This window comes from Bartonella sp. MM73XJBT, from assembly GCF_028618465.1.
Classification (GTDB): Bacteria; Pseudomonadota; Alphaproteobacteria; order Rhizobiales; family Rhizobiaceae; genus Bartonella.
On sequence record NZ_JAQISY010000001.1, the window covers coordinates 1 to 57,671 of the forward strand.

Annotated in this window: 52 protein-coding genes, 1 tRNA gene and 2 pseudogenes (1 of these 55 running past the window's edge); 15 read left to right on the forward strand and 40 right to left on the reverse strand. The window is 36.4% G+C overall.

Annotated features, from left to right (window positions below; translation table 11 throughout):
- Nucleotides 1-141: 141 nt before the first annotated feature.
- The 5 genes and pseudogenes from PVV69_RS00005 to PVV69_RS00025 all read right to left on the reverse strand — a co-directional run.
- Complete coding sequence (locus tag PVV69_RS00005) at nucleotides 142-423, reverse strand: type II toxin-antitoxin system YafQ family toxin (RefSeq protein ID WP_273755943.1); 282 nt, start codon at nucleotides 421-423, stop codon at nucleotides 142-144.
- A 12-nt stretch (nucleotides 424-435) separates the two neighbouring features.
- On the reverse strand, nucleotides 436-711 hold the full coding sequence (locus tag PVV69_RS00010; protein WP_273721197.1) for a type II toxin-antitoxin system RelB/DinJ family antitoxin: 276 nt from the start codon (nucleotides 709-711) through the stop codon (nucleotides 436-438).
- Between the two features lie 120 nt (nucleotides 712-831).
- Entirely contained in the window at nucleotides 832-1,380 is a 549-nt protein-coding gene (locus tag PVV69_RS00015; RefSeq protein WP_273755945.1) for an antA/AntB antirepressor family protein, read from the reverse strand.
- Between the two features lie 545 nt (nucleotides 1,381-1,925).
- Nucleotides 1,926-3,083, reverse strand: coding sequence for a site-specific integrase (locus PVV69_RS00020; protein WP_273755947.1), 1,158 nt, complete (start codon nucleotides 3,081-3,083; stop codon nucleotides 1,926-1,928).
- Nucleotides 3,084-3,348: 265 nt separating this feature from the next.
- Nucleotides 3,349-3,444: pseudogene (locus PVV69_RS00025) on the reverse strand (DNA-binding protein); the annotation flags it as partial.
- On the opposite strand from PVV69_RS00025, the gene PVV69_RS00030 reads away from it, so the two are divergent.
- Both PVV69_RS00030 and PVV69_RS00035 read left to right on the forward strand, forming a co-directional pair.
- Nucleotides 3,438-3,872 (forward strand): hypothetical protein, encoded by a 435-nt coding sequence (locus PVV69_RS00030; protein ID WP_273755949.1) that lies wholly within the window; start codon nucleotides 3,438-3,440, stop codon nucleotides 3,870-3,872. The pseudogene PVV69_RS00025 and the gene PVV69_RS00030 sit on opposite strands and share 7 nt — an antisense overlap.
- Nucleotides 3,873-4,160: 288 nt before the next feature.
- Entirely contained in the window at nucleotides 4,161-4,412 is a 252-nt protein-coding gene (locus PVV69_RS00035; protein WP_273755951.1) for a hypothetical protein, read from the forward strand.
- Between the two features lie 250 nt (nucleotides 4,413-4,662).
- Here the strand turns inward: PVV69_RS00035 and PVV69_RS09980 are convergent.
- From PVV69_RS09980 to PVV69_RS00060, 5 genes and pseudogenes are all read right to left on the reverse strand, one after another.
- Nucleotides 4,663-4,891 (reverse strand): annotated as a pseudogene (locus tag PVV69_RS09980) (DUF6290 family protein).
- Between the two features lie 84 nt (nucleotides 4,892-4,975).
- Nucleotides 4,976-5,308: a type II toxin-antitoxin system PemK/MazF family toxin gene (locus tag PVV69_RS00045; RefSeq protein WP_273755953.1), complete on the reverse strand. Its 333-nt coding sequence runs from the start codon at nucleotides 5,306-5,308 to the stop codon at nucleotides 4,976-4,978.
- The gene (locus PVV69_RS00050) at nucleotides 5,308-5,565 is read right to left on the reverse strand and encodes an AbrB/MazE/SpoVT family DNA-binding domain-containing protein (RefSeq protein ID WP_273755955.1); all 258 of its coding nucleotides are present in this window, start codon (nucleotides 5,563-5,565) and stop codon (nucleotides 5,308-5,310) included. Before PVV69_RS00050 ends, PVV69_RS00045 begins: the two co-directional genes overlap by 1 nt.
- Nucleotides 5,566-5,659: 94 nt before the next feature.
- Nucleotides 5,660-6,154, reverse strand: a complete 495-nt coding sequence (locus PVV69_RS00055; protein ID WP_273755956.1) for a hypothetical protein — start codon at nucleotides 6,152-6,154, stop codon at nucleotides 5,660-5,662.
- A gap of 575 nt (nucleotides 6,155-6,729) precedes the next feature.
- The gene (locus PVV69_RS00060) at nucleotides 6,730-6,918 is read right to left on the reverse strand and encodes a helix-turn-helix domain-containing protein (RefSeq protein WP_273755958.1); all 189 of its coding nucleotides are present in this window, start codon (nucleotides 6,916-6,918) and stop codon (nucleotides 6,730-6,732) included.
- Nucleotides 6,919-9,029: 2,111 nt separating this feature from the next.
- Between PVV69_RS00060 and PVV69_RS00065 the strand changes: the two genes are divergently transcribed.
- Both PVV69_RS00065 and PVV69_RS00070 read left to right on the forward strand, forming a co-directional pair.
- Nucleotides 9,030-9,692 (forward strand): lysozyme, encoded by a 663-nt coding sequence (locus PVV69_RS00065; RefSeq protein WP_273721201.1) that lies wholly within the window; start codon nucleotides 9,030-9,032, stop codon nucleotides 9,690-9,692.
- A complete protein-coding gene (locus tag PVV69_RS00070) occupies nucleotides 9,689-9,916 on the forward strand; it encodes a hypothetical protein (RefSeq protein WP_273755959.1) in 228 nt (75 codons plus the stop codon). Before PVV69_RS00065 ends, PVV69_RS00070 begins: the two co-directional genes overlap by 4 nt.
- A 357-nt stretch (nucleotides 9,917-10,273) precedes the next feature.
- On the opposite strand, the gene PVV69_RS00080 is transcribed toward PVV69_RS00070, so the two are convergent.
- From PVV69_RS00080 to PVV69_RS00120, 8 genes are all read right to left on the reverse strand, one after another.
- Entirely contained in the window at nucleotides 10,274-10,582 is a 309-nt protein-coding gene (locus PVV69_RS00080; RefSeq protein ID WP_273755962.1) for a hypothetical protein, read from the reverse strand.
- Between the two features lie 560 nt (nucleotides 10,583-11,142).
- On the reverse strand, nucleotides 11,143-11,697 hold the full coding sequence (locus tag PVV69_RS00085; protein ID WP_273755963.1) for a biotin transporter BioY: 555 nt from the start codon (nucleotides 11,695-11,697) through the stop codon (nucleotides 11,143-11,145).
- 292 nt (nucleotides 11,698-11,989) lie between these two features.
- Nucleotides 11,990-12,544 (reverse strand): biotin transporter BioY, encoded by a 555-nt coding sequence (locus PVV69_RS00090; protein ID WP_273755964.1) that lies wholly within the window; start codon nucleotides 12,542-12,544, stop codon nucleotides 11,990-11,992.
- Between the two features lie 14 nt (nucleotides 12,545-12,558).
- Complete coding sequence (locus tag PVV69_RS00095; protein WP_273755965.1) at nucleotides 12,559-13,197, reverse strand: energy-coupling factor transporter transmembrane protein EcfT; 639 nt, start codon at nucleotides 13,195-13,197, stop codon at nucleotides 12,559-12,561.
- On the reverse strand, nucleotides 13,194-13,874 hold the full coding sequence (locus PVV69_RS00100) for an energy-coupling factor ABC transporter ATP-binding protein (protein ID WP_273755967.1): 681 nt from the start codon (nucleotides 13,872-13,874) through the stop codon (nucleotides 13,194-13,196). Before PVV69_RS00100 ends, PVV69_RS00095 begins: the two co-directional genes overlap by 4 nt.
- Nucleotides 13,875-13,915: 41 nt before the next feature.
- Entirely contained in the window at nucleotides 13,916-15,286 is a 1,371-nt protein-coding gene (locus tag PVV69_RS00105) for an amino acid permease (protein ID WP_275064581.1), read from the reverse strand.
- A 1,440-nt stretch (nucleotides 15,287-16,726) separates the two neighbouring features.
- Entirely contained in the window at nucleotides 16,727-16,933 is a 207-nt protein-coding gene (locus PVV69_RS00115) for a SlyX family protein (protein ID WP_273721217.1), read from the reverse strand.
- A gap of 5 nt (nucleotides 16,934-16,938) precedes the next feature.
- The gene (locus tag PVV69_RS00120) at nucleotides 16,939-17,163 is read right to left on the reverse strand and encodes a hypothetical protein (protein ID WP_273755973.1); all 225 of its coding nucleotides are present in this window, start codon (nucleotides 17,161-17,163) and stop codon (nucleotides 16,939-16,941) included.
- A 225-nt stretch (nucleotides 17,164-17,388) separates the two neighbouring features.
- On the opposite strand from PVV69_RS00120, the gene PVV69_RS00125 reads away from it, so the two are divergent.
- The 8 genes from PVV69_RS00125 (at nucleotide 17,389) to lpxK (ending at nucleotide 26,123) form a co-directional block, all read left to right on the forward strand.
- A tRNA-Thr gene (locus PVV69_RS00125) sits at nucleotides 17,389-17,464 on the forward strand.
- 758 nt (nucleotides 17,465-18,222) lie between these two features.
- Nucleotides 18,223-18,642, forward strand: coding sequence for an EVE domain-containing protein (locus PVV69_RS00130; protein WP_273755975.1), 420 nt, complete (start codon nucleotides 18,223-18,225; stop codon nucleotides 18,640-18,642).
- Between the two features lie 250 nt (nucleotides 18,643-18,892).
- Nucleotides 18,893-19,342, forward strand: coding sequence for a hypothetical protein (locus tag PVV69_RS00135; protein WP_273755977.1), 450 nt, complete (start codon nucleotides 18,893-18,895; stop codon nucleotides 19,340-19,342).
- Between the two features lie 999 nt (nucleotides 19,343-20,341).
- Nucleotides 20,342-21,673 (forward strand): TldD/PmbA family protein, encoded by a 1,332-nt coding sequence (locus PVV69_RS00140; RefSeq protein WP_273755979.1) that lies wholly within the window; start codon nucleotides 20,342-20,344, stop codon nucleotides 21,671-21,673.
- Entirely contained in the window at nucleotides 21,660-22,463 is an 804-nt protein-coding gene (locus PVV69_RS00145) for a 3'(2'),5'-bisphosphate nucleotidase CysQ (RefSeq protein WP_273755980.1), read from the forward strand. Before PVV69_RS00140 ends, PVV69_RS00145 begins: the two co-directional genes overlap by 14 nt.
- Nucleotides 22,464-22,528: 65 nt before the next feature.
- Nucleotides 22,529-22,771, forward strand: a complete 243-nt coding sequence (locus tag PVV69_RS00150; protein ID WP_273755982.1) for a DUF4170 domain-containing protein — start codon at nucleotides 22,529-22,531, stop codon at nucleotides 22,769-22,771.
- A 1,020-nt stretch (nucleotides 22,772-23,791) separates the two neighbouring features.
- Entirely contained in the window at nucleotides 23,792-25,102 is a 1,311-nt protein-coding gene (gene waaA / locus PVV69_RS00155; RefSeq protein WP_273756074.1) for a lipid IV(A) 3-deoxy-D-manno-octulosonic acid transferase, read from the forward strand.
- Between the two features lies 1 nt (nucleotide 25,103).
- Complete coding sequence (gene lpxK, locus PVV69_RS00160) at nucleotides 25,104-26,123, forward strand: tetraacyldisaccharide 4'-kinase (protein ID WP_273755984.1); 1,020 nt, start codon at nucleotides 25,104-25,106, stop codon at nucleotides 26,121-26,123.
- 27 nt (nucleotides 26,124-26,150) lie between these two features.
- Here lpxK and PVV69_RS00165 read toward each other — a convergent pair whose 3' ends face one another.
- Entirely contained in the window at nucleotides 26,151-26,387 is a 237-nt protein-coding gene (locus tag PVV69_RS00165; protein ID WP_273755986.1) for a DUF2093 domain-containing protein, read from the reverse strand.
- 119 nt (nucleotides 26,388-26,506) lie between these two features.
- Nucleotides 26,507-28,345 carry a DNA mismatch repair endonuclease MutL gene (gene mutL / locus PVV69_RS00170; RefSeq protein ID WP_273756075.1) on the reverse strand — a complete coding sequence of 613 codons (1,839 nt, stop codon included), beginning with the start codon at nucleotides 28,343-28,345 and terminating at the stop codon, nucleotides 26,507-26,509.
- 296 nt (nucleotides 28,346-28,641) lie between these two features.
- Between mutL and PVV69_RS00175 the strand changes: the two genes are divergently transcribed.
- Nucleotides 28,642-29,730: a 2'-deoxycytidine 5'-triphosphate deaminase gene (locus PVV69_RS00175; protein ID WP_273755988.1), complete on the forward strand. Its 1,089-nt coding sequence runs from the start codon at nucleotides 28,642-28,644 to the stop codon at nucleotides 29,728-29,730.
- 902 nt (nucleotides 29,731-30,632) lie between these two features.
- The gene (gene lldD, locus PVV69_RS00180; RefSeq protein ID WP_273755990.1) at nucleotides 30,633-31,784 is read left to right on the forward strand and encodes an FMN-dependent L-lactate dehydrogenase LldD; all 1,152 of its coding nucleotides are present in this window, start codon (nucleotides 30,633-30,635) and stop codon (nucleotides 31,782-31,784) included.
- Between the two features lie 972 nt (nucleotides 31,785-32,756).
- Here the strand turns inward: lldD and PVV69_RS00185 are convergent.
- The 4 genes from PVV69_RS00185 to PVV69_RS00200 form a co-directional block, all read right to left on the reverse strand.
- A complete protein-coding gene (locus PVV69_RS00185) occupies nucleotides 32,757-33,716 on the reverse strand; it encodes a transketolase family protein (RefSeq protein ID WP_273755992.1) in 960 nt (319 codons plus the stop codon).
- Nucleotides 33,717-33,718: 2 nt separating this feature from the next.
- Entirely contained in the window at nucleotides 33,719-34,567 is an 849-nt protein-coding gene (locus tag PVV69_RS00190; protein ID WP_273755994.1) for a transketolase, read from the reverse strand.
- A 975-nt stretch (nucleotides 34,568-35,542) separates the two neighbouring features.
- Nucleotides 35,543-36,100, reverse strand: coding sequence for a 16S rRNA (guanine(966)-N(2))-methyltransferase RsmD (rsmD, locus tag PVV69_RS00195; RefSeq protein WP_273755995.1), 558 nt, complete (start codon nucleotides 36,098-36,100; stop codon nucleotides 35,543-35,545).
- Nucleotides 36,081-37,484, reverse strand: coding sequence for a pseudouridine synthase (locus PVV69_RS00200; RefSeq protein ID WP_273756076.1), 1,404 nt, complete (start codon nucleotides 37,482-37,484; stop codon nucleotides 36,081-36,083). Before PVV69_RS00200 ends, rsmD begins: the two co-directional genes overlap by 20 nt.
- 260 nt (nucleotides 37,485-37,744) lie before the next feature.
- On the opposite strand from PVV69_RS00200, the gene PVV69_RS00205 reads away from it, so the two are divergent.
- Nucleotides 37,745-38,191, forward strand: a complete 447-nt coding sequence (locus tag PVV69_RS00205; protein ID WP_273720115.1) for a nucleoside deaminase — start codon at nucleotides 37,745-37,747, stop codon at nucleotides 38,189-38,191.
- Between the two features lie 129 nt (nucleotides 38,192-38,320).
- On the opposite strand, the gene PVV69_RS00210 is transcribed toward PVV69_RS00205, so the two are convergent.
- The 16 genes from PVV69_RS00210 to pstC form a co-directional block, all read right to left on the reverse strand.
- Nucleotides 38,321-38,818 carry a hypothetical protein gene (locus PVV69_RS00210; protein ID WP_273720114.1) on the reverse strand — a complete coding sequence of 166 codons (498 nt, stop codon included), beginning with the start codon at nucleotides 38,816-38,818 and terminating at the stop codon, nucleotides 38,321-38,323.
- Between the two features lie 198 nt (nucleotides 38,819-39,016).
- The gene (gene ileS / locus PVV69_RS00215; RefSeq protein ID WP_273755997.1) at nucleotides 39,017-41,932 is read right to left on the reverse strand and encodes an isoleucine--tRNA ligase; all 2,916 of its coding nucleotides are present in this window, start codon (nucleotides 41,930-41,932) and stop codon (nucleotides 39,017-39,019) included.
- 251 nt (nucleotides 41,933-42,183) lie between these two features.
- Nucleotides 42,184-44,127, reverse strand: a complete 1,944-nt coding sequence (locus tag PVV69_RS00220) for an outer membrane protein (RefSeq protein WP_273755998.1) — start codon at nucleotides 44,125-44,127, stop codon at nucleotides 42,184-42,186.
- A 166-nt stretch (nucleotides 44,128-44,293) separates the two neighbouring features.
- Nucleotides 44,294-45,130 (reverse strand): porin, encoded by an 837-nt coding sequence (locus PVV69_RS00225; protein ID WP_273756000.1) that lies wholly within the window; start codon nucleotides 45,128-45,130, stop codon nucleotides 44,294-44,296.
- Nucleotides 45,131-45,483: 353 nt separating this feature from the next.
- Nucleotides 45,484-46,320, reverse strand: a complete 837-nt coding sequence (locus tag PVV69_RS00230) for an outer membrane protein (protein ID WP_273756001.1) — start codon at nucleotides 46,318-46,320, stop codon at nucleotides 45,484-45,486.
- Between the two features lie 373 nt (nucleotides 46,321-46,693).
- The gene (locus PVV69_RS00235) at nucleotides 46,694-47,527 is read right to left on the reverse strand and encodes an outer membrane protein (RefSeq protein WP_273756002.1); all 834 of its coding nucleotides are present in this window, start codon (nucleotides 47,525-47,527) and stop codon (nucleotides 46,694-46,696) included.
- 398 nt (nucleotides 47,528-47,925) lie between these two features.
- Nucleotides 47,926-48,237 carry a hypothetical protein gene (locus PVV69_RS00240; RefSeq protein ID WP_273756003.1) on the reverse strand — a complete coding sequence of 104 codons (312 nt, stop codon included), beginning with the start codon at nucleotides 48,235-48,237 and terminating at the stop codon, nucleotides 47,926-47,928.
- Nucleotides 48,238-49,052: 815 nt separating this feature from the next.
- Nucleotides 49,053-49,673, reverse strand: coding sequence for a ribonuclease D (locus PVV69_RS00245; protein ID WP_273720100.1), 621 nt, complete (start codon nucleotides 49,671-49,673; stop codon nucleotides 49,053-49,055).
- Entirely contained in the window at nucleotides 49,666-51,060 is a 1,395-nt protein-coding gene (locus tag PVV69_RS00250; protein ID WP_273756004.1) for a dipeptidase, read from the reverse strand. The genes PVV69_RS00245 and PVV69_RS00250 overlap by 8 nt, the downstream gene beginning before the upstream one ends.
- A 72-nt stretch (nucleotides 51,061-51,132) precedes the next feature.
- A complete protein-coding gene (gene mutM / locus PVV69_RS00255; RefSeq protein ID WP_273720096.1) occupies nucleotides 51,133-52,008 on the reverse strand; it encodes a bifunctional DNA-formamidopyrimidine glycosylase/DNA-(apurinic or apyrimidinic site) lyase in 876 nt (291 codons plus the stop codon).
- Between the two features lie 52 nt (nucleotides 52,009-52,060).
- Nucleotides 52,061-53,308 (reverse strand): aminopeptidase, encoded by a 1,248-nt coding sequence (locus PVV69_RS00260; RefSeq protein WP_273756005.1) that lies wholly within the window; start codon nucleotides 53,306-53,308, stop codon nucleotides 52,061-52,063.
- A gap of 31 nt (nucleotides 53,309-53,339) precedes the next feature.
- Entirely contained in the window at nucleotides 53,340-54,185 is an 846-nt protein-coding gene (locus tag PVV69_RS00265; protein ID WP_273756006.1) for a cell wall hydrolase, read from the reverse strand.
- 536 nt (nucleotides 54,186-54,721) lie between these two features.
- A complete protein-coding gene (gene phoU / locus PVV69_RS00270; RefSeq protein ID WP_273756007.1) occupies nucleotides 54,722-55,444 on the reverse strand; it encodes a phosphate signaling complex protein PhoU in 723 nt (240 codons plus the stop codon).
- A gap of 21 nt (nucleotides 55,445-55,465) precedes the next feature.
- Nucleotides 55,466-56,224, reverse strand: a complete 759-nt coding sequence (gene pstB / locus PVV69_RS00275) for a phosphate ABC transporter ATP-binding protein PstB (protein WP_273720091.1) — start codon at nucleotides 56,222-56,224, stop codon at nucleotides 55,466-55,468.
- A gap of 74 nt (nucleotides 56,225-56,298) precedes the next feature.
- On the reverse strand, nucleotides 56,299-57,591 hold the full coding sequence (gene pstA, locus PVV69_RS00280; RefSeq protein WP_273756008.1) for a phosphate ABC transporter permease PstA: 1,293 nt from the start codon (nucleotides 57,589-57,591) through the stop codon (nucleotides 56,299-56,301).
- Nucleotides 57,588-57,671 carry the final stretch of a phosphate ABC transporter permease subunit PstC gene (gene pstC / locus PVV69_RS00285; protein ID WP_273756009.1) on the reverse strand. 1,377 nt of this gene lie beyond the right edge of the window, so only the last 84 of its 1,461 coding nucleotides appear in the window; its start codon lies beyond the right edge, outside the window; it ends in the stop codon at nucleotides 57,588-57,590. The genes pstA and pstC overlap by 4 nt, the downstream gene beginning before the upstream one ends.

The window sequence follows — 57,671 nt, forward strand, 5'->3', positions numbered from 1 at the left end:
GTGTGAAAATGATGTCGCGTCTGATGAAGTGGATAGTATTTTTTCTTTTTTTGCTTATCCTTGATTTTGCTCGCCTTATGGATGCGATAGATAATATCTTTGCACATATGAAACAGTGGTTTTCAAAACATTGAAAAATTGTCATAAACGCAGTTCAGAATGTGAACCAAGCCTTAAAAGTTCTAATGTTTCATCATCAGGCTTTCGATAGATCAAAACCAAATCTGGTTTGATATGGCAATCACGACAGTTCTGCCATTGACCTGTTAGTGCGTGATCTCTCCACTGTACTTTTAAGGGTTTGTTTTCCGCTAACAATTTGATCACAAGCAGCAAGTCTGTCTCTAATGTATCAGCATATCTCCCCCTACTTTCACGTTTAAGATCACGCCGAAAAGACTTCGTATAAACAATTTCCCGCATAGCTAACCAAGATCACTTTGCAGATTTACATACTTCAGCTTTATCCGCACGAATCATGGCGCGCAAATCATCCAATGACGTACGTTCGACACGTCCCATCTCAGCATCTTCTATAGCCTGCAATGTTTCCGGATTGGGTTGAAAGAGATCAAGTGGCAATGCTTTATCTCTAGCAATTCGGGTCATAAACATACGGACCGCATCTGATACAGTCAAACCCGTGGATTTGATAACTGCACTTGCAACTTCTTGAACTTCATCAGGGATGCGTGCTTGAATTTTACCCATTTGCCTCAATCTCCTATTTATTTGTACTACAGTGCACTACATTTAAGACTCATGTCAAGAGATTTATCTAATAATTCCCTCCCCGCTTTTAAAACGGGGAGATGAACCATACTTTTAAAATTAAGCAGCTTTCACAACAGATCTTGCTAAAACCTGCTTTGCTTCTTTAATGAGGGCTTTATATTTTCTGTTCTCTTCATCCACTCTAAAAGCGTCAACAAGACGGACATGAATAGGACCTAAAAGATACAAAGCTTTTTCACCAGCATTCATACCCTCCCAATAACTTGGTAAATCAAAGCACCGATCAACATCATAATCAGTAGATTGACTTTTTAACTTTTTCTCACACTCAATAAAGTAACGACGAGCCTGCCTACCTTTCTCATTGCGTTCAACCATTGAGAGTTCTTTCGCCATGTCTAAGGTAAGGTGATAATCTATTGCTGTAACAGCTCTAGATTTTGCGCTCCCCAATTTTGGGGACCGCAAATCTTGTGTTTTTATAAAATCACTACCCTCTTCAAATTTATACTGATGAATGCGGTCTTTAATCCAGGTAGAAAAATCTTTCCCTATTTCTAAAAACACGTGTAACTCACGCGCATTAACAGTTTGAACAGTTTCCTGATCAATGATTTGTTCTTTAATCTCTATAAGTGTGTTCATAATGAACTCCTATGTGTTTAAATGTCTTCTATTGACACTCTAGAAGAGCGCCGGGTGCTAGAAAACACGGCACATAGCCCGTCGTTATGCCTTCCCCAAAAGGGTATTGTATAGCATAACCACACCCGACAAAATCATTATATGTGTGTAACGTACAATGAGTCAAAGCCTTTAATGCGCGGAGAAAAGATTGTATCGGCAATCTATCCGCTATGTGTCTAAGGTGTTTTCTAGGCACCTGATTCGAAAATACACATCACGGAAATAATGTCAAGATACTTTCTATAATCTTTTAATACTTTTGCTAATTTTGTTTCTGAATGCCGGGTGCTGAAAAACACGGTCGATAGTCCGTCGTTACGCTTTTCCCAAAAGGGTATTGTATAACGTAACCACACCCGACAAAGTCACTATACGCATTTAACATACAATGAGTCAAAGTCTATAATGTGCGGAGAAAAGATTGTTTCGGCAATCTATCCGCTATCGATTCAAAGTGTTTTTCAGGCACCTTTTTCGACAATAGACACATTGTTATAACTCTGTCAAGTCGCTCCTGTTATAAATGCAGCCCACTGTTCCAAGAGAGCATGTCGCTGTTCTAAAAAATCCGTTCGCATATAAGCTTTTGTCACTGAACTCCCAACGGAATGCGCAAGAACAGTTTCGGCAATCTCAAAAGGCGTTGACGTTGTTTCTGCTATCCAATCCCGTAAACTTGAACGGAAACCATGAGGACGATAAGTAAAACCACAAACTGTCATATATTTTGACATGCTTGCATCAGAAATTGGCTTGCCTGTAAGACCAGAAAAGAGAAAACCTTTTTTCTCAAAAGGGAGAGATCTTTCAATCACTTTCAAAGCTGCATGACTTAATGGCACGCGAAAATCTGAAACTTTTCCCACAATACCTTTCATATTTTCTTTTGGTATTGTCCATATATCTTTATCTATTTGTTCAAGACGCAAATATCGCAATGGATATGACCGTACTCCAGTCAAAATCAGAAGCTTCAGTGCTAAATTTGAAAGAATCTTATCATCTAAATTCTGATAAAAAGTAGGAACTTCTTGCCATGGCATAGCAGGAATATTTGTTGATGTAACACGGAGCTTTCCTAAAAGAGCACGTGCTTTCATACAGGCTTGTAGATCAACATCCAAACCAAGAGCTGCAGCATATTTCAAGCAAATGTTAATACGGTTTAATGCTTTTCTTGCTGTATCTGCTTTTTCATGCCAAAGAGGTGCCAAAACATTGCGAATGATATTTGCTGTTAATTGTTCTATAGGAAAATTCCCTATATGTGGAACAACATGCAATTCTAGTGGAGAAAACCAACGCCCATTTTTGCCTTCATTTTTTAACTCAGCTTTTTTACTTTCAAAAGCTGCTTTTGCAATCTCACTTAATATGTTGCTTTGCTGTTTTAAGACGGTCTGTTCCCGAAAGACAATAGGATCATTGCCTTCTCTAAGAATTTCACTATAATATCTCGCAAGCTCACGCGCTTCTTTTAAAGAGAGTTTCGTAACAGGACCAAGTCCCATTTCACGGCGCTTATTGTGGTGCGTATACCGAAAAAACCAAGAGCGTGTATTGTCTTTTCGAACATTCAACCATAGCCCTGCCCCATCACAATATTTTCCTTGTGGAGAGGACTTTACAAGTAATGCTGATAACCGATGAATTGCCCTCACTTAATTTCCCTTTTCGTCCACCTTTTAGACCACCTTTAATTTTTGATTTGAGATTTTTTCTTTAATTCTTAATTTTTTTATCGGAACATAAAAAACTATACACATCAATACGCTCTTACACATATTTATATACTTTGAATCTTGTTGATAAACCCCCGCCTGCCGCGTCTGGGCACCACTTTTTGTTTTTAGCACATTGAAATATATAGATTTTCTCTTTAATTATCTGTTTTTAGACCACCTATTGTGGTTTATACAATTTTACCTAATTTGTTGTTATTTGCTCCGTATTTTTCTCCGGAGTAAAGGCTAAGATCTCTTTCTTTCTCCACCTCACTGCTCTACCCAGCTTGTATGGCTTTTAGGAACTATTTAAGAATAAATGCCTATGAAGAACAATTCGAGTTACTTCAGGAACAGAAAAATCGAGAAATAGAAATGTACAAAGAACAAATTACGAAATGGGATAGAAGTCTTTTAAAGAAGGCTCAAAAAATATCGCAAAAATGGATTAAAAAATGGAATACAGAAATTAGACTGTGGGAAAGGGATATACTAAGAATAAAACATCCAATAATGATAGCTGAAGATTGTAAATACTACCATCCCATCATAAAAGATATCTGTACTCAAGAATATAAAGAAATATTGTTTCTCTATGAGAAAGCTCTAGAAACAGAGCTTACTCCTGAGTACAACGAAAAAATCAACGCTTTAATGATGCACACCCATCCTATTTTTAAGAAAACTTATCTAAAAGCAATACGACTAATGAAAAAAATGGGATAATTGTTGAAAAGTTCATAGATCCACTCACAGAAAAAACATGTCATAAACCTACAATGTTGTTGTTGCATTGGTGGCTATATGTAGTTGATGATATGATCGCGTCTCTGTATGAACAAAAACAAGAAGACAAATCTAAAGGAGTATATAAAGAGCTAGCATCTATGGAAATCTACTGGCGTGATATATCTAAAAATACAGAATATGAAGAGATAGAAAAGATACTAGAATTCCCATACCATCTGGTCCCTAAATACGAATTCCTTTTAATTTGTAAAAAGGAACTTTTTAGTGTTATTGAATAACATTTCCGATATTTATAAAGCAGCAAGAAAAAAGTTTATTTATTATAAGAGTCTTCTTGAAGCTGTTACAGAAGGATATATTGCTTTAGATGAGGATTGCTCTACCGACGAGGTGGAGAGGAAACTAAATAAGTACAAAGAAAAAGATAATCTACAAAATTCTGAAGATATTCCAACATTTGAGAAGGCTTATCAACTAGGAGCAATAAATCAATGCTGTGATAGGTTAAGCTATTAGAATACACTTATAGGACAGACAAGAGAAGCTAAAAGTAATCTTCAGTGCTGAAAAAATGAAGACATTAAAAGACGCTTTCAATGGAGAATGCAAACAGTTTAATATTGAAATGCAAGAGGCGATTTTCAAAAATAAATATTTTAATTTCGACAAATCTTACGGACACTTGATACAGTATCTGTTATGATATCTAAGGATTTGTAAATTTTTCTAAAAAACATTTAACAAACTTTTTCTTAGTTCCTCATCTTTAATCGTCCAAGCCAAGTTCTTTCCTGACCTCTTCAGAGCTATAAAAAGGTGCCTCTCCTCTTTGAACACGCTCTCTGACTTGTGAAGCTAAATAATAATCCTCTGCTTCCTCTATTCCACGTTCAATAATTTCACGCAAATAAAAAAGACTTTGTACGTCCTGTCTTAGCAGCTAAATTATTCAAACGTGTTTCAAGATTACTTAGCAAACGAATAGATGTTGTCATAAGGCAATCCTCATATTTGTATTCACTGTAATACAAAGACAACGTACTGTACAGAAAAACGTTTCACGCCATGCCGCAAAAAAACTACGTGAGAAATGTTGCTAGCTTAGCAAGGACTTCGTTCATAACCATGGGGGGAACTGTTTCCATTTTCTTACCCTGACGCGCTCCAATATCAAGAGCACATGGCTGGTCACAACGTATCACGCCTGTTGTATGCAATCCTACTCCCATTAATGAGACAGCAAAACCTGCTGTTCTAACAAAATGTCCTTCGCTTGTAATAGGTAAGACAATGGGTGTTTTCGTTACACGATTAAACGCTTCCGGTGATACAATCAGTACAGGACGCGTCCCTTTTTGCTCATAGCCTGAAGTTGGATCAAGAGATACAAGCCAAATTTCGCCCCACTTCATCACAAGAGCTCTCTACCAACAGGCTTAGCATCCAACCATTCCATATCCTCATCTGCAAAATCATCTGAAGGATTACATTGGGCTAATAATTCATCAAGAGTGTAACTTGGAAATGTTTGTGGCTTCACAATCAATTGTCCATTATCAACAGCCAAACCTACTTGTGTGTTTTCAGTAAGATGGAGAACATCAAGCAAGGCAGGTGGTATAGAAAGCATCACTGACCCTCCAACTTTACGTAATTTTGTTGTATGCATAAAACACCCTCTCTAAAATGTTATATAATAATATAACATCTTAAAAACTATTTCAAGAGCTTTTGATGCTTTTATAAAAATACTCGTAAAACATTTACCATTTATTTTTTGGGTCAAAATATTTCTGGAGATCATTCAGAGCAATTCGCAAAGAATTCACAAGATGTGGCAATGTTTGATCTTCTACAACAAGATATTGTAAAGCAGCATGAAGGTTATACTGTCTATAGAGATGTTGTGTTTCTTTTATCGCCTCTTGCATATTAGAAAACTGTTCTGTTGCAAATTCAACCCATTTTTCTCTTGCTTTGTCATCAGAAGATGAGGGCATTTCATCATACACAGCGCTTGGCAAACCTTTTGCACACGAATAGTCATTTTTTACTTCAAGATATTTTTGTGCAGCATCATACTGATCTTGAGTAAGCACCCCTTGTAAACATAACCGCCCAATATAAGTACTAGAAAGCGGATTTTTAGCCTCTTGTAAGCTTAAACAGAAGCGCTTTGCACGCATTTCTATTGCCAATTGATTAACAGGATCTTGACGTACTTTTACTTGTGAAATGTCAGCATCTTTCTTTCTCATACATCCCCTCATCTATGGAAACTCACATTTTTTCTTTTTGCTATTTAAATCAAAATGGCATGCTATAATAAGGAGACAACGTGTTGATTTATAGTGCAATTTTTTTACCAATTTCTATAGAAGATAAAAACGCTATCGATACACTTAACTTCTCAACCATATCATAATTAAGTATTTTAAGTGATCAATGTAAAGTTATCACAAGATTTTGCCAAATGATATATATCTAAAATCTTGTTGAATAAACATCGAGAACATCTCCCCACTCCATTGCTGGTAAGTGTTGCGTTTTTCAGCACTGTTTGTCTGATAATGGCAGCATTATCTTGCATAAAATATATAAAATCAATACGTTGTATATTTTTGTTTTATTTAAATTCGTATCAGAAACCATACTTTAATATATGCTTTAATTGTCCATTTTTTTATAAAAGTTGCCACGTATGAACAAAATATCTACCATCCATAATAGTTTATAATATTTTTTATCACAACTTCAGATAATTAATATTGAACACAATCGTTTGAAATTACTAATAACAATAAATTGCATAGATTTATTGCATATTTTAAGTTCATTTAGATTTTGTTTCAATTGTTGTAATAAATTTGCAATTTGCGTATAAGGGAACTTGAAGTTGCTGTCCTTGTTTATATTGCTCATTTTGCCATGCTAAAGCTCGATTATACACCACACGAGTAAGTCCACAAAATTGGTTTAATTTTAAAGCTGAATGTTTTGAATTTAATGATGAAAGTGTCACATTCATCACCTTACAAATTATTCACTAACAATCATGGTATCTACATCAGTAGCTTTTAGAAATACATTCTAATGAAATGCTCAAGCAGAAAAATGCTCTTCACCCAAAAAATTATGGAGTAGCGCGTCTTACTCAATCATTCTACCTTTCTGAGCATCCCTCCCCTTTTGATCATTCGTCAATATATTCAACAATGGAAAACACTTCATGCATGAAGTTTTACATGCCTTATATTACCATTCTTAAATGAAGGTGTTTTACGTTACAACAAGATAAAAAGCACCGTACAGAGCGATTGGATAGTTTTATTACCACATGAGGAATTAAATTCGCTCTGTATAGCCAAATATAAGGTAAATAAACCTCATTGATAAAATTAAGGATATAAGTATCAGAATTTTAAAATATTTATTTTTAAAAAATTGTAAATAACTAATGCAAAAAGATTGATTACAACAGCGATAAAACATACTATATGGGGAGGTAGCAAAGCATTTTTATCACCTTTATAAATCCCCTAAAGCTTTAGAGAGTACAAAGAATGCAATGAAAATCAATATCATGACCTATCGGAGATATGCTGATTTAGTGTTAAAATACAATTGAAAGCATAGAATTACAGGAAGAATATCTTGAAAACTGTTATAAATTATGAATCGTCCATAAATGATAGCGATAGAAAAATCAAAGAAATATTTGAAGATATTAGATATAATAACGGCATTATGAATCATTATAAAATCAAATGATTATAAAACATCTTAAATACATAGAAGATGGATTATCAAAACAATCTCTTTTCGCTGTATATAACAAACTCGAAGGAGGACGTATGAACAGTTCACTTTTATTTATTTGTTTTGAAGATAAAAACTGAAAATCGTATATTATAGCTTCTTCCAATGGCTCTGAAATACTCTTCTTTAACATTTTGGTCGCACTTGATGATAAAATTTCCAAGTTTGGTGAATAAATACTCAATTTCTTTTTTAGAAACTCCAGGTTTGGTACATTTTGAATAAGTTATCTTCATCTCAGTTGATACCATGAATTTTGATGTCTTGCTATCAGAACATGTAGATGGATAAATTATATCTATTATGTTTTTTATTTTGGTAAATTGGCTTATAGAGATCTTTCTTTAAAAAACTTCTTGATGAATTTATCTTTTTTGAGGCAATTGAGACAATTAGAGAGCAAAATAAAGAATTATAAAATTAATTGTAGATTTTCTGATTCAAATCTGTATAATACATTATGTATTTAGATGTAGGATCTTAAGCCGCATTTGTAAATACATAATGTTTAATTATAATATCTTTTTGCGCTTTTATGGTAGCTTTTTCGATATAAGTAGCAAATATTGTAATTCTTCAGGAGTCGCTGTCTTTATTGTGTTGATTGTTGTTATTCTTGCCTTTTCTTAGGTGTATTCTTGTTTTCCTGAGCAAGTTGAAAGCTTTTCAAATAAAGTTGCTCTAGGACAACAGTGATGGGGTAAATTGAAAGAATTTATTATCTAAATTTTTTAAGATTCATAGGTGATTTTTATGAAAATTCTCATATTACAATTGGATAGAGCTTTATTCTGAACGTTGATGGAAATGTGATATAAATTGGTAAGAAGGATGATGTAAGAATTCTTCCTCAGAGCAATAGTGTGAGTTGATAAAACAAGTATTGGATAAACAAATATTAATGTATACTACTAGTTGTTTATTTTTTTTGTATTATTTTATGTGTTACCGCAAACGACTTTTTAAAGAAGAAAGGAACATTTAGGATAAAACTACCTATAGAATTTATAGGGTAAACCATATTGGTGATGAGTTGTAAAAAATATTGAAAGAATTCTCTCTTATTGCAGATTGCATTGAGTTGGAATTGTTGCTTTTTTAAGTCGAAAGGAAACTGCCTGTTACAGAATAGATAGTAATTAACGTGTTCTTTTTTCTTATGAATAAAATGATATAGATCTTAAACATTTTTAGCACAGAGTTATTATAGCTCTACCAGACTATTTCACTGTTCTATTCTTTAAAATAGGCAGATGTGAATTTGAATTTTATTCATGCCCTGCTTTGTGTAGGTTTTTTTATGGAATAGGGATAATGCGAAAAATATCAAAAGAAGGGTTGGCACTAATTAAGAAATGGGAAGGTTTGCGTTTAAGCGCCTACGAAGATTTAGTTGGTGTGTGGGCAATTGGTTATGGACATACAAGCGCTGTTGGTACGCCACATGTTCATAAAGATATGCGGATTACGGAAGCAGAAGCGGAGAAGATTCTTTGTCAAGACTTACAAAAATTTGAATATGTTGTTGAACAAACTATTACTGTTCCTTTAAACGATGAGCAGTTTGCCGCACTTGTATCATTTTCTTATAATGTTGGAACAGAAGCTTTTCGTAACTCTACACTTGTAAAAAAGCTTAATAGAGGAAATTATGAAGCTGTGCCAACTGAATTACAAAAATGGACGAGAGTAGGAGGAAAGCGTCTTCGAGGTCTTGTTAATCGTCGAGCTGCTGAGGCAGGATTATGGGCTCAGGGCTCATATGTATCTCCAAATTATCAAATAGTAGAATCACAAGGTGTAACAGGTATCTGCAAAGTAGAAGCTATTGCACCAATTATAGGTTCTCTTTCAGGACTTGGAGGGCTTTTTGCGGGTAATGGTCCTGTTCAATGGGCGTTAGCGGGTATTATGGTTTTGGCGGCTTGTACGGCCATGATATATATCGCTAAACGTTTTCTGGAGTACCGCCTATGATCTTATGGATAAAAAAATACCTAACCATAACAATAGCAATTTTAACGGCTTTTTTTATTGCTTTAGCAAGGGCTTTTTTCCTTGGAAAAAAAGCTGAGCAGCAAAAACAAACAAAGAAAGCTTGCAAGATGGCAACAACACGGCTTGAGGTAGAAAATGAAGTTAATCAGAAAAGTGATGCTGATGTGCGTAATAAGCTTTCTGACTGGTTGCGCAACGAATAAACAAACTTCTTGTATGGGATGGCTGCCCATCTATTTGAATCGGCAAGATATTAGTGTAATTAGCCTAAATTTGGCAAAAGATATTCTAAAGCATAATAAACAAGGTGAACGTTTATGTGGTTGGAAACGTGGACAGAAAACAAAATAATAAGAATACAGAACATACCCCATCAGAAAAACAATTTCTTCATGAGATGATTCATAATTTCCAAAATATGAAAACACAATCTTTGATCTCTCATTTCGATAATAAAGCTGATTTTTTTTGAAAAAAAATTGAAATATTTTTAAAAGCACAATTCATAATTTTACTGTAGAGATTGAGCTAAAATAATACATAGCTGCTCTCTGTATACTCTACCAATTGAATATAGAGAATATAGAAGCGTATAAATATGCTCCTAAGGAAGTATATAGACGTTTTATTTTATGAAATAATGGCGCTACACTTTTCCAAAAAACATCATGATTAGCAGGATGAGTAGTTATAATAATTTTATTTAATAAAGAATCAACTTGATCCTCAAGAAATACATTTTTTTCCAAAACAGCAGAAGTAACAATAACAGATGCTTCTCTTGGAAAAGATGTACGCTCAGACGCTTTTACGACAGATGAAAATGCTAAAATAATAACAGATACATAAAAATAATATCTTATATTCATATTTTATACCTTATTCTCTTTAATAAAAATCCATAATGAATATAATACTGTTTTTATGTATATAATTCAAGCAATATAACAACAAAAAGAATAAAAATATTTTATAAATTAATTTAGCTAACTAATTATTAGCTATTTTATTTTTAGAAATAGATATTCAACAACTCACATATTAGTAAAAATAAATTTGATAAATTTTAATTTATAATTCTATACTGATATAATAACTTACTTTTATAATAATAAAAATCTTTAAAATTTGTGTTCAATAAAACATTTGATTTTTAAAGTAATTTAATTTCAAATAAATAAAAATAGCCTATGGTATTTATAAACTTTTTTTGTAATTTTTATATTTCTTAAATAATAATCTATTGCATATTCTATATGCACTTCTTTTTAGATAAGCCCTTAAGAACTTGTACAATAAAACCATTTCCCCCCTATTATATTATTCTTTTATTACAACACACGAGAATAAGAGAAGAGGTCTTTATCGTATTTTTCCTTTTTGTTTTCATATGAACTGCGGTACAATATCTCAATTTAAAATAGAGCTACTACTTTTCCTTTGAGGCAATGAGAGGGATAGATTTTTTAATCGCAAGCGCAACGAAAGACGCAATCAGCACTTTTATAAAAGCACCAATTAAGAAACCTAATGAACTTATTAAAACTGTTAGCAAAGAAGCCTGTGTCATATAAGCCACCCACGGTATTCCAAAAGAATAGACAATTCCAATACCACCCACCATATTTATCAAAAATAATATTATAAAGTTTAACCGTTTCCAAAATAACTCAACCATAAAGCCAATAAAAAATGCCGCAAATGGAAAACTGATTAAATAGCCACTGGTGATACCTAAAAACACACTGATTCCACCACGCCCTCCTGGCAATAGAGGTAATCCAATTGCAATAAGAACAAGGAAAAGAAGCGATGCTAGAGCTCCTCTTTTTGCTCCAAGTATAGATCCTGCTAACATCGGAGCCATAGACTGCGCTGTAATAGGTACCCCCAGCAAAAAAGGCAGATGAATAGGTGGAAAAAGACTTAAAACAGCGTAAATAGCAGCAAATAGAGCAATATAGGTTAGATCTTTTGTATTCACTAAATCATTCCTTCATTATGAAATAATCTTTAGTTATTGTTATCAATGATCAACAACAACATCCTGAGTTAAGAATATATTTTTACAGCATGAGAAATATATCAAGATAATTTAAATATAATTAATAATATAAATTATATAATATAATAAAATAACAAAATCAATGTTTTTTTTGATGCATTAATAAAATATTATAAACAAATTTTATTATACAATAAGACTATTATTACTTATATAATATTATATATTATCAATAATCTTTCCTATATTTTAAATATATCCAAAATAAAAACTACTCTTTCCTTTTATAAATGAGAGGAACAGATTTTTTAATTGCAAGTGCAACAAAGGATGCAATCAATACTTTTAAACTATCTCCTATCAAAAAACCCGATGACGCTATTAAAGCCTTTAGTAGAGAGATCTTAGTCATATATGCTGTCCATGGAACACCAAAAGCATAGACAACTCCTATACCACCTACAGCATTTATCACAAATAATGTTATAAGATTTAACCGTTGCCAAAACAATTCAACCATTAAACCAATAAAAAAAGCAGCAAATGGAAAACCTATCAGATAACCACTAGCAATTCCTGTAAAGACACTGATTCCACCACGACCACCAGGCAATAGAGGTAATCCAATCGCAACAAGGACAAGAAAAAGAAGTGACGCTAAAGCCCCCCTTTTTGCTCCAAGTATAGATCCTGCTAACATTGGTCCCATCGACTGAGCTGTAATAGGTACCCCCAGCAAAAAAGGAAGATGGATAGGTGGGAAAAGACCCAAAACAGCGTAAATAGCAGCAAATAAAGCAATATAGGCTAAGTCTTTAGTATTCATTTATTATCCTTTCATTATGAAAAGCTTTGATTATTATTAGATACTTTATCAATAGTATCAGTATCATAAGAACGCGCTTCCAATGCTTCCGCTACTTCTGAAGCCATTCTTATGGTTCGTATAATTAAAGGTATTGCAAGAGCGACAATATTCGTATTCAGTCCACGTGCTTGCTGTGCTTCACGCACTTCATTAAACTTTTCCCTCAAAAGAGGAATAAAGCGGATAGCCATAGAGATAACCATACTTACTTTTGATGGATTTATACCAAAATACCGAAATGGCTGAAGCCCTGCTTCAATTGAAGCCACCATATCTGAAACTTTTGTTGTAAATGAAATAAGTGATGATAAAGAAAAAAGAATAATAAGGCGTAATATGACCTCGCCCCCTGTAAGCAGACTACTAAAAAGAGTCTGAAATGCAAAGAGAAGAACTAAAAGTAATCCTATCGATTTAAACTGCTTTATCACAGTACGAAAAGGGATCTTGGCGATTCTATAGAATAAGACTACAAGTAATAAAAATAGCCCAAGAAGCGGTGTGGATGAAACCATTATTATAGTGGTTCCACACACCGTAAGAAATAATAGTTTAACCCACGGACTAAGCCTATGAATAAAGGTACCCCTTGGAATATATAAACCGATCATGACATTCTTCTTATATACTCCTTGATAGCAACAAAAGGTACATCATCAATTGCTATCTCCCCTCTCTCAAAAACAAGCACTCTATCAAATTTTTTGAGAAATTCCAAGTCATGTGATACAACAATCGCTGTTTGTGATAACTCTTCTATAACCTGTGTAACACGGCGCTTATTTCGCAAATCAAGTAATGTTGTTGGCTCATCAAAAACAATATAGTCTGGTTTCATTGCTACTACACTGGAAATGGCAACAAGTTGTTTTTGTCCACCGCTTAATAAATGAACTGGGTGATCTCTAAAAGCTTGAAGATCATAGCGCTGTAAAATTTCATCTATACGCTTTTTAATTTCATCTTTACTCAGTTTTAGATTTTTGAGACCAAAAGATAAATCTTCTTCCACTAATGGTAAAACAATTTGATTATCAGGATTTTGAAAAACAAATCCTACTTTACGCTTTACCGCCTTTGCATCGCGCTTTGTATCAAGCCCATCAACGCTTACAGAACCATGCGACGGTAATTGTAACCCATTGATAAGACGAACAAATGTACTTTTTCCAGAACCATTCGCACCAATAACGGCTATTCGTCTTTCGGTAAGCTCTATAGAAATACCCCTTAAAACACACAAATCACCAAAGACTTGTGTCACCTTATCAAACTTTATAATCCCCAAGATTTATTCCAATCAATCCCTTTATATTACCTATTCTACCGTTAACGCTTAAGTTTATAGCCTAAAAATAAAAATAAACACCATATAGGAATAATAATAACTGCCAAACTCATATCAGGCATCTGTACAGGGATATATGTTTCAAGAGAAGATAGTCTTATTCCCATCATATCAAAAAGTTGAGCCATTAACCCATTTTTCCCAAAGCCACTGACAAACATAATAAAAAACAATAAAGCAAGAAAGCAAAGGCAAAAATAGTTTGCATATGGATAAAAACCAAATGCATAAATAAAATTCTCTTTTCTGTTCTTATGTGCCTTTCGAAATTTTAAATGAACAACAATAATAATAGCCCAAGTAATAACCGCAGCTGCAGTCGCAAGAGCCATAATCCGCATAAAACTATTATCAGGGACAAGAGCATTAACAACAACGATTATCGCCGTACAGAACGACGAAAACAGGATCGCAATATAAGGAACACGAGCAGTACTTAATTTACTGAAAATATCTGGTGCATTCTTTTGTATAGCTAAGCTATAAAGCATACGGCCATTAGAATAAATACCACTATTGTAAACAGAAATAGCAGCCATAATGACCACAAAATTTAAAATATGACCAGCCGCAGGAATTCCTACAATTTCAAAAATTGTAACAAAAGGACTACCGTTTTTTCCAATCATATTCCACGGACTGATGATCATAATAACGCTGATAGAACCAATATAAAAAATTATAATCCTCCACATAACTTGACGAATAGCTGCTGGAATTATTTTTTGTGGATTGGATGCCTCTCCAGCTGCAATACCAATAAGCTCTGTCCCTCCAAAAGAAAACATTACTACAGAAATCGCTAAAACAACCCCTATCGCTCCATAAGGAAAAAAACCGCCATGATCCCAAAGATAATGAATTCTTGCTTGATTTTCACCTATTCCAGTGACAATGAGAAAAAGCCCCAAAATAATCATCCCAATAACAGCAGCAACTTTGATCAAAGCACAACCAAATTCAAATTCTCCATAAAAACGAACATTAAACAAATTTACGCATGTAACGAATAAAAGAACAATGAGAGATGACTTCCAATGATCAATCAAAATCCAATGATCGAGGTAAAACCCGATCACCGTAAGTTCAGCCATGCTTACAAGAATATAAAGAAACCAATAATTCCAACCTGTTATGAAACCTGCTAACCTCCCCCAATATTTATAAGCAAAGAAACTAAAAGCACCCGATGCTGGTTCTTCTACTGACATTTCACCAAGCATGCGCATAATAAAATATATAACACCCCCCCCAATAAGATAGGCCAAAATAGCTGAAGGACCAGCTAATTGAATTGCCTCTGTTGATCCATAAAAAAGCCCTGTCCCAATAACACCACCCAAAGCAATCATTTGAATGTGGCGATTTTGAAGGTTACGCTTCAATTCACTATTCGCATCATTACACACTATTCCTCCCTTTCCCCTTGATATGGATTTTAACCTTTATACAAGAAGCTAAAAATATCTTTAATCTTTTTCTTAACAGAAAGTATAATTTCACTTCCTCATCATAATGCAACTTCTTTTTTTTTTGTGCATTATACGATTGTTCCATTAAAGTTTTAGGAAAAACATGCTTCGCCCTTTACTTAAATTCATGGCTTTCATTTTCGTTACACTAACAATTGTAGTATTTGTCATTGATAGCGTAAACTCCATGAGCTCATCACATTGGACGATCACTCCCTTAAATAAAATATTAGCAAATCTTCTGCAAACAGATATCTATGGACTTAACCAGTCTATCAATAAGACCATACCAACTTCCCTGTCCTCAGTTTGTATTACTCTCACTTATTTACCAGTATGGTCTATCTTTGGTACTTTCGCAATAGCACTTTGTATCCTGAATCACGAAAAACCAAAACCTTTTCACAAAATATTGTACACTTAAAAGCGAAATATATTTGATGTTAATATGAAAAAGATTCTTCTAAAATCTATTGTGTCATACGTAATCAGTACACTTTGAAAAGACTTCATTCTGTCAAATAACGGCTATTTTGACAATAGAAATAGGTTATAAATGCCTTATTATAAACATGTGCATTCACTTAATCGGGGCATATCCCTCACGTAAAACAGAAAGCCATTGAGTTATATATTCACGAGCTTGTTTAAAGAGATATTTCGCGACACTCCCAAGCCTATTTCACAGTGCCACCTATGGATGTTATAACGTAAAGGCCATTGAGCACTATCATCTTTACGCTTATGAACGAGCAAAGCCTACATCATCATACTATTTGCCAACTCTCAATATTGCGACAGCCCTTAGCACCTAGAACAGTTCATAAATGGCATCTTTAATCCTATTTCTTATACAATTTTACCCGCACGCCAGACCTACTTTTGATACGCAAGAAAGTGATTTTTATTGATTCAACATGGAAGAAATTTTAAATGAGAGAATCTTACGATATTTGGAGCTTAATTTAATATCAATAACCCTCTATTATCGTTATAAATCAATTTCTTGTAACTTAATGATTTCTCTTAAATAGCAGTAGTGTCACCTTAATTTGTATTAATCAAAAGCGATGAGTTACCTCTTTCAACCTTTCAGCAGCTCGTAAAAACTGCCTACGATCGCTCATCTGTCCCCTCCAAAAATTTTTTGTTTTTAGCAGCATAGACCGTATAGAGAAAATACCTCTCAATACTCTCACTATTCTTTATAAAATTGAAATTTCTTAAAATAGTGAGAAAATTATAAAGCTTATAAAAAGCACTTACATATCTAACAAGATGGATTATAAAAAATGAACGCTTTAAGATAAATATAAGTCCTTATTGACGAGGAAATGGCAAGATAACAGCTTCAAATACACCCCGTTCTTCTAAATCTGAAAATCGTTTCGTTAACACATCTAATTTTTTAGATATCTCATTTAAACTTTTCCATTGATCCGTTACAATACTAGAAAGCTCATCAATGAATTTTTCTTGATAAGCTAATTTCATTTCTAATTCTACCAATCGATCTTCATCTGCCATAGTTCTTACTCCATCTTAAATAAAAGCTGTCTTTCATAAACTACTCCTTTTATCCCTATTTCTATAAGAATGAGAAGTACCTTTTCTACCAATTCCACTGATCTTATTTTCACAGCATAAAAGTTAATGATATTTTTCATCTCCCTTCCAATCAGTTGCCCAATAAATTTCTCCTTTTCCACAAAAGCAGTAAATATCTTTATGAGGACATTCTTCATATCACTTTCCACCTCGGAAAAGCTCTTTTCATATTTATTTCTAAGTTTGAATAGGATGTCATTTAAAATGTACTTTATGCTATCAAGATCAAAAATACTGTTCTGGTCTTAACCTTCGTACTCCCTCGTGATCTCAATATCTTATAAATTATTGAAAAAATGCACTCTTGCTTTTATTTATAGTTTTGGCTATTACCCTCGAGCTGGTGTTTTATTTAATTTAATGTACAAGTTCATGCCGCATTAGCTCAGTTGGTAGAGCACATCATTCGTAATGATGGGGTCGCTGGTTCGAATCCGGCATGCGGCACCATTTCTCTTTTTTAAAAGCGAAAATAATAAGTTATTTAACTGACCCGCCTTTTGACATATGCCTGAATCTTGTTTTATACTATATAAAATTGTTAACAGCTTCACCTTCGTTATGAAGAACAAAGTTAAGAGTTGTGACAAAGTTTCTTAAAGCTGCTTCAACAGAGATTTAAAAAACTGTCATTTGAAATGTTATATGATTTCGAAGGTATAATCCTGGCAAATTATCTGTATATAAGCTGTTTTTATTCATAAGTGAAAGCTATAGAAAAATCGTAAATTTTATTTTTTATCAAATACTTATGACAAAACCAAATAAAATTTATTTTCTCACACTCTTTTGCTTCTTGTATCGAACTCTCTTTGTCTTATGTTTTTAAATGATAGCAATTGTAATGTGATGATTTGTAGAAATGGAACAAATTTCTTTTAAACGCGAATGCGCTAAAAAATAGTTTATTTGAAAGAATTTAGAAATCCTGAAGTTTTTTAACTCAATAATTTTTTACGAGCTTTCCTTACTAAGCAATCATATTCCATACTCATTGTGATGACTTCTTACGATTAATTTCTTTTTGTTCATACAAAATATATTATGAAATATTATTAACTTTTTAGCAGAAATTTACAATTTTAAGCTACTCAAATTGTATCTGTATCTTTATCAATGTGATAAAAAACACCTTCGTTACTAGATAACTTTAAAAAACATATTTTAAGTATAAAAATCTTACTCATTTTGTGAAAGAATGAATATAAATGAAACATTGGATAGCTGTAATTTCTCGAGAGCACGCACGCCTTGCCGCACAATTTGGCTTTCTTCAAGTCTGTCACGGTAAGGCTGGACCACTCCGAAAGACCTCTAAAGGAGATGAAGTATTCATTTACTGTCCACGATGCAAAATGGGTACTGGACAGATTCTGCAAACAGTAGAGTTTCAGTGTATATTTAAGGATAATCATATTTATCAAGTGGAGCAAATGCCTCATTTCAGCCCTTTTCGAAAAGATGTTATTTTTCACAAACAAGCACAACCTGTTATTTTAAAAGAGATTCAGGGTCTTGAATTTTTAACCAACCCTCATTGGGGAGTGTTGGCGCGACGGGGTTTTTTTGAAATTACCGCTTTTGATGCCGCCAAAATTCGCAAAGCAATGGGGATTTATGATGGCTAATTGTTTAACTGTTTGGGTTGTTTCCAAGTATTTAAAGAATATTGATTTAAAATAACTGAGTATCTTTGTTGAATTAAAGCATGGTCTAAAATAATAGATTGGTATCAACTCACCCTTTGTCACGATACTCCTATTTTGAGACTAAACTGCAAGAGAAGGGCATATGTTAAATTTCAGAATTGCTTTTAGCTTGAATATTTATGTATTTCATCACTAGAATAGGAATTTTTGTAATATAAAGGGGACTCTCATGTTTAAATGGACATATAGTGAAGAAATTAACACAGAAGCAAGTGCTGAGCAAATTTGGGCTATGTGGGAAGACGTGACAACTTGGCCGTGCTGGGATCACGAACTTGAGTGGGTAGAACTCTCTGGTGCTTTCAAAGTAGGAGCAACGGGGCAAATGAAACCTAAAAAAGGACCGAAAGTAACTTTCACACTTGATAAAGTTATAAAAAATGTTTGCTTTTCTGATTATACTAGACTTCCTTTTACGCACATGAATTTTAATCATGAGTATATTATTTCAACGGATTCAAACTCTTCAAAAAATAAAATTCGTCATACGGTAACGATGTCTGGCTTACTTTCTCCTTTCTTTGGAATGATTATTGGCACAAAAATTAAGCAACATCTCCGCTATGCAATGACTGAAATGTGTCGGCGCGCTCTTACTGGAGATAAAACTATCTCGTAGTTATGCCTCATTTATAAAGAAAATCGATATTGTTGTAAAAAGAAATAATGTAGACGTTATCGCCTACGTGAGAATTAAGTCTTTGAATTATGGATATTTTACGAGCTAACCATTCACAGAGCATTTTGGGATTATTTATTTAAAGCTTATCATTGTGTAAAACCGCTTCTATACTAAAACTTTTATAAAAATTAATTAATTTTACTTTATCACAAAAAGGCTCATAAAATATCTCTTTTGTTGAAAAATAAAAAGTTATCGTTTTTATTCTATCAGAATTTAACAAGACGATCAGGCTTTATTTAATAACATCGTAGCTGGTTAAATATGATGCATAAGAAAGGCACTATATTATCATTTATATCCGGTGACATCGAGAGCGAATGTCATGATAATAACTTATTTTCGCTAAAATATGAAAAAAGTCTGTGCTGACATTATGTATATTAAACAAAATAATGACTGCTGTTCTTGATAAAATTATAACGAATGACGTTACCTTTTACACTTTCTATGGTTTGTGTTTCATTATTATTGTATTTATGATGAGAGAGTTCATAAATGTTAAAGAAGGAGTATTAGAGGAGCATTTCCTCATGTTTTCATGAGAATTAAAGAATGCCATAGGAGAGTAATGTAAAAGTCGCTTTAATGCTTCGTGGTAAAAGGAAACATAATTTAGAACATCTTCCAATTATTGGAATGCTTAAAAAATTGAAATGAAGCCAAGTGTTATCGAATGACTTCCTATTGGTTTGATGATAAAGGCAGTTTTAATTTGTGCAATAACATATCGTGGATTGGAATAATTGAAACCTAAAAAATTGATAATATATTGCACCTTTTTGAAAAGACGCTAAAAAGGAAATTGCTTAATTCGTTGAAAAAAAATGCGTCCATGATACATATTTTTTATCGATGAATATACAAAAGTCATATTTTGTATAAATTTGCCCAATTGCTTCCCCATATGAGGAATTAAATTTAAGGGAGTCCGTGATGACTGACAAAAACCAGATTGATAAAGCTGCTTCATTGGTTGAATCGGCAAAACGTTCTGGGGCAGATGCTGCTGATGCTATTATTGTTCGTACACATTCTACCAGTGTATCGGTTCGTTTTGGAAAAGTCGAATCAACAGAAGCTTCAGAGAGCAATGATTTTACATTAAGGGTTTTTGTCGGAAAAAAAGTGGCAAGTGTTTCTGCTAATTTAGCAGCTTATCCGCAAGAATTGGCAGAACGTGCTGTTGCAATGGCCAAAGCTTCTCCAGACAATTTATTCGAAGGTTTGGCAGATAAAGAATCTTTGGTGATACATCCTAAAGATCTCGATCTTTTTGATGATTTTGTTCCGCACAGTCATTTTCTCACAGAAGATGCTTTAAAAATAGAAGCAGCAGCCCTCGATGTTAAAGGAGTAAGCAATTCTGGTGGAGCAGCGACAGCTTATGGTCATAGCGGATTTGTTCTTGTCACCAGTGATGGTTTTTGTGGTGCCTACCAATCCAGTGGTTTTTCACGTTCTTGCAGTGCTCTTGCTGGTGAGGGTACTGCGATGGAACGGGATTATGATTATACAACGGCCTTACATTTTTCTGATCTGGAAGCAGCAGAAATTGTGGGAAGAAATGCTGGTGTTGGAGCTGTTCGACGTTTAGGAGCAATTCGTGCTGCCACAGGGACTGTAGATGTTATTTTTTCTCCGCGTACGGCTCGTGGCATCGCGGGACATATTGCATCTATGGTTAATGGAGCATCTGTAGCACGTAAAACAAGTCTTTTACAAAATCTCTTAGGTAAAGCGGTGATGAAACCAGATGTTCATGTGACAGATCAGCCTTTGAGACTGCGTGGAAATGCTTCGCGCCCTTTCGATGGAGAAGGAGTAGAGGGACAGACATTAAATATCATTGAAAATGGTATTTTAAAAAACTGGCTTCTTTCATCATCTTCAGCACGTGAATTGGGACTTAAAACCAATGGTCATGGTGTGCGTTCAGCATCGTTGGTTAAGCCAGCAAGTACCAACTTTGCTATTGAACCAGGGCTCCTATCACCCCATGATATGATAAAAGGTTTGCAAAGTGGATTTTATGTCACAGAACTATTCGGGCATGGTATTGATTTTGTTACAGGACAATACAGCCGTGGTGCATCTGGTTTTTGGATTGAAAATGGTGAATTTGCTTATCCTGTAAGCGAAGTAACGTTAGGTTCCAATTTGCTTTATATGTTAGCGCATTTAACACCTGCAAATGATATCGATCGGCGTTATGGTACAGCAGCTCCAACATTATTAATTGAAGGAATGACACTTGCAGGAAAATAACACGCATCATTCTTCTGACTTAAACCTCTTGCTTGATGTTTGTCGAGAAGCAGGAGATTTAGCAATGAAGTATTTTGGATGTACGTTGGATGTTTGGATTAAAGAAGGAAATTCACCAGTCAGTGAAGCAGATTTTGCCGTTGATGACTTTTTGAAAGAAAAACTTCTTAGAGCGCGCCCAAGTTATGGATGGATTTCAGAAGAAACGAAAGATGATCGGAAACAAAAAATTTATGAACGCTATTTTGTGGTTGACCCTATTGATGGAACGCGTGGTTTTCTCTCAGGCAGCACCTATTGGTGTATTTCGATTGCTATTATTGAGAGCGGGCGCCCTATTGTGGGTGTTGTGCAATGTCCAGCTAAGGGAGATGTTTATGCTGCTGTCACTGGTGGAGGTGCAACATTAAATGGTAAAAAACTTCCTCTTTTGGCATCTCAGATCCACAGGAAGTATACAGTCTCACTTGATAAATCACTCGTACAAAAATTACCGAATGATTTGTGCAATAAAGTCAATTTTTATCACTACATTCCTTCTCTTGCCTATCGTATTGTTCTTGTGGCTCAAAATGAAATTGATATTGTGTTGGTTCGTCCCAATTGTCATGCATGGGATATTGCTGCGGCTGATCTTATTTTACAGGAATGCGGGGGATGTTTTTTAGCGCTTGATACACCTTTTATATCTTACGGAATCGAATCTTATCAATATGGTTTTTTAATTGCTGGTAAAAATAATTGCTGCCAAGATATGATAGATGTTGTTCGTCAAGCCAAGTTAGTTTAATCACATAAAATCAGTTTCATCACATAAAAAATACACTAAAATTTCTTTATGATATGGAGGCACATATGACTGAAGCCACTGAGAAAAAACAATGCTTGCACCTTGTATTTGGCGGGGAGTTAAAAAATCTTAATAGTAATCAATTTAAGAATATTGATAACTTAGATGTTGTTGGTATTTTTTCTAATTATCAGTCCGCCCGAGAAGCGTGGCAAGCAAAAGCACAAAGTAGTGTAGACAACGCATTACAACGTTATTACATTGTAGATTTACAGCACATTCTTGACAGTGAAATGGGCGATGCGTAATAAAACTTGCGTATTCTATTATTATGTTCTTAAGCGACATCAAGTGCAGAAAAATTGAGTTCTTTAGATTTAATCGCAAGATGAGTGAAAGAGCTCAGAAAAAAGCAAGGTATTTTTAGCGAAGAAAGCAATACTTACTGATGAAAACACTCTTTAGATAGTTTTTGTTCTGTGGATAGATTGCTTTTTGTTTATTGGATAATCATAATTGAAAGTTTGAGATAAGATTATAAAAAGATAGGATGTTTATAATCTCTTTCTTATCACTTTTTTGTATGAATGATGTATCGTAAACTCCTTTCTTTATTTTCAAAATGAAAAAGCTGTTATCGTATTTTTGTTTTGTTCACTCACTAAATAAATACCCTCTTTGGAAAAAGGTGAAAACTTAAGTTTGTGTATGATTTCAGAAGGCGGTGTAAAAATACTTTGTGTTTATATGGATAAAATATATTGATTTATAATCATAATTTATCTTTGTTCATATTAAAGAAAAACTCTGAATATTGTAAGGTACTCTCATTTCAGATCTCTCCCATGGTGAATCAATTAAAACTATTCGCTTGCACATAACAAGCGGGATGAGCATGTGGATATAAAACGTCTGAGCAAGGACGAATGTTTCTTATAAATGCTCTCGAATGCAAGAGCTATCGCGATATATGGATAGGAGAGCTCTTCATGGGCAAAATGCATTTTTAGGTCTGAAAAAAATATTATAATTGTGGATATAAAGCCTGGAAAATGAGAAAAAGGATTATTTTATTAGCTAAATTATTTACCTGTTCTATCATACTCTGTGTGCATGCATTTTCATAGGAGAAGATTCTTGAAAACATGGCATAGGATTGCATGTCTACTTTTCCAAATTATTCCCATAATTGAGGTGTTTTTGTTGCCTAAAATATGAGGAGTATTTCATTATTCGAAAGAAGAAAATTTGATCTCATAAAGGAGTAATACATCTTTTAATAAAAAAGTTTATAGACGTCTCAAAACAGATGATATGGGGTGATTTTAATAATGGAACTAAAAGCACAAACTGCTTTTTTAATCTATCGGATGATTGGCTTTTGCTTACGTCCTGTTATCCCTTTTTATTTGTTTTTTCGTACTGTCCGTGGAAAAGAAGAGCGAGGACGCCAACAAGAGCGTTTGGGAAAAAGCCATAAAGCACGACCTCAAAGTCCTCTTATTTGGTTGCATGCAGCTAGTGTTGGAGAAACACTTGCTCTTGTTCCGCTTATTAATTATATTTTATCATTGAAAATCAATGTATTATTAACAACAGGTACTGTAACATCTTCTTCTCTTGTAAAAAAACTGTTTGGTAATCGGTTAATTCATCAATATGCTCCTTTGGATTTAGATTTGGCAATGCGCCGTTTTATCAATCATTGGAAACCTGATCTCGTATTGGTTTGTGAATCAGAAATTTGGCCTCTGCGTATTAAAGAACTTGCTAAAATGCATATTCCGCAGATTTTGGTTAATGCCCATATGTCTGAACGTTCTTTTAAAGCTTGGCAAAAACGCCCTGCTCTTGCTAAACATATCTTTAAGAATATTGATCTCGTTCTTGGTCAAAATGAAAGAGATGTCGCTTATTACCATGCGCTTGGAGTAAAATCTGTTGCGCTTTCTGGTAATCTTAAGGCTGATGTTTTACCCGTTGAAGATCAAGCATTACTTATACATTACCGTCGCGCTATCGGTAATCGTCCAGTTTGGGCCGCTCTTTCAACTCATGAGGGAGAAGAAGAAATCGCTTTTGAAGTTCATAGGATTCTTAAGGATTATTTGCCAGATTTGTTGACAATCATTGTGCCTCGTCATCCTGGACGCTTAGAAGATCTTATTGAGAAATGCAATAATAAAAATTTACGTTTTGTTCGTAGAAGTCATAATGCTGTTCCAGAGGCGAATACAGACATTTTATGGGGCGATACGATTGGAGAAATGGGGCTTTTCCTTCGCTTATCAAAAGTGTCTTTCATTGGAAAGTCATTATGTGCAGACGGTGGACATAATCCATTGGAATTAGCATTTTTTCGTTCAGCTATTTTAACGGGACCTCATGTCTCAAATTTTCAAGAGATGTTTGAACAATTCTTGGCGCGTGAAGCAGCCTATATGATTCAAGATACAAAACAGCTTGCTATTCAAGTGTATAAGCTTTTAACGAATGAAGCATTACAACAAGAAATGGTTGATAAAGCCTATGAAATTGCAACGGGTATGGCAGGTGCACTTGAGCTTACATTAAAGCTTCTTGAACCATTTTTGCATCCCCTTGTTATACAAACTGGTTTAAGTCAACATCGGAGGTGACATGCACATTAGCACACCACATTTTTGGTGGAAAAACAAAAGCTTTTTGCGTGTTTTGTTAGCTCCAATTTCTTGGGGATATGGTTATTTTTCACGTCGGCATATGGCAAGACAGCCTCCTATTATTGATCTTCCCGTCTTGTGTATTGGTAATTTTACCTGTGGTGGTGCTGGTAAAACACCCGTTGTCATTGCTTTTGCTAAAGTAGCTAAAGAACTTGGTTTCGTGCCTGGTGTTGTCTCGCGTGGTTATGGTGGAGCGATTAAGAAAGCACATCTTGTCAATGAAAAATATGATAATGCGCATGATGTTGGAGATGAAGCAATTTTACTTGCACGACATGCTTTTGTTGCTATATCCGTTGATCGTTATGCTGCAGCAAGGCTGCTTAAGAAAGCAGGATGTAATTTAATTTTAATGGATGATGGGTTTCAAAGCCGCCGTCTTTATATGGACTATGCATTGCTTGTTGTAGATGCGATGCGTGGCTTTGGTAATGGAGCGGTTTTCCCAGCAGGACCTTTGCGTGCACCATTAGACACACAGCTTTCTTTAACCGATAGTGTTTTATTGATTGGTGATTCGAATGCGCAAGATAAGATTGCTTTTCTTGTCACACGTACAGAAAAACCTTTGCATCATGCCTCTCTTAAATCTTTCGCGTCTGATGAGGTTGCAGGCAAATCATTTTTGGCTTTTGCAGGTATTGGCCATCCAGATAAATTTTTTAAATCTATTAAAGAACTGTCCGGTCATGTGGTGCAAACTTATTCTTATCCTGACCACTATTTTTTTACCGATACAGATTTAAAAAATCTTGCACAAAAGGCTAAAAATCAAAATCTATGGCTGGCGACAACTGCTAAGGATTATGCACGTATACAAACAAGCAATATGCAAAAAGATTTAAAAAATCTTATTATATTTGATACCCAAGTTGATTTTTCTCAAAAAGATTTTTGTCGTATGCTCCTTGAGGAGGTCATAACTCGCTTTAAAGAGCGTAAAAACCCCCTTTAAAGAGTTCAATTTATAGCTTTCCATTGGTTATTTTTTCTGATCTTTTAATAATTGGCTGAGATACGGGTTGCATTCAAGCTCGCGGTGATAGGAAATTTCACAACTCGCATATGCTTCTTGGCGGTGATGATTCCAATATTTCAAATCGTCTATTGAGATTTTTTGTCCACTAACAGCACAAAGCGTATAGGTTCCATATTCTATGACTTTATACCCATTATTAGTATAATGAATTTTTGCTTGGCGTTCACCACTGGAAAACATTTTTTTATATTCCCTTTCATTGTTATGAGAGATTACGCAAGTAAAGTGCCATAACATGCCTTATAAAGTCGAGAGTAAACTGTGAAAAAATATTTCTTTCCAAAGCAGTGAATAATCATTTATTTTCTACCAAAAAGCCGTTCTATATCAGCCAATTTAAGTTCAATATAAGTAGGACGACCGTGATTACACGTTCCTGTATGAGGAGTTGCTTCTATTTGCCGTAATAGTGCATTCATTTCTTCAGGGCGCAAAAGACGTCCTGATCGTATTGAGCCATGACAAGCCATTGTTGCAGCAATATAATCAAGCATTGCTTTTAAATTGTTTGTCGTATCATATTCAGCGGCTTCGTCCGCAAGATCTTTAATGAGAGCTTGTACGTTAATTTCTCCTAACATAGAGGGGATTTCGCGTACAACAATTGCACCAGGTCCAAATGGTTCTATACCCAAGCCAAATTTCTGCAAAGCATCTTTGTGTGTTAAAAGGCACGCTGCGTCTTCTTGAGAGAGTTCTACAATTTCAGGGATCAGCAATAATTGTGAAGGAAGCGGTTTGGAATAAAGCGCATTCTTAAGTGCTTCATAAACCAATCGTTCATGAGCAGCATGCTGATCGACAATAACCAAACTATCTTGAGTTTGAGAGATAATGTAGTTTTTATGAATTTGTGCTCTGGCAGCTCCTAGGGGATAAGACAATTCTTCTGGTGAAGGTGAAATATTTGAGATGTAAGCATCACCACTTGGTGTATCTAACCCCTCTATCAGAGGAGGTGTATCTTCTTTTAAACCAAAAGAACTGGTCATATCCAATGGTTTGTGCACCATTGATACAGATGACAAATGGTGAGGCTGCGGTCTATAAGAAGAAGGTGGAAGTGTATTGTGAAAATTTTTCAATGGTTGTTGTGTTTGAAATGCACTTAACATGGCTTCAGAACGCGTTGAAGTAGAGCGAACACCCGTTTGATGCAATGCTTCACGAATTGCTCCAACGATTAAACCGCGAATGAAACCTGAATCACGGAATCGTACATCTGCTTTGGCAGGGTGTACGTTGACATCTACATCAGCGGGGGGAAGGTCAATAAAAAGAATGCATACAGGATAACGATCCCGCGTCATGACATCAGCATAGGCTCCTCGAATTGCTCCAAAAAGAAATTTATCGCGTACTGGACGCCCATTAACATAAGCAAATTGGTGGAGACTATTGCTACGACTAAAGGTAGGCAAACAAGCAAACCCCGTCAAACGAACTGACTCACGTTCCGCATTGAGTGCTATACTGTTGGGAGCAAATTCTGTACCCATAATTTGCGTAATACGTTGTAATTGTCCTTGGGTATTATTTTCTGTAGCAGGAAGTTCGAGAGAAGTTCTGTCTGAGCCTGAAAGAGAAAAACGAATATGTGGAAATGCGATAGCGATGCGTTTCACCATATCGGTAATCGCATTCGTTTCAGCACGGTCAGTTTTCATAAATTTCAGCCGTGCTGGGGTAACGAAAAAAAGATCACGTACTTCAACAATCGTTCCAGGATTTGCAGCAGCTGGCTTTGGTCCAACAATTTTTCCCGCTGTGACAATAATTTCAGCAGCATTATCAGCATCCTGCGTTCGTGAAATGAGTCTCAGTTTAGCAACAGAACCAATAGAGGGTAAGGCTTCTCCTCTAAAGCCTAGGAAGCAGATATTGTGCACATCATCGGTAATTTTTGAGGTACAATGACGAGAAACGGCTAATGTTAACTGATCTGCAGAAATACCACAGCCGTTATCGCTCACCTTTATAAAGTTTTTTCCACCATTTGCGGTAATAATTTCAATGCGCGTTGCTCCCGCATCAATGGCATTTTCAACAAGTTCTTTGATAACATTTGCAGGCCGTTCAATAACTTCACCGGCTGCAATTTGATTAATAATATTTTCGCTGAGATGGCGTATGATCATCATAAATTCTAACAAGATTCCTAAGGATTCTAGAGAAGTTTTGAATTATGATAGCATCATTTGTGCAACATTCAAGAATGAGAATATATGAAAGCTGTTATTCTCAAAAAACTTATTTATTTTCAAGGAATATTGTATCAAATGTTGTTTCATTGTTTGTGGCATTCTATGGTTAACTATAGCAGAAAGTTAATTGGTAAAATGAGAAGCAAATCATCGTTATTTTCCTAAAATGTCTTGCACTCATCAATCATCTGAGACAAAAAGAAATAACGTAAAAATGGAAGGCAAAACATATGGCGCGTGTAAGCGGTATTTTGGCAGATAGTGATATACAAGCTTTAATTGATAATCATATTCTTAAGGCTCTGTTGCCATTTGATGTAACCCAAATACAACCCGCAAGTCTTGATCTTCGTTTAGGAACCAAAGCTTATCGTATCCGCGCTTCCTTTATGCCAGGAGCTCATGTAAAAGTTCTCGATAAACTCGAACGATTAAAGTTGCACGAATTTGATTTGCAAAATGGAGCGGTCTTAGAAACAGGTTGTGTCTATGTTGTTCCTCTTTTAGAAAGTTTGGCTTTATCAGAAATTTTATCTGCAGCTACCAATCCTAAAAGTTCTACCGGACGATTAGATATTTTTACCCGTGTGATTACCGACAATGCTCAGGAGTTTGATAAGATTTGTGCTGGTTATCATGGTCCACTTTATCTTGAAATTAGTCCACGCACATTTCCCATTTTGGTACGTACTGGTTCACGTTTGTCTCAGCTTCGATTTCGCAAAGGACACAGTTTTTTAAATGAAATTGAGCTCCATAGTTTGCATCGGCAAGAAACGCTTATATCAGATGATTTACCTAATATTAATGCGGGTGGTATTGGGCTTTCTATTAATTTGGAAGGGGGCGAAAACGGGCTTGTGGGCTACCGTGGTAAACGCCATACAAGTGTTATTGATATCGATAAACGTGCTATTGCAGACATTCTAGATTTTTGGGAACCGCTTTTTGACCGAGGTCAAAAAGAACTGATTCTTGATCCTGATGAGTTTTATATTTTAGTCTCGCGAGAATCTGTCCATGTTCCTCCACTTTATGCCGCTGAAATGACGCCTTTTGATCCTTTAGTTGGTGAATTTAGGGTACATTATGCAGGCTTTTTTGATCCAGGATTTGGACAGATGGAAACAGGTGGAAAAGGAGCAAAAGCGGTTTTGGAAGTACGTAGCCGCGAAGTTCCGTTTATCTTGGAGCATGGACAAATTATTGGCCGTCTAATCTATGAGCATATGCTTAATCGACCATCAACACTTTATGGACATGAGGTTGGATCACATTATCAAGCGCAGGGATTAAAATTATCCAAGCATTTTAAATGATGTGAAAACACAAGCTTTGGTAAAATATTTGCAAAAAACTATGAGAGTAAAAGAAAAGCTTTAGTTTTTCCATATATTATATGCTCTTACTTTGTGCATTCCTCCAACTGAATGCGTAAAGTCTCTTGCCACTACGCGTTTCACTTTTACAAATTGTAAAAAATATCATACATTTTGTTTTATTATAAAATATCGTTAAAACTAAAAATAGACGTTTTTGTTGATAGAGCAGTAACACATTTTTCCCATATAGTATTCTTCATAACTTTTTAGATATGTCTCACCTGTTGTTCAAAGCTCACTTTGATAAGACTCAATAAATTGTATTCTCTGTCTATAATCAATTTATAGTATACGTAGAAAATTTTTAAAGAAAATGAGATTTTTCTCTTTATATGTATTTATTATTTAAAATTCTTTAAAGTGCCTTAAATTAATCAAGAAATCTATGATTTGATAAATTTAAATTAGAAAAACAGCTAGCATTATTCAGTCCGCTTGTAAAAAAGCATTTCTAGCTGCCTATGAGACATTCTATGAATACGTTTTTTATCTTTAGAGGAGGGATTTTTTTTGATATATACTCAATGTGACTTGTATAAACTGTCATATGAGGTACTTTTATAGTTTATTAAGAGAAATACTAATTTAAAATGAAAATAAATGACTAAAACAACATTTCTGGGAGGTTATTGATGAAGACGTATCACCATCAGATTTTTAATCTAGAAAAGAACAATAAAGATGTTGTTGTTATCAATGTGTTTTTTTGAGTTGCAATCTTAGTTGCCTACCTCTACTGAATAGAATATTGGGGAAGACGTCTCATTGGAGGCGTGCGGATTGGTTCTTATTCGCTTTAGAGTGTTTTCGCTTTTCATTCAAAAACAGTGGTGCACTTCATGATTATTTCCTCAACAGTTGATTACCGTAAAGCAGCAAAACGCCGCCTTCCTCCTTTCCTTTTTCACTATATTGATGGTGGAGCTTATGCTGAGGAAACGATGCGACGTAATTTTACAGATCTTCAAGCGCTTGCACTACGCCAAAGGATTCTCAAGCAAATTGATAAAGTTGATCTTTCACTTAAGCTTTTTGATCAAACACTTCATTTACCCATTATACTTGCACCTGTTGGACTAACTGGCATGTATGCACGTCGTGGTGAGGTACAAGCTGCACGCGCTGCCGTTGCAAAAGGGATACCTTTTACTCTATCCTCAGTTTCAGTCTGCCCCATTGCAGAAGTGCAAAAAGCTGTTGGAAGTGCATTTTGGTTTCAACTTTATGTTCTCAAAGATCGCGGATTTATGCGTGATGCATTAGAACGATCTTGGGCATCTGGGATACGCACTTTGGTTTTTACAGTTGATATGCCAGTTCCTGGTGCACGTTATCGTGATGCGCATTCTGGAATGTCTGGTCCTTATGCTGGGTTACGCCGTGTTTTACAAGCTTTTACCCATCCACATTGGGCTTGGAATGTTGGTATTATGGGACGTCCACATGATCTTGGAAATGTTTCTACCTATTTGCAAAAAAAAATTGCATTGGACGATTATGTTGGTTGGCTTGGAGAAAATTTTGATCCCTCAATTGGTTGGCGTGATTTGCAATGGATTCGAGACTTTTGGAAGGGAAAGATGATTTTGAAAGGTATTCTTGATCCAGAAGATGCACGAGAAGCATTACAATTTGGTGCTGATGGTATTGTTGTTTCCAATCATGGAGGGCGTCAACTTGATGGTGTCTTATCAACGGCACGGGCGTTGCCAACAATTGCGGAAGCTGTAAAGGGAGATTTGACTATTTTAGCGGATTCTGGTGTGCGTTCTGGTCTTGATGTTGTACGTATGATAGCACAGGGTGCGGATGCTGTTATGATTGGTCGAGCTTTTGTTTATGCACTTGCAGCAGCCGGTGAGAAAGGTGTTGTTCACCTGCTTGATCTTTTCGAAAATGAAATGCGGGTCGCTATGACACTAACCGGTGCTCGCACAGTTAAAGATATTACACACGAAAGTTTAGCAAATTCATATGTTTTTGAGCAATAAAAACAATATCCTCTATTACTTAAAAAGAAGAAAATCTTTTTTATAAAGAAGCATATTTGTACATTTCACAAACATGTTAACAGCTAACATTAAAGCGAACAGCTCAAAAATCTTCTCTATAAAATGATAGAAAATGCCTCATAACTATATTGTTTCCCTCCTCATATCTCAAATGACGAAGCTTCCTACCAGTGCAAGGTTTATAAATAATCCAGTTTCTTGTCTAGCAGACGCCGCCTGCTGACCATTTGTATGATTCATTTCAGAGGTTCTATGGACAAATCCTGCTCTGAGAATTTATTACATTACCTAAAAATACTTAATGTGCAAAATTTTACATACCTTATATCACCACACCTCAAATAACAGTGTTTTACAGCATAACTACAATAATAGGAAAGACAAAAGCCTAATCATAATGAACGCAGAAAAAACACAAATAATACTGTGTCCATTTTTATTTACTTTATTAAAAGCCTATTTTAAGGATAAAAAGGAACAAGCGCTGCTATTAAAGGCAAAACAACTGTTGATATAGAAAAAATACCTATCAAGAATGCTATGAGCATTTTTACTCCTACTTATAAACACATTTACAATATAATATACTAATTAATTTATTAATACATAATGTATTAAAAAATAAAATTGTAAATTTTATTTATTTTTATTTAAGTTTATAATTAAACTATTATAGTATATAATACAATTCATTAAAAAATCAATATATGTTATTATAAGCTATACTTATAATAAAAAAATCGATCAGATTTTATCATATCTACAGTGTTTCTATAGAGTTTATTGAATCATATATTCTATGGATATGATAGGGCTTTGGTGAAATACGTTTTTAAGCAATAAAAAAGCGCAATTTAATATGCTTATTTATCTCATTTTTTGCATTCTCAATACGTTATTATTGTTTAAGCTGGAAAACACATGAGCAAGCAGTTTCATGTTTTATGTATATTATGTCATTGCTAACACTTTTTTCATTATACCATCTTTACTGATTTCATAATGTGCTAGAACATCTAATTGACTTCCATTACAGATTGGTTCATCTGGTATTCCTAATGAAATAAATTTACAGACAATGTTCTGTTCCATGAGTAATCTCGCAATTGCTTCTCCAAGCCCTCCATTTATGCTATGTTCTTCACAAACAACGACAGATCGGTGAGATTTGCATAGTTCCAGCACAGATACATTATCCAAAGGACGAATTGTTGGTATGCTTACAACCGTCGGTATCCTTTCATATTTTTTGAGTTCTTTAGCCACATCAAGACAAATCTGAACGGTTTCCCCAGTTGCAAGCAAGAGAATATCTTTTCCCCTTTTTATAACAGAAGCTTTGCTGATATCGATTTTTGCAGCGTTACTATGAATATTTGTAATAGCACGCTTTCCTAAACGTATATAAGCAGGCATAGGACTGCTTAACGTCGAGAGAATTGCAGCCTCCGTTTCTTTATTATCCGCAGGAGCAATAATGCGTATGTTAGGAATGGCACGAAGCGAAGCAAAATCAGAAATGGCATGATGAGTAGTCCCAAGTGGCCCATAACTAATCCCAGCACCAATACCAATTAACCGAACAGGATTTTCACAATAAGCAACATCTACCTTTATTTGTTCAAGTGCACGCGTTGTCAAAAAACAAGCCTGCGAAACAACAAAGGGCTTTTTTCCACATGAAGCAAGACCAGCAGCAACACCTACCAAATTTTGTTCAGCAATTCCAACTTCTACAATACACTCTGGATAGCGCTTTGCGAATTGGTCAATCTTCCCAGATATTCGTGAATCAGCCGTTAAAACAACGATATCCTTATCAAATTGCGCTATTTTTATAAGGGTCTTATTGACAATTGCGAGGTTGGAAAATTTCACAGCAGTTTGTGTCTGTTGATGAGGATTATCCATATTCATGCTCCCATTAATTGAATTTTTGTCTCAATTTCATTGACAGCAAGATTATATTCTTCATCTGTTGGAACTTTATGGTGCCAAGTTATGTCATTTTCCATGTAGGAAATTCCACTCCCTTTTATTGTGTTCATAATGATTGCTGTTGGTTTGTCTTTATGGAATGGAGATGATGTTAAAGATGTTTTCAGTTGCGTTATATCGTGACCATCGATTTCTACAACATGCCAGCCAAAACTTGTAAATTTATCTGCTAAAGGCTCTGTTCTCATTAAAACATCTGTTGTACCTGTAATTTGTAGTCGATTTCTATCGACTACTGCTATGAGATTGCTGAGTTTATAATGTGCTGAAAAAAGTGCAGCCTCCCAAACAGAGCCCTCCGCCATTTCGCCATCGCCAAGAAGTACAAAAACACGATAGGATTGAGAATTCATCCGTCCAGAAAGAGCCATTCCTGCACCAAGAGATAAACCATGCCCAAGAGAACCTGTGCTTTGTTCTATACCAGAAACTTTTTTAGTGACATGACCAATAAAATCTGAACCAAAGTTTAAATAAGTATCAAGAAGTTGAGGATCAAAATATTCCATTTCTGACAATACAATATATAATGCTTCAACCGCATGCCCCTTACTTTGAACATATCGATCGCGATTGGGATCATGGATACGCTTTGGATTTATTTGAAGAATATGTTTGTATAAGATATAAATAAAATCAATACAGGAAAGACTTCCAGCCGTATGACCAGATTTTGCTTTTCTAATAAGATTAAGTATTTTAAGGCGTAAACGAAGAGCATAAATCGCATCATCAATATCTGCTTTATTGGTTGCATAAGCCATATCTTCTCCCCCCCTTAAAAGATTTATAAAAACCACCTCAAATTGTGATTTTATATACTACTTAATCTTTATTTTAAACGTGTAAGATCATTATCCCATGATAAAAGGATTTAAATGTGATAAAATTTGTGCAGAGAGAAAAGACATAGAATTATTAACTCATTCAATTTTAAAGATTGCGTCTTGAGATAATCTTATCAAGAGTTTTATCTCACAGAAATTATCCATTGTTTCATGTTATTTTTTAGCGCGTTCTTCATGGAAACACGCCGCTTATGCAAAACAGAACGCGACAAAATGCCATTGTCTTGCCAAGACATGCGCTTTTTTTCAATATTTCTCAATTTACTTAAGCCCATTTCGTAATAGGCTCATGAATGGTGTAAGAAAAAACCATAGTGCATCACTCTCTTTATGCTTATGATGATGCGAATTATCGCCATCAAGCTTATTTGCCTGCTCCCAATATCGCAATAGCTCTTGGCACCTGAGAGTGTTCATAAAAGATATTTTTACTCTTCTCTTGAAGTGTTTTTATCCCCACGCTTTCCCCGCTATAGGGTGCAAGGAAGTGATTTTCATTGATGCAATATGAGATTGAGATGAGAACAATTTACTGTATTCAGAGTTATTATTCACTATGAATGAATGATTATTTATTATTATAAATCAATATATTATCTCGACAGCCAAAAACAAAGAGTAATAATACTTTCTCTTGATATTACTTGACTGACATTAAAATCTTGTATTGGTCAAAGCATTTATATCGTGTTCTCTATCTCTAGCTGCATCGTATAGAAAAATATATCTAATTATATACGGGTGATAAAATAAGGAAGTATAAAGCTTTCGCATCTCTTGAACAATTTAAAAGCCACTGTTGACTAAAATAGCAATTATTTCATAAAAAGTAATATAGAATAATTTTTCTCACTCTCTCAGATAAAAGTGAGAACTTCCTCAAGCCTAAATCTATGATCGCAGTTTATAAAGGCGCATTGCTGTCTCACCATAAAAACGCTCATCATCGAGATAAAAAGTCTCAGGTAAATGAATCGTTGCATCTTTTTTTTCTTCAAGCACAAAGAGTGCATGCGCTTTTGCCCAGCCCCCTTGTAACACCTCTACAAAAGCACGCTCACCTAAACAATGTCCATAGGGAGGATCTGCAAAAACGACATCAAATGGGAGCATCGTGCCAATATTGCCAAGTTTTGTTGCATCACGACGCAAAATGCGCCCCATGGATTGCAATTCAAAAGCTTCAATATTTTTTTGTATGAGTGCACGCCCCTCAACAGAGTTTTCAACAAAAACAGCAGCTTTTGCTCCCCGCGATAGAGCCTCTATGCCCAAAGCACCAGTACCAGCAAAAAGATCTAAAACACGTTTGTTGGTCCAAAATTGCTCTTCTCGGCTGGCAAGAATATTGAAAAGGTTTTCGCGCGTACGATCACTTGTTGGACGAATTGACTGTCCCATGGGTGCACACAAAACACGCCCAGCAAATTTACCGCCGACGATCCGCACCTCGTCCTCCAGATCTCTTCACTGTTTTTGCCGCTCCCTTATATGTTTTAGATTTCTTCATGGAACCAGTAAATGATTGAGCCCTTTTCTTATCCTCAAAAGAATGTTTATCATTATTGTCTTCCATAACCTTTTCTTTTTCCTTTAAAAAACGCCCTTTCTTGCCAACAGAACGCATTTCAGCAAAAGATTTTTTACCATGTTTTTGATCAAAACGAGTATCGCTTTCTTTCTGTAATGGAACATCTGAAAGCTTTTCTTTCGATTTACGGAAAGATCTTTTATCTGCTAAACTGTTTTTATGTTCATAAGAAGATTTTTCACTATAGAAAGATTTTTTGAGTGTACTCTGTGGACGTGCGCCAGGAGCCATCCAAACATTAGAACGACGCGAACGAGGCAAAAAACGCTCTCCTTTTCCTTCCTCACTCTTATCCTTGCGCATAAATTTTGCATCAGATGTTATTCCTAATCGTGATTGATTATGTTTTGCAGATCCACCTTGTTGTTTACGCTGTATTTCTTTCCCACTTGAGAAAATCCAACCTTCATTGTTATGAACAAAATCTTTATCGCTTCGTTTTTCTGCAATAACTACAGAATTTGAAAAGGGTTTCAGAATAGGAGCATCAAAATTTGCATTGGCTTGTATAATTAAGCGTTCACCTAATTGCTCACGTAACATCCGACCTTTTATCTCACGCACACCTCCTTCTTCCAAATCAGCAAGCTGAAACGGGCCATAAGAGACACGGATTAAACGATTAACTGATAATCCTAATGCACCAAGAACCTTTTTTATTTCACGATTTTTTCCTTCACGTAAAGCTACAGAAAGCCATATATTTGATCCTTGTTCACGTTCAATTGATGCTTCAATCGCACCATAGAAAATACCATCAATAGCTATGCCATTTTTAAGGTTATCAAGTGCACTCTGTTTTACTCGTCCATGGGCACGAACCCTATATTTGCGCACCCACCCCGTTAAAGGCAACTCTAATACGCGCGATAAACCACCATCATTGGTTAACAGCAAAAGCCCTTCTGTATTAATGTCCAACCTTCCTACCGAAAGAACACGAGGCATTCCTTTTGGCAAATTGCTAAACACTGTGGGTCTACCTTCAGGATCACGGTTCGTGGTGACAAGCCCCGCCGGCTTGTGGTAAAGCCATAACCGCGTTCGTTCTATAGGAGACAAAGGTTTACCATCAACTTTAATAACATCAGAGTAAGCAACATTAAAAGCAGGTGTCGTCACAACTTTACCATTAACAACAATACGACCTGCAACAATCATCATTTCTGCATCGCGACGCGAAGCAATACCTGCGCGTGCTAATCTTTTAGCAATCCGCTCACTCTCATTGTTTTCATTCATTTGCTCTTTACACCAACCTCTTCCAATACGTTCAAAAATCGTCACCCCACACCATACCGATTATCCTGATAAGGGGGAGTAACATAACCACTTATCATTTTCTATCCTTTAGCAATAATAATGTACCCATTTCCTTACAAGTTGATTTAAACATTTTAAAAATAATATCAATTCATTATAAAAGAATTATAACTCACACATTTAGTACTGTTCTCTGTGGAGAATCTTGTTACTTCTACACTTTTAGCAGAAAGAACTCTATGACTTTAACTCCTATGGAAATAGCCCTCTTAGAAGCACAATGGGCAAAAAAAAAAGAAGAAGTCCCTGTAGGCGCCGTTATCACACGCGGCAAAACAATCATTGCACGTGCTGGTAATTACACCAAAGCCGCATATGATCCTACAGGACACGCAGAAATGCGTGTCATTCGTATGGCTTGCGAAACATTCCAAAGCGAAAGGCTGCCTGATTGCGACCTCTATGTAACCCTTGAACCTTGTGCAATGTGTGCTGCAGCCATTTCATTTGCACGCATACGACGCCTTTACTATGCAACAAACGACGCCAAAGGAGGTGCTATTGAACATGGTCCACGCTTTTATCAACAGCCAACCTGTCATCATAAACCAGAAATCTATTCTGGTTTTAAAGAAAAAGAAGCATCCCAATTGCTTAAAGATTTTTTTGCACAAAAACGGTGTTAAAAAATTCCTCTCCGGACTTCTAATACCTATCTCTTCACAATATTAGAACTCTAAAAAAATAACAGCTCTTCTTTTTATCTAAATTCATTTTCAGAGCATTTTTCTCACACCCTTGTAACCCTTCGACTGTTATCTAACAACAGGTGCAATCTTTGCCGGTTGACGATAACTCAAAGGTGGCTCAGTGAGATAGCGACGATGCTTCGCACTTCCCAGGCGTGCTCTTTGACGGCGTAAATATTCTTGCCGTTGCTTCGCTCTCAACTGTGAAATATTGTCTGAATCAGCAGCATTGGTATACTCATTAACTGATAATTGTTTTTTTGGAAGAACAGAAACTTTTCTACTACCAGAATATTGCTTCGATGCTGCTGTATCTTGCTGCGGCACTGGCAAAACTAAGCGCGAACCAGACTTCGGCATCACAAGTTTTGGATGAGGTTTCATGACAAGCTGACTATTATCATTTGTCGGTGTTAGTGAGGCAATGTTAGCAACATCTTCAAAAAACTGTAATGAAACCGGTTTATCTGTCCCATAAGTAGGAGCGGATAGACCACATCCTGTTAACACAAAGCATATACTCAAAATGCTTGCCGGCAATATTTTGACTTCACGTTTTTTCATTGCTTATCTCATTTTCCTAAGTATATGGCTAATTGATCTTCCCGCATTTATTGGAGATCTGTTCCACATACAAACTTACCCCCACGGAAAAACAACGAAATCTCCTCTTATCATAAAAGATTATACGCATCAATGACAGAGTTTAAACTGTAATAATGCTCTTTATACCCCCCTCATTTCACCCTCCTCATTAAAGTTTTAAATCTTTCCAAGCATCTGTAATTCCCGCAAAGCAGCAGCATCGCGAGCAGATACATCAGGATAAGCTGGATCACTCCCAATATCTTGTGTATAACGCCATGACCTGGCACATTTTTTTCCCTGCGCCTTCTCCGGATACACAGCAACGCCTTCTACATCACTTAGAGTAAAGGCATCAGCAGGTAGTGTATCCCGCTTAATTGTTAAGGCACTGGTGATACAAATTTCCGCCATATCTAAATTTTCTAATGCCTCCAGCAAAGTGGGATTAGAAATAAAAACAATGGGGGCGGCTTCTAAAGATGAGCCAATACGCTTATCTGCCCGCTCAAGCTCTAAAGCGCCGGTCACAACTTTACGGACTTGCTTAATTTTTTTCCAACGTTCATCTAAAGATTCGTTTTGCCATTCCTCTCGTGCAGGGCGAAACTGTTCTAAATGTACCGATTGGCTTTGTGGATAACGCTCTAACCAAGCTTCTTCCATGGTGAATGGCAACATTGGAGCAAGCCATATTACCATTCTCTCAAAAGTCTCACGAACAACCTGCAAAGAAGCTTTCCGTTTTTTCGATGAAGGTGCATCACAATAAAGGGAATCTTTGCGTATATCAAAATAAAATGCCGATAACTCAATGATTGAAAAATCCAACAAGGCACGCATAATCTTTTTAAAATCAAACGCATCATAGGCTTGATTAATCAATTTATCGAGTTCAAAAAGCCGATGTAATATAAGTTTTTCAAGGTCTGGTAGTGCACAATAAGGTATTTCTTCTCCTTCATCATGTGCTAAAGTTCCAAGCATCCAACGAATTGCATTGCGCAGTTTACGATAAGAATCCACATTTGTTTGAAGAATTTTCTTACCTAAACGTTGATCTTCCCAATAATCTGTCGTCATGACCCAGAGACGAAAAATATCAGCTCCAGATGTTTTTATGATCTCTTGGGGAACTACTGTATTGCCTAAGGATTTAGACATTTTCTTGCCATTTTCATCCAAAGTAAAACCGTGTGTAATGACCGTCTTATAAGGAGAACGCGTGCGCGTACCACAACTTTCTAAAAGAGAAGATTGAAACCACCCACGATGTTGATCAGATCCTTCAAAATAAACATCGGCAGGCCATTTTAAATCAGCTCGATCTTCTAATACAAAACTATGGCTTGCTCCAGAATCAAACCAAACATCAAGAATATCATAAACCTGAAGCCAAGGTTCATGCGCACGATCCCCTAAAAAACGCTCACGTGCTCCTTCAGCAAACCATGCATCTGCTCCTTCTGCTGCAAAAGCCTGTAAAATACGCTCATTTACATGCTGATCTTTTAAAACAACACCATCCTCATTGGCAAAGATACAAATTGGAACTCCCCAAAACCGCTGTCGAGAAAGAACCCAATCAGGACGATCTGCTATCATAGAAGATAAACGGTTTTGACCAGAAGAAGGAACAAAACGCGTCTTCGAAACAGCTTCTAAAGCACGACTGCGTAAAGTTGAACCGTCTCCCAAATCTTTATCCATTGAAATAAACCATTGTGGTGTATTACGAAAAATGACCGGCTTTTTTGAACGCCAACTATGAGGATAGGAATGTTTTAGACGACCACGTGCAAATAATTTATCGGCTTCTATGAGAGCGTTAACAACCTCTTTGTTAGCATCACCCATTTTGCCATTATCATCAATAATGCGCGCTGGTCCCTCTTCACGATCTGGACCAAAACCAGGAACATCCTTGGTATAAAAACCAGCATCATCAACAGGAAACGGTATAGATGAATCAATACCCATCTGCTCTAAGAAAGGCTTATAAGCATTCCAAATTTCAAAGTCCTCACGCCCATGGCTTGGTGCTGTATGAACAAAACCAGTACCAGCACTCTCTGTTACGTGCGAACCATCAAGCAGCGCAATTTTATAATGATAACTTCCTGCAAAACCTTTCAGTGGATGAGAAAGAATAAGCCTCTTAAGCTCGTCCGCAGAAACAATACGTAACCGCTTTAAAACAAGTTTTGCTTTTTCTGCACACCCCATAGCCAACGCATCAGCAAAGAGAAGTCTTTCTCCCACTTGAGGACCAAAATCATTTTCTGCGCTTTCAACTTCATACATACCATAAGTAATCTGCGAAGAATAACTTACTGCACGATTCCCGGGAATTGTCCACGGTGTCGTTGTCCAAATCACAACATGCGCACCATATAAATCACGAGAATCTGTTTCAAAAATAGGAAACTTAACCCATATAACCTCTGATTCATGATCGTGATATTCAATCTCTGCCTCTGCTAAAGCCGTACGCTCTACAACAGACCACATCACAGGTTTTGAACCACGGTAAATCTGATCTGACAGAGCAAATTTCATCAATTCAGCAGCAATGCGTGCTTCTGCATGAAAAGCCATTGTGGTATAGGGCGTCTTAAAATCTCCTATAACACCAAGGCGTTTAAATTCTTCACTTTGAACAGTTATCCAATGTTGTGCAAATTCGCGACATTCTTGTCGAAATTCATTAAGGGGTACATCATCTTTATTTCTTCCCGCTGCACGATATTTTTCTTCAATCTTCCATTCAATTGGAAGCCCATGACAATCCCAACCAGGAACATAATTTGCGTTAAAACCGCGCATTTGAAATGAACGCACAATCACATCCTTTAAAACTTTATTTAAAGCATGACCAATATGAATATGTCCATTTGCATAAGGCGGACCATCATGGAGAATGTAAAGTGGACGATCTTTTGCTTGTTCGCGTAATTGTGCATAAAGCCCCATATCTTCCCAGCGTGCCATCAACTCAAGCTCTTTTTGCGGCAACCCTGCGCGCATAGGAAAATTTGTTTGTGGTAGATAAAGCGTTTTTGAATAATCTATTGTTTCATTTTTCACAGTCATTGTGAAATATCCTTGTCTACTTTTACGAATTTATTTGTGCATAACTTCCCTGAACCCTGCAACTCTGGTTTTGATCTATAGGGAAAGCCGAGCTTATCATTCGTATTAAGCAGCGATCAAGAAGATATATCATCACACGCTATGGGCTTTATCACGAAACTATCAAGAAAAGAAAGCCAAAAATGATCTTCTCAAAAAATAAAAGCCCCACGCTTGGTGGGGCCTCTCAAAAATTTATTCTTGAAAACAAATTAAAACTTATAAGCTACGCCAACACGGAAATCATTGGTGGTGTATTTAATTTCAAGTTTTTCCTTTGCAAATTTCTTTTTACCAAAATCGGAGTAACGATATTCCGCACGCAAAATAACATTGTCGAGCATTGCAAAGTCAACTCCACCACCAATGGTATAACCAACCATTGTTTTTGTTTCATCGGTTAAGTTCTTAGAAGCAACTACTGTTCCATCATCGTTTATAACTGATACTGATACAGTGTCTTGAAGCTGCGTATAAGCAACACCCCCAGCAACATAAGGCATAAAGCGATCAGCAGCAAAACCGATACGTACCCGTGTGGCACCAGCCCAATTTTGTTTTAAAGTGTGACTTAAAGTTCCAACCGTGCCATTGTCCTCAAGACCAAGTTCAGAAACCATCTCCTTTATTTGCTCTATACCATACACATCCGAAGCATTTTGCTCTTCCTGTGCACCTTGCGCACTACGTCCAGCTGTACTCTGTACACCATGGGGATTAGGAGAGTGTGGATTATTACTCCCAGCATGTTGACGAGCACTTGAACCATGCGGATTAGTACCGGTACCATGCCCCTGAGCATGATTTCCCCCACCACTAGCAGCATTTACTTCTGATCCAGACGACCCTGATCTCGCCAGTAGCAGTGGTTTTTTCGGTACGGTTGTTTCCCGTAAATTTGACACTGCTGCTGTTTCTGGCGCTGCTGATGGTTTTGGTGCTGCTGATGGTTTTGGTGCTGCTGATGGTTTTGGTGCTGCTGGTGCTGCTGGTGCTGCTGGTGATTTTGGTGCTGCTGGTGCTGCTGGTGCTGCTGGTGGTTTTGGTGCTGCTGGTGCTTCTGTTGATTTTGGTGTTGCTGATAGCGCTTCTACTACTCTTGCTGAACCCTCCTCTGTAGAAGCGCTTCTTAGTACACTCACTCCTGTTGATCTGCTCGATCCTGTTAAGCTCGCTCCTGATCTGCCCACTCCTGTTGAGCCCAATCCTGATGCGCTCGCTCCTACTGATGTTCCCGATGTGTTCACTCTTGTTGTACGAGTTGCTGCAGAAGTTGATGATCCCGATGAGCCAGCCCCTCCTGATGATCTCGCTCCTGTTGCAGAGGGGGGTGCAGAAATTGATGATCTCAATGGGCCTTCTCCTCCTGATGAGCTCACTCCTGTTGCAGGGGTTGTTGCAGAAGTTGATGATCCCAATGAGTTTGTTGCTCCGGATGATCTCGATCCTGTTGAGTTCGCCCCTGATCTGCCCAATTCTAATGTTCTCGATCCGCTTGGTGAGCTCGCTTTTGTTGAGTTCACTCCTGATAATGTTACCGCTGTTCCTGGTGTGGACACTAATACTACTCCATTTCCCTGCAAGCTCTTTGGTTCTGGTTGTCCTGGTATTGCTGGTTGTAATGTTCCGTTTTGCTTTACTCTTTGTACTTTGGTTGACGCCTGTTTAGACATCCCCTCTGAGAATGCTGGCACTAAAGAATCAGTTTTTGTTGCTGAAGATACTGATTCTGTTGATTTGCGAGCTCTTGATAACAAATTGTCTACTGCACTGTTTTCAGGTGCACCTATGGTAATGGTCTTTGTGTGTTTTTGTCCAGACCAAGTAAAATCCGTATCGATACTTAAAATAAAGTTATCGCCAAGATCAATATTAGAACCTGCATACAAACCGCCTTCAAAACCTGACAGTTTAGGTGATAAATCTTTACTTAGCGGTACAGTTTTGTGCTTACCAACAATACTCATATCAGTTTTACTTGAAAAACCACCACCTTCTCCTCCAAAGTAAAATCCTTCCCACGTAAAAGTAGGCGCCACAAAAGATGATGAAGTAACTGGCGTAGGTTGATGAGGAATCAGCGCATCAGCTGCCTGTACTGTTGAAGCTGAAATCAAAGCGAAAATAGATGTCGTTATTAAACGTTTCGTATTCATAAAATGTCTCCAAATATCCAAAACGGACTGTATATAGTGCATCTATTGTAAAATATCTGTAGCAAAAATATCACATTCACAAAAAAATAAAAAAATAGAGGTCCCGTCAAAGACAGAACCTCTTCATAATTTATTTTTAATTTAGTTAGCTTTGTTTTTAGAGCAATTAGAATTTATACGCTACACCAACACGAAGGTCATTGGTTTTATAGCTACATTCGTTTCCATCCTTATCGAATTTCTTTTTACCATAATCTGAATAACGATATTCTGCACGGAATAGAACATTATCTGTCATCGCAAAATCAATGCCACCACCAAGGGTATAACCAACAAACATTTTTGTTTTATCAAATGTATTAGCAGAGATCGTCTTACCTAGCTTATTATTCTCCGATTTTTTTATTCCTGAAACCCAATCAATTCCTTGCATCTGTGCATAGGTAATACCACCAGAAATATACGGCATAATGCGATCAACAACTGCAAAACCAATCCGCACTCGCGTAGCACCAGACCATTTTTCTTTTAAAGTGGCTCCGTACGCTCTCGTGTCACCCGCTACAAATTTTTCTGCCTCCCCCAACTCAATACCGGCATCTTTAAGATCCTGATTAAGTTCTATAGCGCCATCAGCATTAAGAGTCTCTGAAGAAGAGCTTTTCGTATCTCCTCGATCAGCCCAAATAGCATCTGTCTCGATACCTAAGACGAGACCATGACCAAGATCTATATTAGAACCTACATAAATTCCTCCCATGAAACCTGAAGGCTTAGGTGCCCCATCTTTAGTAAAAATTCTCTCTTTTGTATCTGGATTCGTTACCTTAACTTTACTTGAAAAACCACCAATCTGACCCCCAATATAGAAACCTGTCCAAGAAAAGGTTGGGGCAGTGATAACAGGGGTAGCTTCGTGAGGGATGACAACATCAGCAGCCTGTACAACAGAAGCTGAAATCAACGCAACGACAGAGGTCGTTACTAAAGATTTTATATTCATAAATTTTGCTCCATAATTTATTTATGTTGTAATGCTATACATCTATGAAAAAAAATCTGTAGTAAAAATAACACAATGCTAAAAATAAAAATTATTTAAAATAGAGCCTTTGAATAATTCTGTTTTGTACAATAGCTTACAAATTAAATTTATAGATAACACGTTGATATTATGGGCGAATTTATGTTTTTTATTTACAAACTTCTTTTATTAAAACCAATGTGTCATGATATTCTGTATGCAAAATAATATAAGTCATGTGATAATATAGTAACAGAAAAAAAACAGAAGCCCCGTCTTTGACGGAGCTTCTTAGAAATTTATTTTATCCGAATAATTTCGTTTTTACAAAATTAGAATTTGTAAGCCACACCAACACGGAAATCATTGGTTTTGAAATTATATTCTTTTTCTTGTGCAAAAAATTTCTTTTTGCCATAGTCTGAGTAACGGTATTCCGCACGCAACAGAACATTATCAGTCATCGCAAAATCAATACCACCACCAATCGTGAAACCAACCATTGTTGCTGTTTCATCAGATGAGCCTGCAACAAAAGTTTTATTACCTACTTTTACTTGTCCATAAGCAGCCTCTAGCTGTGTATAGGCAACACCACCAGCAACATAAGGCATAATGCGATCAGCAGCAGCAAAACCTATACGTACGCGCGTAGCGCCAGCCCATTTCTGTTTAAAACCAACACCTTCTGATACATCCACAATATCTTGGTCACTTGAATTTTTAACATTTATTGGATTAACATTAGTTTCACCAGTTGGAGTCTTGTCCTTGTCCTTTTCACCAGTTGAAGTCTTGTCCTTGTCCTTTTCACCAGTTGCAGTGACTAATCGTACATCCTTTTTGCCAGACCAGATCATATCTGTTTCAACACCTAAGATAATACCATTTCCAAGATCAAAGTTAGATCCTGCATAAAAACCGCCAATCAAACCTGAAATTTTAGGTGATAAGTCTTTAAAAACTGAAGTATCTTTATCTTTATCTTTTAGGTCAATTTTACTTGAAAAACCACCAATCTGACCACCAATATAAAAACCTGTCCAAGAAAAAGTTGGGGCACTGATAACAGGTGCAGTTTCGTGAGGGATGATAACATCAGCAGCCTGTACCGCAGAAGCTGAAATTAACGCGACGACAGAGGTCGTTACTAAAGATTTTATATTCATAAATTTTGCTCCATATTTATTTATGTCGCAATGCTATACGCCTCTGAAAAAAAAATCTGTAGTAAAAATAACACAGCTATACAAAATAGAAGTCCCGTTTAAAAACGAGTCCTCTTCATAACTTGGTTTTACGTGAAAAATAGCATGTTACATATCACGATAACCCATTGATACTATAAGTAAATCATTATCTGTCGTTGATGAATTTCCGTTTACTATGCTCTGCATGTACCAACATTCCACATATACAAATAATATGTGGAATGTGATAATATAAACACAGTAAAATTACCAAATCATAACTAAAAACAGAACTTCTCTATGAGACTATGGTATTAACCTATGTCTTTTAGTGACTTAGCTTACCGATAGGTTAAAATTTGTAAGCGACACCAACACGGAAATCATTGGTTTTGTAAGAAGTTTCATACTTATCGTTTGAGAATTTCTTTTTACCAAAATCCGAGTAACGATATTCCGCACGGACGATAACATTATTGGTCATTGCAAAATCAACACCAGCGCCAAGAGTATAACCAACCATCGTCTTTGTTTCATCAGATAAGTTACCAGAAGCTATTACTTTTCCTGAACCCTTTTTGGTTATTGATATCGACGTGATATCTTGCAGCTGTGTATAAGCAATACCACCAGCAACATAAGGCATAATACGTTCAGCAGCAAAACCAATCCGTACCCTTGTAGCACCAGCCCACTTTTCTTTAAAAGTGAAACTATGGGAGCGCTTATCACCAACATCAATTTTATCCTCACTAATATTAATACCAGCATCTTTCACTATCTTATTAACATAAGCCACGTGAACTGGAGTAATCTCATATGCTGGCACTATTTTCGTATCATTTTTATCAGTCCAAATAATATCTGTATCAACACCTAAAATAAGGCCATTGCCGAGATCGACATTCGAACCAGCATAAATACCCCCCATAAACCCAGAGAGTTTAGGCAAATAGTCGTCATGTACAGGAATAGTTTTTCCATTAGTAAGGATGTCCATCTTCGTTTTACTTGAAAAACCGCCAATCTGACCACCAATATAAAAACCTGTCCAAGAAAAAGATGGATTTACAATAACTGGTGCAACAGGTGTAGGACTGGGGGGCATAACAACATCTGCTGCATGCGCTGCTGAAACTGAAACAAAGGCGAAAGCAGAGGCTGTTATTAACCATTTCATATTCATAATTTCTCTCCATAGCTGAATATTTGAACACCTTGTCTCATATAGAGCCCCAACTCTGAATATCTGTAGTAAAAATGATACACTCATAAAAAAAACAAAATTCTTTCCCCCTTAGTCATTTGATATGGAATGTAAACTCTGGCAACGTCAGAATATTTCTCTTACCAAATTCAGTGCCCTTCTTTATTTTATAACATTATGTAAACACACATTTGGTACAATCCTTTAAAGGTATAAATACTCTCCTTCGCTTTATCGCATAACTCTCTGCAGCGATTTGTGCTGTTATGAATCAGCATGACAACTGCAACGGAAATAATCACTGCTTTCAGTTCCCTCTGTCTAGCCCCTCTCTAGACTTCACCAATATATCTCTTATCTTAACGTTATTGCTTCACTTATTTATAACTCATCGGACCATTAAATAGACGTGGACGCGGTCTTGGGTGTTTGGGCCAACGTCCTCTTCTTTTACCAAAAGATGATACAGCTACCAATTCAACAACTGCTTCCCGTTGGTTATCACCAAGATGAGAAAATTTTGTTTGCGAAAGTTTAGATAACATACCGTTCGGCTGTTTCTGCAAAAAAAGATTTTCAGGAAAAACCGCGGAAGATATTCCCTGTCCTAGTTGCGAAGTTAACAAACTCGCTCCCTGTGCTATAGAGATTGAAAAAAAAGTGGCCAAAGCTGTAATAAAATATTTCATGTTCATAGATCCTTTTCATATCATAATATCCATAATGGATTTTATGTAGTGCCTTCATTGCAAATTTCCATAAAAAAATGAGGTTTTTGAATACTGTGATTTTAAAATAAATGGAAATTGCTAAACTATGCTGACATACAAATCACTTACTTTGTAATAAATAAAAACATAATGCACTCTTAGGTATAAAATCAACGACACAACTGTTTACGCTTTCACTTCTCTAGCAGAGATTTTCCTTATCCTCTATCGCTCAAGGTAATCATATATAATAGCACGATGGCAAAATCATTCTATTTGCTGGCTTAAAACATTATCTCAGCTCTTGGAACTTGAAAGAACTCATAAGAAGCATGTTCACTTCTTTCTCCAATAGTTTTAAAAACTATACTGATGAAGCATAAACGAATGATTTTCATCATTTTTACTGTAAATAAGTATGAAATGAGAAAAGCTTACGTTATTCAAAGCTCTCATTTAATAAGAAAAAAGATAAATTGTCTTTATAAATCGATATCTTGAAGTAACAATGATATGGCAATTCTTCCGTAAACCTATCACCCTTATCTGATAGTTTCTTAAAAAACTGTCTGTTTTTTTGCAAATAAAAGCAGTGAGAAATATAAAAAAGCACATCTTTATAAATATTTATTTTGCGATCTTTAAATTGAATAACACACTCTAAACTAAGAGCTCTGTCATTAAATACTCTCACCAAAATAGAAAAAAGAACAAAATACCCATACACCATGGGTATTTTGTTCTGCTGTATTAAATTATTTTTCTTAGCTTGGTTTTAAAAGGTAATTTTAAAGTCAGCTATGCGCGAAAATATCAACCTCCGCCCATCCCAAAAGATCAAGTTTTGCTCTCATAGGCAAAAATTCAAAACACGCCTTTGCAACATGTTCTCGTTCTTCACGCTTTAAGCGTTCTTCAAATATATCTTTTAAACGATGCAAATATAAAACATCTGAGGCTGCATATTCAATTTGCGCACGTGATAAAGTCTCAGCAGCCCAATCCGAAGATTGCTGTTGTTTAGAAATATTTACATTCAGCAATTCACCACAAATTTCCTTTAATCCATGACGATCTGTATAAGTACGCGTGAGTTTTGAAGCAATTTTTGTACAAAAAACGACATCTGGCATTACGCCAAATGTATGTGCTAAAATAGAAAGATCAAAACGACCGAAATGAAATATTTTTGTAATTGCCTTATCTTCAAGCAACTTAACCAAATTAGGCGCGCTCTTTTGCCCCTTAGCAATCTGTATCACATCAGCAGTACCATCCCCCGAAGAAAGCTGAACGACACATAAACGATCACGATATGGTTGTAGTCCTAAAGTCTCAGTATCAATAGCAACGGCATTAATCTGATAATTGTCTAAGTTTGGTAAATCACCTTGATGAACGCGAATCTCAGCCATTTACCCTCCTATTTGCTAAAGCGACAAGAATACGTGCCCAAGACCGCTGCCCTTTATGAAACGATTTGAGATTATATTTTTCATTAGGTGAATGAATACAGTCATCTGCCAGTGCAAAACCAACCAAAACAGTCTCCATATCAAGAATTGATTGAAAGTCTGCTACAATTGGAATCGAACCACCCATAGCTGCTAATACAGTAGGAAATTCCCACTCTTGTGATAAAGCATCCTTTGCTGCCTGGATAAAAGACGAATCATCGGAAAGCTGAAGAGCCGGAGAAGAACCATGATCCTTAAATTCAACTGTACAGTCAGCAGGAATTGAACTGCGTACATAATCACGTAAAGCTTGGCGTATTTTCTCTGGATCTTGCTTATGGACTAAACGACATGATACTTTTGCGCTCGCTTGAGAAGCAATAACCGTTTTCATCCCTTCTCCCTCATAGCCTCCACTAATACCATTAATTTCTGCTGTAGGACGCGCCCACATAAGTTCTAAAATACTCCGCCCTTTTTCACCAGAAGGAATAGAAAGTCCTACAGGACCAAGAAAATTTTCAGCCGTGCAATTTAGTGCATTCCATGCTTGCAAAAGATGTGGAGATGTTTCTTCTACCCCATCATAAAAACCAGGAAGTGTCACCCTATTATTTTCATCATGAAGTCCTGCTAAAATTTTAGCTAAGATACGAATGGGATTGGCTGCTACTCCCCCAAAATAACCAGAATGCAAATCACGATTAGCTGCTGTGATAATAATTTCTTCCGCCATAATTCCCCGAAGAGAAAGGGCAATAGATGGTGTATTGACATCCCACATAGATGTGTCGCAAACCAATGCGCAATCAGCCTTAAGCTCATCCTTATTTGCTTTCAAAAATGGAACAAGAGAAGGAGAGGCTGTTTCTTCTTCACCTTCACATAAAATAGTAACTTTAACAGGAAGCTGTCCCGTTTCTTTCTTAAACGCACGACATGCTTCAATAAACGTCATGAGCTGTCCTTTGTCATCCGAAGCTCCACGAGCACAAATGACTTTCTCTCCATCTCTCTCTTTTAAAGAAGGTGTAAATGGATCATCTTCCCATAAATTCAGTGGGTCAACAGGTTGAACATCATAATGTCCATAAAATAATACATGCAAGCAATCATCTGAAGGTCCTGGATGGTGTCCAACAACTATTGGATGACCTGGTGTATCACGCCGTGAAGCCTCAAACCCTATACTTTTTAAATCCTCTACTAACCAATCAGCTGCTTGACGACATTCATCCTTATAAGCCGAATCTGTTGAAATCGATTGAAAACGTAAAAAAGAAAAAAGGCGTTCAAGGCTTTTGTCTATATTTTCATCAAGATGTGTTAATACTTTATTCAACATAAAAAGCCTCCCAACTCATATAATTAGAGGTACGACTTTAATCCTCTTATAGAATTTTGCAAAGGATCTTATTCATTTTTGGCACTGTGAACAATAAAAACTTGAACGCCCCAACTGTAAAATACGCATAATAGGTGCTCCACATTGCAAACACTCCTTACCTTCTCGTCCATAAACTGAAAAAGCATGTTGAAAATAACCAAGGGAGCCATCTACATGCGTATAATCACGTAAAGAAGATCCACCAGACAAAATGGCTTCAGAAATGACATTCCGTATATTCTGCGCTAAAGAATCTGCATATTCACGTGCACGTATCGTTTTCAACGCTAATGTATATGCGCCGCGTTGTGGAGACAAGCGACTACGCCAAAGTGCTTCGCAAACATAAATGTTCCCAAGACCCGCAATAATAGACTGATCAAGCAAAACTCCCTTAAGGGATATTTTTTTATTAACGAAAACCTTTTGTAGATAACGACCAGAAAACGCATTACTTATAGGCTCGATCCCTAACTTTTTTAAAAGGGGATGTTCGTAAAGCTTACTTGTATCTACTAAAAGCATAAACCCAAAACGACGCACATCATTATAAGTAAGATGATAAATTTTGCCATCCTTTGCCTGAATATCCATAACAAAGTGATCATGCTTAACAAATTTCTTTATCGTAGAAGATGCTTCTTTTAAAAGATCATCTTCTATGCGCCATGATCCTGACATTCCTAAATGGCTTAAAATCGTTTCATTTTTTGAAAGATAAAACAATAAATATTTTGCACGCCGGCCAAGCTCTATAATTGTCTGACCAACAAGCCGCTCAGAAAACGCCTCAGGGAAAGGAAAACGTAAATCTCTCCGATAAAGCGTGACAGATAGTATCTTTGCGCCAGTCACAACTGGCTCAAGTCCACGACGAACAGTTTCTACTTCAGGGAGTTCAGGCATTTATTTTTTAATATTATATATTTTCCAGCAATGCTATTGAAAAAATAAAATTTTAAGCCCATTCACCCTTACGAAATACAGGAACTCTTATACCATCTTGTGTAATACCATCAATGTCAATTTCACCAGATCCAATCATCCAGTCAATATGAATGACACTTTTATTACCACCACGTGCCGCAATTTCCTCTGCCGTCAATGATGCTCCATCCAAAAAACACTTCGAATAACACTGCCCTAAAGCAATATGACATGCAGCATTTTCATCAAATAACGTATTATAAAAAAGCAGATCGCTTTTGGAAATTGGGGAAGAATGTGGAACAAGAGCAACTTCGCCCAATCGACTTGCCCCCTCATCACTTTGTAAAACCCGTTGCAAAACTTCCTGCCCTGTTGACGCACGTGCATCAACAATACGCCCTGCTTCAAACCGTACTTCAATATTATCAATCAGTGCTCCTTGATAAGAAAGAGGCTTCGTTGAACGAACAAAACCTTCAACCCTATGAGCATGAGGAGTGGTGAATACTTCTTCTGTTGGAATATTAGGATTGCAGACAACACCATTTTTAGCAACGGATGCACCACCTTGCCATTCATGATCATCCGCCAAACCAAGCATTAAATCAGTCCCTGGTCCCGTAAAGTGCAAGGCAGAAAAACGCTGTCCATTAAGCCAAGATGAACGTTCCTTTAAAGTTGCATTATGGACAACCCATGCCTCTATTGGGTCTTCTTCTGTAATGCGTGAAGCAGAAAAAATTGCATCAGCTAATTTTTTAATCGCTTCATGAAGTGGCAGAGAGGGAAACATCACCTCAGCCCACCCAGTTGTTGGATAAGAAACAATGGACCAATTCATAGCAAAATTTGATATTTGGTTAAGAGCCGGCTGGTACGCTATTGATGTGGCTTTATTTAAACGTGCAACCTTATCAAAATCTTGATTGGAAAGCAGCAAAGGATTATCACCAACAATCGCTAAACGCGCTGCTCCATTTTCAAAAGCCTTCGCCATTCCCTCATACAGCCAAGAAGGTGCACAATCAAAACTAGCCGTATGGGCATTTTCAAAACGTGTCAGCGATAACATATCGTCACTAAAAAGTGGTGTAATCACACCAGCACCAACTTTATAAGCATGATATGCGATACGCCGAACAAGAGGTAATGCTGAAACTGGAGCAGTTAAAATAAGATCTTGTCCCTCTTGTAAATTTAGCCCAACTTTTACCGTAACTTCTGCAAGACGATTAAGCATTTCAGGTGAGATTGTCTCATGCATATCAAAGTACATTACCAATACCCTTCTTTTTAGTTGTGAAAAATTACCGGATTCTGTACTGTTTTTCTAACATTGCAACGATTGCATTTAACTGATCCGATGAAGGCATAGTATAAGCCGCTATTGTTTTGCTTTCATCTTCCTTCTCTATACGATGAGGCGCTGATGTGGGAATGGGAACTTTATCAACTTGTACGACAAAAAAAGATGTAGGATGCACCTCTTTTGCTTGCGCTACTTCTACTAAAGGAGATGTATTTTGTTTTTTCTCTGTTTTTATTCCTTTATTTGCTAAACTTGCATCCATGGAACTCGGTGTATTTCTTGAGCGTTCTTGAGAAAAAGCATAAGCAACATCATAGGGACGATCATTCGTAGGAACTTGAAGAGATCCATCACGTGAACGCTTTTCATAAAAAGCATTTCCCCCTGCAACACGAACATAGTACATGTTTTTATAAGGAAAAGATAAACCTGCGGTATGAAAAAATTTAGCATTTTTAAGTTTCTTATCCCGTTCGCCGCGCAAAACAGCATCTGCTGCCTCTCTAACACGGTTCACAGATAAAGGCTCCAGCATAGGACGCGTTAAAACGCCAGGAGCAAACTGCTTGTACTGACCAACAACACCACAAATCGTTTTTGGATAAGCGCTTGAATTAACACGATTCATGACAACAGTGCCAACAGCAATCATTCCTTCTCGGCTGGTACGGTTTGATTCAAAATACATTGCACGCATCAAACATTGGCGCTCAGTCAATGGATACATTACTGTCTTCTTATCATCATTTACATTTCCAACACTAAAATGATTTGAAGCACACCCAACAATAACAAACGGCGCTAAAAAACAACTAAAAAAAACAGTCAAAAAATTCTTTTTCATCTTATACAACAGATCCCCAACTCTTTGAAGTATTTAAAATCTGAATGTGTTCTAAATGTACCTTCAAAGAAAGTATACGGTTAATTGTTACAACTTAGTAAAATTTTAATACAAGGAGTAACTAAAAGGCATTTATGCTCAATAAAAAATAAAAAAAACTTAATTTACAGATAAATACTGCTGCTCTTCATAAAATGAATATAACCAAACAGTATCAATTCTTACACTTTAAAATCGCAATAAATTAATACACACTCAAAAACTCTCCAACAATTCTCCATAAAAGAAAGATTGGAATATTAAAACTATCTATATCAACATCAAAAAGACAACACGAATACCCCCTCCAGCTAAATTCAGGACAATGATACTACCCAATACCCAAATCTGTCAAATTAAGAATTTAAAATCCGTGATATTAGCTTGAAAAACTTTTTAGCGGCTTCTTTGTCGTTACCCATAATATTATCTAGCATATTCCACTTACAACTGTATTGTAAAAAGGCGATCAATACTTCGTATCTTCAAGAAAAATGTTAATCTATCTTTTGCTCACCTACCCCAACTTTATAGGTAAGATCATCGCGAGGGCGTTCAGAAGACATATGATGACCTGTTATAATATAATGTAGCATCTCTGCAATATTGGTAACATGGTCACCAATTCTTTCAATATTTTTTAAACAAAAAAGTAAGTGCGTACAAACCGTAATATTACGCATATCTTCCATCATATACGACAGAAGCTCCCGAAAAAGAGAAGTATACAGAGCATCAATTTTACCATCACGCTCACGTACGGCATCAACACGTTCCAATAAATGGCTCCTATAAGCACTCAACACTTCTTTTAACTGATTGAGTGCTAATGCTGTAATCGTTTCAAGCCCATGGTAAAAAGCTGCAGGTTGACGCGTTTCTGAAAGCGCAACCGTTCGCTTAGCAACATTTTTGGCCATATCCCCAATCCGCTCAAGATCAGAAGAAATACGAATGGCACCAATAATTTCACGCAGATCAACAGCCATAGGTTGGCGTTTGCAAATAATGGTAATCGCTTTCTCATCAATGTCACGTTCTACTTCATCCAAAAATAAATCATCAGCAATAACTGCCGTCGCAAGTTGAAGATCACGACACACAATCGATGCAACAGAACGTTCGATCATGTTTTCTGCATGATTCCCCATTTCTGTAATCCTTGCTTTCAAATATTTGAGTTCTGCATCATAAGAACGGACAATATGGTTCATAGACATATCTTATTCTCCTCAATTCACCTATCCAAAACGCCCCGTGATATAATCTTGCGTACGTTGTTCTTTTGGTGAAGTGAAGATCATTTCAGTTGCACCAACTTCTACCAAATGCCCTAAATGAAACATCGCTGTATATTGAGAAACACGTGCTGCCTGCTGCATCGAATGTGTCACAATAACAATTGTATAATTTTGTCGTAATGCATCGATGAGCTCTTCAATACGTGCTGTCGCAATTGGATCAAGAGCCGAACAGGGCTCATCCATCAAAATAACTTCAGGACTAACAGCAATGGCACGTGCAATACACAAACGCTGTTGCTGTCCTCCTGATAAACTTGTTCCAAGTTCATGAAGGCGATCTTTTACTTCTTCAAATAAACCCGCCTGCCTTAAACTCTTTTCAACCACATCATGCAATTCGCCACGCGATTTAACTAAACCGTGAATGCGTGGACCATAGGCAACATTCTCAAATATCGATTTGGGAAAAGGGCTAGGTTTTTGAAAAACCATCCCTACACGGGCGCGCAATTCTACAACATCAATCCGTGAGTCATAAATATTTTCTCCATCTAAGGTAATAAGACCCGTTATTTTAGCGCTTTCAATCGTATCATTCATACGATTAAAACAACGCAAAAAAGTTGACTTTCCGCAACCTGAAGGCCCTATCAAAGCTGTAACTTGATGTTCAGGAATATCAAGCGTAATACCATGAAGCGCCTCTTTTCCTCCATAAAAAACCTTTACATCTTGACCACGCATCTTAATTTTCATTACAAAATTTACCTTAGTTTAAAATATAAATCCTATCTCTGTTACTGCTTTATCGAAATCATCTTTTATCTAAATTACTGGCGCCGTTCAAATCGTCGACGTAAAAAAACCGCCGAAATGTTCATGACCGCAAGAAAAGTCATTAATATGATAATAGCACCAGAAGTCTTTTCAACAAAAGCACGCTCTGCTTCACCTGCCCACATGAAAATCTGCACAGGCAAAGCTGTTGCCGGATCCATAGGGGTGGTAGGAATATTGACCACAAAAGCAACCATACCAATCAAAAGTAATGGAGCTGTCTCACCTAAAGCCTGAGCTACACCAATAATCGTACCAGTCAAAATACCAGGAGCAGCTAAGGGAACAACATGATGAAAAACCACTTGTGTTTTTGATGCTCCTAACCCTAAAGCGGCAGCGCGAATAGAAAGAGGAACAGCACGCAAAGCAGAACGTGTTGCAATAATAATTGTAGGAAGCGTCATAAGAGCTAAAACAAGCCCACCAACCAAAGAGGCTGAACGCGGTAGCCCCAAAAAGTTAACAAACACCGCAAGTCCTAACAGACCAAAAACAATTGAAGGAACCGCAGCAAGATTATTGATATTCACTTCAATAAAATCTGTAAACTTATTTTTGCGTGCATATTCTTCCAAATAAACAGCAGTTGCTATCCCTATGGGAAGTGAAATCGCTAAAACTATCGCTATCATGTAAAAAGAGCCGATAATCGCAACGCCTAAGCCCGCAGTTTCAGGACGACTTGAAGCACCAAAGGTAAAAAAACCAAAATTAAATGTTTTATAAAGTGTGCCATCATGCGCTAAGCGTTTCATCCATTGTACTTGGCGATTAGAAACCTTGCGATTTTTTTCTGCGACATGTAAATTAATTTGCCCTTTATAAGCAGAGTCAATATCCGCTGCCACTAAGACTTTGATTTTTTGTATTGTACCAATGAGCTTTGGATTCTTGGTCACCATTTCACGCAGTTGAACACGCACACCACTTGAAAACATCCGGTTAACATCCCGCAATGATGCTCGATCATTTTGATCTATACCAAGCTTTTTTACCAAAGCATTGCGTACAAGAAGAGGATAATTGGCAGTTATAAGAACCTGCGGATTTTTTGCACGCAAACCACTTGGATCAATAATCTTCTCATCCAAATAAATTGATAATGTCATTTCACTGTGAAAAAAAGCTGTATAACCCTGACTGATGATAGACCATAAAAGGGCAAATAAAAAAAAGAGACCAATAAAAATAGCAATCATACCATACGCGCGGAAACGACGTTCAGCCCAATATCGACGTTTGAGTCCAATATTGCGACGAGGAAAAAGAAAATCTTCATTCATTCATATTGTTCCCGATATTTACGTACGATATAAAGAGCAAGAATATTCATCAAAAGAGTCATAACAAAGAGTGTCATCCC

Excerpts from the sequence above, each read along its gene's own strand:
- PVV69_RS00005 (WP_273755943.1), bottom strand. The coding sequence starts at position 423 with ATGCGGGAAATTGTTTATACGAAGTCTTTTCGGCGTGATCTTAAACGT.
- PVV69_RS00010 (WP_273721197.1), bottom strand. The coding sequence starts at position 711 with ATGGGTAAAATTCAAGCACGCATCCCTGATGAAGTTCAAGAAGTTGCA.
- PVV69_RS00015 (WP_273755945.1), bottom strand. The coding sequence starts at position 1,380 with ATGAACACACTTATAGAGATTAAAGAACAAATCATTGATCAGGAAACT.
- PVV69_RS00030 (WP_273755949.1), top strand. The coding sequence starts at position 3,438 with ATGGCTTTTAGGAACTATTTAAGAATAAATGCCTATGAAGAACAATTC.
- PVV69_RS00045 (WP_273755953.1), bottom strand. The coding sequence starts at position 5,308 with ATGAAGTGGGGCGAAATTTGGCTTGTATCTCTTGATCCAACTTCAGGC.
- PVV69_RS00050 (WP_273755955.1), bottom strand. The coding sequence starts at position 5,565 with ATGCATACAACAAAATTACGTAAAGTTGGAGGGTCAGTGATGCTTTCT.
- PVV69_RS00055 (WP_273755956.1), bottom strand. The coding sequence starts at position 6,154 with ATGAGAAAGAAAGATGCTGACATTTCACAAGTAAAAGTACGTCAAGAT.
- PVV69_RS00065 (WP_273721201.1), top strand. The coding sequence starts at position 9,030 with ATGCGAAAAATATCAAAAGAAGGGTTGGCACTAATTAAGAAATGGGAA.
- PVV69_RS00070 (WP_273755959.1), top strand. The coding sequence starts at position 9,689 with ATGATCTTATGGATAAAAAAATACCTAACCATAACAATAGCAATTTTA.
- PVV69_RS00080 (WP_273755962.1), bottom strand. The coding sequence starts at position 10,582 with ATGAATATAAGATATTATTTTTATGTATCTGTTATTATTTTAGCATTT.
- PVV69_RS00090 (WP_273755964.1), bottom strand. The coding sequence starts at position 12,544 with ATGAATACTAAAGACTTAGCCTATATTGCTTTATTTGCTGCTATTTAC.
- PVV69_RS00095 (WP_273755965.1), bottom strand. The coding sequence starts at position 13,197 with ATGATCGGTTTATATATTCCAAGGGGTACCTTTATTCATAGGCTTAGT.
- PVV69_RS00105 (WP_275064581.1), bottom strand. The coding sequence starts at position 15,286 with ATGATTGCTTTGGGTGGTGTTATTGGGACAGGGCTTTTTTATGGATCA.
- PVV69_RS00115 (WP_273721217.1), bottom strand. The coding sequence starts at position 16,933 with ATGGCAGATGAAGATCGATTGGTAGAATTAGAAATGAAATTAGCTTAT.
- PVV69_RS00130 (WP_273755975.1), top strand. The coding sequence starts at position 18,223 with ATGAAACATTGGATAGCTGTAATTTCTCGAGAGCACGCACGCCTTGCC.
- PVV69_RS00135 (WP_273755977.1), top strand. The coding sequence starts at position 18,893 with ATGTTTAAATGGACATATAGTGAAGAAATTAACACAGAAGCAAGTGCT.
- PVV69_RS00140 (WP_273755979.1), top strand. The coding sequence starts at position 20,342 with ATGACTGACAAAAACCAGATTGATAAAGCTGCTTCATTGGTTGAATCG.
- PVV69_RS00150 (WP_273755982.1), top strand. The coding sequence starts at position 22,529 with ATGACTGAAGCCACTGAGAAAAAACAATGCTTGCACCTTGTATTTGGC.
- lpxK (WP_273755984.1), top strand. The coding sequence starts at position 25,104 with ATGCACATTAGCACACCACATTTTTGGTGGAAAAACAAAAGCTTTTTG.
- PVV69_RS00165 (WP_273755986.1), bottom strand. The coding sequence starts at position 26,387 with ATGTTTTCCAGTGGTGAACGCCAAGCAAAAATTCATTATACTAATAAT.
- mutL (WP_273756075.1), bottom strand. The coding sequence starts at position 28,345 with ATGATCATACGCCATCTCAGCGAAAATATTATTAATCAAATTGCAGCC.
- PVV69_RS00175 (WP_273755988.1), top strand. The coding sequence starts at position 28,642 with ATGGCGCGTGTAAGCGGTATTTTGGCAGATAGTGATATACAAGCTTTA.
- lldD (WP_273755990.1), top strand. The coding sequence starts at position 30,633 with ATGATTATTTCCTCAACAGTTGATTACCGTAAAGCAGCAAAACGCCGC.
- PVV69_RS00185 (WP_273755992.1), bottom strand. The coding sequence starts at position 33,716 with ATGGATAATCCTCATCAACAGACACAAACTGCTGTGAAATTTTCCAAC.
- PVV69_RS00190 (WP_273755994.1), bottom strand. The coding sequence starts at position 34,567 with ATGGCTTATGCAACCAATAAAGCAGATATTGATGATGCGATTTATGCT.
- PVV69_RS00200 (WP_273756076.1), bottom strand. The coding sequence starts at position 37,484 with ATGAATGAAAACAATGAGAGTGAGCGGATTGCTAAAAGATTAGCACGC.
- PVV69_RS00205 (WP_273720115.1), top strand. The coding sequence starts at position 37,745 with ATGACTTTAACTCCTATGGAAATAGCCCTCTTAGAAGCACAATGGGCA.
- PVV69_RS00210 (WP_273720114.1), bottom strand. The coding sequence starts at position 38,818 with ATGAAAAAACGTGAAGTCAAAATATTGCCGGCAAGCATTTTGAGTATA.
- ileS (WP_273755997.1), bottom strand. The coding sequence starts at position 41,932 with ATGACTGTGAAAAATGAAACAATAGATTATTCAAAAACGCTTTATCTA.
- PVV69_RS00220 (WP_273755998.1), bottom strand. The coding sequence starts at position 44,127 with ATGAATACGAAACGTTTAATAACGACATCTATTTTCGCTTTGATTTCA.
- PVV69_RS00225 (WP_273756000.1), bottom strand. The coding sequence starts at position 45,130 with ATGAATATAAAATCTTTAGTAACGACCTCTGTCGTTGCGTTGATTTCA.
- PVV69_RS00230 (WP_273756001.1), bottom strand. The coding sequence starts at position 46,320 with ATGAATATAAAATCTTTAGTAACGACCTCTGTCGTCGCGTTAATTTCA.
- PVV69_RS00235 (WP_273756002.1), bottom strand. The coding sequence starts at position 47,527 with ATGAATATGAAATGGTTAATAACAGCCTCTGCTTTCGCCTTTGTTTCA.
- PVV69_RS00240 (WP_273756003.1), bottom strand. The coding sequence starts at position 48,237 with ATGAAATATTTTATTACAGCTTTGGCCACTTTTTTTTCAATCTCTATA.
- PVV69_RS00245 (WP_273720100.1), bottom strand. The coding sequence starts at position 49,673 with ATGGCTGAGATTCGCGTTCATCAAGGTGATTTACCAAACTTAGACAAT.
- PVV69_RS00250 (WP_273756004.1), bottom strand. The coding sequence starts at position 51,060 with ATGTTGAATAAAGTATTAACACATCTTGATGAAAATATAGACAAAAGC.
- mutM (WP_273720096.1), bottom strand. The coding sequence starts at position 52,008 with ATGCCTGAACTCCCTGAAGTAGAAACTGTTCGTCGTGGACTTGAGCCA.
- PVV69_RS00260 (WP_273756005.1), bottom strand. The coding sequence starts at position 53,308 with ATGTACTTTGATATGCATGAGACAATCTCACCTGAAATGCTTAATCGT.
- PVV69_RS00265 (WP_273756006.1), bottom strand. The coding sequence starts at position 54,185 with ATGAAAAAGAATTTTTTGACTGTTTTTTTTAGTTGTTTTTTAGCGCCG.
- phoU (WP_273756007.1), bottom strand. The coding sequence starts at position 55,444 with ATGTCTATGAACCATATTGTCCGTTCTTATGATGCAGAACTCAAATAT.
- pstB (WP_273720091.1), bottom strand. The coding sequence starts at position 56,224 with ATGAAAATTAAGATGCGTGGTCAAGATGTAAAGGTTTTTTATGGAGGA.
- pstA (WP_273756008.1), bottom strand. The coding sequence starts at position 57,591 with ATGAATGAAGATTTTCTTTTTCCTCGTCGCAATATTGGACTCAAACGT.